The 57,671-nt window shown below is 32.7% G+C and carries 43 protein-coding genes (2 of these 43 only partly in view); 29 read left to right on the top strand and 14 right to left on the bottom strand.

Annotated elements, in window-relative coordinates:
* From DK442_RS19905 to bla, 10 genes are all read left to right on the top strand, one after another.
* Window positions 1-641 carry the 3' portion of a metallophosphoesterase gene (locus tag DK442_RS19905; protein ID WP_109437641.1) on the top strand. It extends 82 nt beyond the left edge of the window, so the window shows 641 of its 723 coding nt (coding positions 83-723); the start codon falls outside the window, past its left edge; the stop codon is at window positions 639-641.
* A 746-nt stretch (window positions 642-1,387) separates the two neighbouring features.
* The gene (locus DK442_RS19915; RefSeq protein ID WP_109437643.1) at window positions 1,388-1,900 is read left to right on the top strand and encodes a hypothetical protein; all 513 of its coding nucleotides are present in this window, start codon (window positions 1,388-1,390) and stop codon (window positions 1,898-1,900) included.
* A gap of 182 nt (window positions 1,901-2,082) precedes the next feature.
* On the top strand, window positions 2,083-4,356 hold the full coding sequence (katG, locus tag DK442_RS19920) for a catalase/peroxidase HPI (RefSeq protein ID WP_109437644.1): 2,274 nt from the start codon (window positions 2,083-2,085) through the stop codon (window positions 4,354-4,356).
* Window positions 4,357-4,501: 145 nt separating this feature from the next.
* A complete protein-coding gene (locus tag DK442_RS19925; protein WP_235010998.1) occupies window positions 4,502-5,125 on the top strand; it encodes a hypothetical protein in 624 nt (207 codons plus the stop codon).
* A gap of 92 nt (window positions 5,126-5,217) precedes the next feature.
* Complete coding sequence (locus tag DK442_RS19930) at window positions 5,218-5,751, top strand: Crp/Fnr family transcriptional regulator (RefSeq protein ID WP_109437645.1); 534 nt, start codon at window positions 5,218-5,220, stop codon at window positions 5,749-5,751.
* Window positions 5,752-5,804: 53 nt separating this feature from the next.
* Entirely contained in the window at window positions 5,805-6,218 is a 414-nt protein-coding gene (locus DK442_RS19935) for a hypothetical protein (RefSeq protein ID WP_109437646.1), read from the top strand.
* Between the two features lie 348 nt (window positions 6,219-6,566).
* Window positions 6,567-7,418 (top strand): helix-turn-helix domain-containing protein, encoded by an 852-nt coding sequence (locus DK442_RS19940; protein WP_160114268.1) that lies wholly within the window; start codon window positions 6,567-6,569, stop codon window positions 7,416-7,418.
* Window positions 7,419-7,511: 93 nt separating this feature from the next.
* Window positions 7,512-7,952, top strand: a complete 441-nt coding sequence (locus DK442_RS19945; protein ID WP_109437648.1) for an SRPBCC family protein — start codon at window positions 7,512-7,514, stop codon at window positions 7,950-7,952.
* 3 nt (window positions 7,953-7,955) lie between these two features.
* Window positions 7,956-8,279, top strand: a complete 324-nt coding sequence (locus tag DK442_RS19950) for a hypothetical protein (protein ID WP_109437649.1) — start codon at window positions 7,956-7,958, stop codon at window positions 8,277-8,279.
* Between the two features lie 161 nt (window positions 8,280-8,440).
* A complete protein-coding gene (bla, locus tag DK442_RS19955; RefSeq protein ID WP_109437650.1) occupies window positions 8,441-9,181 on the top strand; it encodes a subclass B1 metallo-beta-lactamase in 741 nt (246 codons plus the stop codon).
* A 66-nt stretch (window positions 9,182-9,247) separates the two neighbouring features.
* Here the strand turns inward: bla and DK442_RS19960 are convergent, their stop codons facing one another.
* Entirely contained in the window at window positions 9,248-10,165 is a 918-nt protein-coding gene (locus DK442_RS19960; protein WP_109437651.1) for a hypothetical protein, read from the bottom strand.
* Between the two features lie 358 nt (window positions 10,166-10,523).
* On the opposite strand from DK442_RS19960, the gene DK442_RS19965 reads away from it, so the two are divergent.
* The 3 genes from DK442_RS19965 to DK442_RS19975 all read left to right on the top strand — a co-directional run bounded on the left by DK442_RS19965 (window position 10,524) and on the right by DK442_RS19975 (window position 12,507).
* Window positions 10,524-11,243: a hypothetical protein gene (locus DK442_RS19965; RefSeq protein WP_109437652.1), complete on the top strand. Its 720-nt coding sequence runs from the start codon at window positions 10,524-10,526 to the stop codon at window positions 11,241-11,243.
* Window positions 11,244-11,359: 116 nt separating this feature from the next.
* Complete coding sequence (locus tag DK442_RS19970) at window positions 11,360-11,959, top strand: hypothetical protein (protein ID WP_109437653.1); 600 nt, start codon at window positions 11,360-11,362, stop codon at window positions 11,957-11,959.
* Window positions 11,959-12,507, top strand: coding sequence for a hypothetical protein (locus tag DK442_RS19975; protein ID WP_109437654.1), 549 nt, complete (start codon window positions 11,959-11,961; stop codon window positions 12,505-12,507). Before DK442_RS19970 ends, DK442_RS19975 begins: the two co-directional genes overlap by 1 nt.
* A gap of 99 nt (window positions 12,508-12,606) precedes the next feature.
* Here the strand turns inward: DK442_RS19975 and DK442_RS19980 are convergent, their stop codons facing one another.
* Window positions 12,607-14,919 (bottom strand): type IA DNA topoisomerase, encoded by a 2,313-nt coding sequence (locus DK442_RS19980; RefSeq protein WP_109437655.1) that lies wholly within the window; start codon window positions 14,917-14,919, stop codon window positions 12,607-12,609.
* Window positions 14,920-15,022: 103 nt separating this feature from the next.
* Between DK442_RS19980 and DK442_RS19985 the strand changes: the two genes are divergently transcribed.
* Window positions 15,023-15,490: a hypothetical protein gene (locus DK442_RS19985; RefSeq protein ID WP_109437656.1), complete on the top strand. Its 468-nt coding sequence runs from the start codon at window positions 15,023-15,025 to the stop codon at window positions 15,488-15,490.
* 44 nt (window positions 15,491-15,534) lie between these two features.
* Entirely contained in the window at window positions 15,535-16,338 is an 804-nt protein-coding gene (locus DK442_RS19990) for a hypothetical protein (RefSeq protein WP_109437657.1), read from the top strand.
* Window positions 16,339-16,389: 51 nt separating this feature from the next.
* On the opposite strand, the gene DK442_RS19995 is transcribed toward DK442_RS19990, so the two are convergent.
* On the bottom strand, window positions 16,390-17,055 hold the full coding sequence (locus DK442_RS19995) for a DUF4386 family protein (protein ID WP_109437658.1): 666 nt from the start codon (window positions 17,053-17,055) through the stop codon (window positions 16,390-16,392).
* Window positions 17,056-17,174: 119 nt separating this feature from the next.
* On the opposite strand from DK442_RS19995, the gene recQ reads away from it, so the two are divergent.
* Window positions 17,175-19,307 (top strand): DNA helicase RecQ, encoded by a 2,133-nt coding sequence (gene recQ, locus DK442_RS20000; RefSeq protein ID WP_109437659.1) that lies wholly within the window; start codon window positions 17,175-17,177, stop codon window positions 19,305-19,307.
* 3 nt (window positions 19,308-19,310) lie between these two features.
* On the opposite strand, the gene DK442_RS20005 is transcribed toward recQ, so the two are convergent.
* From DK442_RS20005 to DK442_RS20025, 5 genes are all read right to left on the bottom strand, one after another.
* The gene (locus DK442_RS20005) at window positions 19,311-19,961 is read right to left on the bottom strand and encodes a hypothetical protein (RefSeq protein ID WP_109437660.1); all 651 of its coding nucleotides are present in this window, start codon (window positions 19,959-19,961) and stop codon (window positions 19,311-19,313) included.
* Window positions 19,962-20,032: 71 nt separating this feature from the next.
* Entirely contained in the window at window positions 20,033-21,163 is a 1,131-nt protein-coding gene (locus tag DK442_RS20010; RefSeq protein ID WP_109437661.1) for an NAD(P)/FAD-dependent oxidoreductase, read from the bottom strand.
* On the bottom strand, window positions 21,160-21,960 hold the full coding sequence (locus DK442_RS20015) for an aldose epimerase (RefSeq protein WP_109437662.1): 801 nt from the start codon (window positions 21,958-21,960) through the stop codon (window positions 21,160-21,162). The genes DK442_RS20010 and DK442_RS20015 overlap by 4 nt, the downstream gene beginning before the upstream one ends.
* Before the next feature lie 27 nt (window positions 21,961-21,987).
* Window positions 21,988-22,629 carry an MOSC domain-containing protein gene (locus DK442_RS20020; protein ID WP_109437663.1) on the bottom strand — a complete coding sequence of 214 codons (642 nt, stop codon included), beginning with the start codon at window positions 22,627-22,629 and terminating at the stop codon, window positions 21,988-21,990.
* A gap of 71 nt (window positions 22,630-22,700) precedes the next feature.
* Complete coding sequence (locus DK442_RS20025) at window positions 22,701-23,486, bottom strand: tRNA pseudouridine(38-40) synthase TruA (RefSeq protein ID WP_109437664.1); 786 nt, start codon at window positions 23,484-23,486, stop codon at window positions 22,701-22,703.
* Between the two features lie 149 nt (window positions 23,487-23,635).
* On the opposite strand from DK442_RS20025, the gene DK442_RS20030 reads away from it, so the two are divergent.
* Both DK442_RS20030 and DK442_RS20035 read left to right on the top strand, forming a co-directional pair.
* Window positions 23,636-24,013 carry a LysM peptidoglycan-binding domain-containing protein gene (locus DK442_RS20030; protein WP_109437665.1) on the top strand — a complete coding sequence of 126 codons (378 nt, stop codon included), beginning with the start codon at window positions 23,636-23,638 and terminating at the stop codon, window positions 24,011-24,013.
* Between the two features lie 252 nt (window positions 24,014-24,265).
* Window positions 24,266-24,631 carry a hypothetical protein gene (locus DK442_RS20035; protein WP_109437666.1) on the top strand — a complete coding sequence of 122 codons (366 nt, stop codon included), beginning with the start codon at window positions 24,266-24,268 and terminating at the stop codon, window positions 24,629-24,631.
* Here the strand turns inward: DK442_RS20035 and cmk are convergent.
* Window positions 24,628-25,326 (bottom strand): (d)CMP kinase, encoded by a 699-nt coding sequence (gene cmk, locus DK442_RS20040; RefSeq protein ID WP_109437667.1) that lies wholly within the window; start codon window positions 25,324-25,326, stop codon window positions 24,628-24,630. The genes DK442_RS20035 and cmk overlap by 4 nt on opposite strands.
* 281 nt (window positions 25,327-25,607) lie before the next feature.
* Here cmk and DK442_RS20045 point away from each other — a divergent pair, with 281 nt between their 5' ends.
* The 4 genes from DK442_RS20045 (at window position 25,608) to DK442_RS20060 (ending at window position 41,543) form a co-directional block, all read left to right on the top strand.
* A complete protein-coding gene (locus DK442_RS20045) occupies window positions 25,608-26,645 on the top strand; it encodes a rod shape-determining protein (protein WP_109437668.1) in 1,038 nt (345 codons plus the stop codon).
* Window positions 26,646-27,074: 429 nt separating this feature from the next.
* Complete coding sequence (locus DK442_RS20050; RefSeq protein WP_109437669.1) at window positions 27,075-38,603, top strand: gliding motility-associated C-terminal domain-containing protein; 11,529 nt, start codon at window positions 27,075-27,077, stop codon at window positions 38,601-38,603.
* A 69-nt stretch (window positions 38,604-38,672) separates the two neighbouring features.
* Window positions 38,673-39,590, top strand: coding sequence for a type IX secretion system membrane protein PorP/SprF (locus DK442_RS20055; RefSeq protein WP_109437670.1), 918 nt, complete (start codon window positions 38,673-38,675; stop codon window positions 39,588-39,590).
* A 12-nt stretch (window positions 39,591-39,602) separates the two neighbouring features.
* Window positions 39,603-41,543 carry an OmpA family protein gene (locus DK442_RS20060; RefSeq protein ID WP_109437671.1) on the top strand — a complete coding sequence of 647 codons (1,941 nt, stop codon included), beginning with the start codon at window positions 39,603-39,605 and terminating at the stop codon, window positions 41,541-41,543.
* A gap of 103 nt (window positions 41,544-41,646) precedes the next feature.
* Here the strand turns inward: DK442_RS20060 and lon are convergent, their stop codons facing one another.
* Window positions 41,647-44,097, bottom strand: coding sequence for an endopeptidase La (lon, locus tag DK442_RS20065; RefSeq protein WP_109437672.1), 2,451 nt, complete (start codon window positions 44,095-44,097; stop codon window positions 41,647-41,649).
* 222 nt (window positions 44,098-44,319) lie between these two features.
* On the opposite strand from lon, the gene DK442_RS20070 reads away from it, so the two are divergent.
* From DK442_RS20070 to DK442_RS20090, 5 genes are all read left to right on the top strand, one after another.
* Window positions 44,320-44,868, top strand: a complete 549-nt coding sequence (locus DK442_RS20070; protein ID WP_109437673.1) for an RNA polymerase sigma factor — start codon at window positions 44,320-44,322, stop codon at window positions 44,866-44,868.
* Window positions 44,865-45,425: a hypothetical protein gene (locus DK442_RS20075; RefSeq protein WP_109437674.1), complete on the top strand. Its 561-nt coding sequence runs from the start codon at window positions 44,865-44,867 to the stop codon at window positions 45,423-45,425. Before DK442_RS20070 ends, DK442_RS20075 begins: the two co-directional genes overlap by 4 nt.
* Window positions 45,406-46,497 carry a hypothetical protein gene (locus DK442_RS20080; RefSeq protein ID WP_109437870.1) on the top strand — a complete coding sequence of 364 codons (1,092 nt, stop codon included), beginning with the start codon at window positions 45,406-45,408 and terminating at the stop codon, window positions 46,495-46,497. The genes DK442_RS20075 and DK442_RS20080 overlap by 20 nt, the downstream gene beginning before the upstream one ends.
* Window positions 46,498-46,523: 26 nt before the next feature.
* Window positions 46,524-47,258, top strand: a complete 735-nt coding sequence (locus tag DK442_RS20085; RefSeq protein ID WP_109437675.1) for a head GIN domain-containing protein — start codon at window positions 46,524-46,526, stop codon at window positions 47,256-47,258.
* Window positions 47,259-47,421: 163 nt separating this feature from the next.
* Window positions 47,422-48,159, top strand: a complete 738-nt coding sequence (locus DK442_RS20090) for a tyrosine-protein phosphatase (RefSeq protein WP_109437676.1) — start codon at window positions 47,422-47,424, stop codon at window positions 48,157-48,159.
* A gap of 10 nt (window positions 48,160-48,169) precedes the next feature.
* On the opposite strand, the gene DK442_RS20095 is transcribed toward DK442_RS20090, so the two are convergent.
* The 4 genes from DK442_RS20095 to DK442_RS20110 form a co-directional block, all read right to left on the bottom strand.
* A complete protein-coding gene (locus tag DK442_RS20095; RefSeq protein WP_109437677.1) occupies window positions 48,170-50,524 on the bottom strand; it encodes a polysaccharide biosynthesis tyrosine autokinase in 2,355 nt (784 codons plus the stop codon).
* Window positions 50,525-50,532: 8 nt separating this feature from the next.
* On the bottom strand, window positions 50,533-51,327 hold the full coding sequence (locus tag DK442_RS20100) for a polysaccharide biosynthesis/export family protein (RefSeq protein WP_109437678.1): 795 nt from the start codon (window positions 51,325-51,327) through the stop codon (window positions 50,533-50,535).
* Between the two features lie 178 nt (window positions 51,328-51,505).
* A complete protein-coding gene (locus DK442_RS20105) occupies window positions 51,506-53,434 on the bottom strand; it encodes a nucleoside-diphosphate sugar epimerase/dehydratase (RefSeq protein WP_109437679.1) in 1,929 nt (642 codons plus the stop codon).
* The gene (locus tag DK442_RS20110) at window positions 53,431-54,564 is read right to left on the bottom strand and encodes a DegT/DnrJ/EryC1/StrS aminotransferase family protein (RefSeq protein ID WP_109437680.1); all 1,134 of its coding nucleotides are present in this window, start codon (window positions 54,562-54,564) and stop codon (window positions 53,431-53,433) included. Before DK442_RS20110 ends, DK442_RS20105 begins: the two co-directional genes overlap by 4 nt.
* A gap of 696 nt (window positions 54,565-55,260) precedes the next feature.
* Between DK442_RS20110 and DK442_RS20115 the strand changes: the two genes are divergently transcribed.
* On the top strand, window positions 55,261-56,712 hold the full coding sequence (locus tag DK442_RS20115) for an MBOAT family protein (protein ID WP_109437681.1): 1,452 nt from the start codon (window positions 55,261-55,263) through the stop codon (window positions 56,710-56,712).
* Between the two features lie 39 nt (window positions 56,713-56,751).
* On the top strand, window positions 56,752-57,671 hold the 5' portion of the coding sequence (locus DK442_RS20120) for a hypothetical protein (protein WP_109437682.1). The gene runs 55 nt beyond the window's last position; only the first 920 of its 975 coding nucleotides appear in the window; it begins with the start codon at window positions 56,752-56,754; its stop codon lies off the right edge, out of view.

Consider the following 57,671-nt stretch of genomic DNA (forward strand, 5'->3'; position numbering starts at 1 on the left):
GACTCGATGACATTGTAAAGGATATAAAAAATGAAAAAATCACAGAAGTAATTTGTACGGGTGATATTGGTGAAAATGAAGGAGTATCTTATTTCTTCGAACAACTTAAAACGATCTATTTATCGATTACTCTTGGCAATCATGATTCATTTACCGAAATTTCTAAATATTATGGTAAAGGAGCGCATTACGATTCTCTAAAATTATATAGTAGTGTGGAGAAAGAAGAATATAAATTCATATACTTAGATTCTTCTGAAGGTATAATTGATAGCCAACAACTATTTTGGCTTGAAAAAGAACTTGTTTCGCCAAAGCTCATTATCATTTTCATGCATCACCCTGTAATCGGTTTGAATTTAGAAGTTGATAATATAGGAAAGCTTAAAAATAGAGACGCCGTACTGTCCATATTAGAAAGTTATCCTAATAAGATTACTATTTTTTGTGGCCATTATCATATGGAAAGTAAAGTTGTCTACAAAAACATCACTCAGAACATAACTCCCGCTGTTTCCTTTCAAGTTGAGAAAAACCCAAATACCATAGAAATAAACACTTCTATTTTTGGTTACAGAATTATTGAGTTAGAAAAAAATCATCAATCTTCAACAATTAAACTTTTAAGCGATGCAAACTAAAAAACAGTCGCTTATAGAAAGCTTAGTTAATGTTACTGTTGGTTTTTTTATTACTATGATTTCACTACATATCATATTTCCAATACTGGGAATAGAAAATGATTCTGGAAAAAATGTAATCTTAACAATATACTTAACCTTTTTAAGCATACTAAGAAATTATTTTCTTAGGCGATATTTTAATCAGAAGTAAATACATGATTAGGATTCAAAAATTGGTTTCAATTACTAATAAAAGATATAACAGGATTATGTAAATAATTTGTTAGCTAGCTAACAAACTTTCAAGTTTTATAATATTAGATTTGAAATACCAACTTAAATCCTCTTATTACATGAAAAATCTAATTAAACTTTCCGTTTTCTTGACAAGCGATATTTATGCCTATTTCAACTTTAATTGAAATAGGTATTTTAATATTCTACATTTTTTTCCATTTTATCTGACTAGTCACGAAGTGATATAGATTTGTATCTATTTTAACTTATATCCGGTATACCTATACCCATAAGTCAGATCAATACCTTGGTAGAATATTGTTAATTATATTCTGATTCTTTTCTAAATCTAGAGAAACCTTCTGCTACAGCATATTTTTAAACAAAATATGATAATCAAAAGCGCTAGTCTCTACAAACTCTATTTGAAATACTAGGAAGATTAATGCATCGTCCTACATATTACCATACATCATACAATATGTAAATCATTTTTAATTTTTTAATAATCTTTAAAATAAAATGTCATGACTCTAAAACCGTCCTTTTTAATTGTTAGTATTCTATTTCTATCTTTAAGTGTTTACAATGTCCGAGGGCAAAACACTATCGGTGGTCACTTTGGTTTTGTTCAGCCCATAGTAACCATTCAGGATGGAGATACCACTGATGGATTTGATCCGTATACTATTGGATTTCCAATAGGTGTTACGATTCGCAAAAGTGAAAAATTTGCTTTTGATGTAGAACTCGTTCCTTTTATAAGTTCTATTGAAGATTCTGATGGAGATAATACTAGTGCTGTAAATGAGCTTCTAATACATCCTGGTTTATTATGGGGCATTGGTAATAAACTTACGTTTGGAAATCGGATCGCTTATGAAACTAAAAGTGGAAGATATGGAATTACACCACTTTTAAACAGAGGGTTTTCCTTAGGAAAAACTAATGTATTTGCAGAACTCGTATTGCCCATAAGAGTTGGTAATGACCAAGAAATATCATTTACTGCCGCGTTACATTTTGGTATTGGTTTTTAAACTTGTATTCTTTATAAAAGTCTGTTTGACGATATAATTTTTTTAGATGCTTTATGTGTTAAATCATAGATATTATCTATCTAACTATAATTTTATAAATAATATCAACTTTTATCTGCAAAAAAATAAATTTAACTTTATGAACCGACAATAAAACCACATATTAACTAAAAATTACACAAATGAAAAACAAACTCTTAATAACATTAGCTTTTGCTATGATTCTTTTAACCGGCTGCCATCAAAGTGAAGTAAAAGGTGATGGAGAAAAAAAAGGAAAATGTCCTTTTGGTTTCACTTCTGAAGGACCATCTGGAGGACTTAACGTAAGCAACGATGGCAAAACCAATAGAGATTGGTGGCCAAACCAACTTGATCTAAGTGTACTTCGACAACATTCATCGCAATCAGATCCTATGGGGCAGGGTTTTAATTATTCAGAACAATTTAATAGCTTGGATTATGATGCACTAAAAAAAGATTTAACCGAATTAATGACAGATTCTCAGGATTGGTGGCCAGCAGATTATGGACATTATGGGGGCTTATTTATTCGTATGGCATGGCATAGTGCTGGTACATATAGAACTGGTGATGGCCGTGGTGGTTCACGAGAAGGGCAACAACGCTTTGCTCCTTTAAATAGTTGGCCTGATAATGGCAATCTGGATAAGGCAAGAAGGCTTCTTTGGCCTATTAAACAAAAATATGGAAGTAAAATCTCTTGGGCAGATTTAATGATACTCACTGGTAATGTTGCTTTTGAATCTATGGGTTTTAAGACCATTGGTTTTGCCGGAGGCCGAGAAGATGTATGGGAACCTGCAAGTAATGTGTATTGGGGACCCGAAGGTAAAATGTTAGATGATGAACGTTATACTGGTGATCGAGAACTAGAAAAACCTTTAGCAGCGGTACAAATGGGACTTATATATGTTAATCCAGAAGGGCCTAATGGTAATCCAGATCCTGTTGCCGCAGCAATAGATATAAGAGAAACATTCGGACGAATGGGAATGAACGATGAAGAAACAGTAGCCCTTATAGCCGGAGGACATACATTAGGTAAAACACATGGCGCTGCAAGTGGTTCACACTTGGGGGCTTCACCAGAAGATGCCACTATTGAAGAACAAGGACTAGGTTGGAAAAGTGATCATGGAACCGGAAAAGGTAAAGATGCTATTACTTCTGGTTTAGAAGTTATTTGGACCGCTACACCTACCAGATGGAATAATACTTTCTTTGCCAATTTATTTAATTTTGAATGGGAACTAACTAAAAGTCCGGGTGGAGCTCATCAATGGCAAGCAAAAGATGCTGACGAAATATTCCCAGACGCTTTTGATGACAAAAAGAAACATAAACCAACGATGCTAACAACAGATCTTTCGTTACGATTTGATCCTGCATATGAAAAAATTTCAAGAAAATTTCTTGAAAACCCCGAAGAATTTAATGCTGCATTTGCTCGGGCATGGTTTAAATTAACCCATAGAGATATGGGACCTCGAACTACATACCTTGGTCCAGAAACTCCTAAAGAAGAATTTATCTGGCAAGATCCAATTCCATCAGTTGACCACGAATTAATAAATGCAAAGGATATTGCCACATTAAAATCGAGTATTCTTAATGCAGATGTTACAATTAGTGAACTAGTATCAACAGCATGGGCCTCTGCCTCTACTTATCGTAATTCTGATCGAAGAGGTGGTGCCAATGGTTCTCGTATCCGACTAGAACCTCAAAGAACCTGGGAGGTTAATAATCCAAAACAATTGAATAAGGTTTTAGCAACTTTAGAAAAAATCCAAAGTGATTTTAATACAACAGGAAAAAAAGTATCTATCGCTGACCTGATTGTTTTAGGAGGTTCTGCAGCCATAGAAGAAGCAGCAAAAAAAGCAGGTTATTCTATTGAGGTTCCTTTTACTCCTGGAAGAATGGACGCCTTACAAGAGAAAACTGATATAAACTCAATTGCATTACTTGAACCGATGGCAGATGGATTTAGAAACTATTTAAAAACAAAATACACTTTGACTACAGAAGAATTGCTTGTTGACAAAGCGCAATTATTAACATTAACTGTTCCAGAAATGACAGTTCTCGTTGGAGGTATGCGTGTTCTAAATACCAATCATGATAACTCCAGACATGGTGTTTTTACTAAAAGCCCAGGAACATTAACCAATGATTTCTTTGTTAATCTTTTGGACATGAGTACAGAATGGAAAGCCGTTTCTGAAGCAAAAGAAAAATATGAAGGAAGAGATAGAGCAACTAATGAACTAAAATGGACAGCTACACGAGCAGATCTTATTTTTGGTTCTAATTCTGAATTAAGAGCATTGGCCGAAGTCTATGCTAGTAACGATGCAAAAGAGAAATTTGTAAAAGACTTCGTTAATGCATGGAGTAAAGTAATGAAACTTGATCGATTTGATCTATAGCCATTTATAGAATAAAATGTATATAATCAACCCGCTTAGTTTTAAGATCTAAGCGGGTTTCTTTTAGATGTTTCAATCTTTTGTTCAAAATGTTATAAAGTAACAAACTCTTTGCTTATGCGTCGTAATAAAAACGAACATTATCATGGGAGATATTAAAGAAAAGGTCTGGAGTCAAATTTTTATAATTTACACGAGGTTATTAATTGGTGGAGCATTTGTCTTTGCAAGCATCGTAAAGATTAAAGGAAATCGTTTCACTGCTGAAAGTGGAGAATTGAACCCCATTAATAGCGCTTGGCATTTCTTTGAAACTATGTATCAATCAGGTTTATATTGGAAGTTCATCGGAATTGCTCAATTAATAGCTGGTTTTTTACTAATGACTCAAAAATACTCTAAACTTGGAGCCTTATTTAATCTCCCTATTATTTTGAATATATTCATTATAACCATATCATATTATTTTGCATATACCCCGGTAATAACTGGATTAATGCTATTAGCCAATCTATTACTTATTATTTGGGAATGGGACGAAATCAAAATTTTATTTAATTTAACTCCGGTCTTAGACAAAAGAATGCGACTGGAAAAAGATTACATTTGGCAAGTTATTGGACTGATACTATTCTCTTTTATATTTGCTTTTGGATTATTCTTTCATGAGCATAACTTTGGTTTTTGGATTATAGCATGCTTTTTAATCGCTATACTTGGTTTAATATTAGGAATACTTCGAGAAAAGAAACGAAAAAATTATATATAACAAAGTTTATAATGAGTTCGATAATAGTTCTCCATTCTATAGTTAATAATATACCGAGTTTATATTTCAACTAAGAAATAATCATAATTAAAATGTCTAAAAAAACCACAATTAGCGAATCTCTACATCGAACTGAGTTATTCAATCGCGGGGATTTTTTTCTTCAGTATGGTAAACCTTGTATAGAAATAGGAATGCTCATCAAAGGAATTATGAGAGGGTTTGTATATGATAATGACGGTAATGAAATTACGACTCACTTTTACCAGGAAAACGATATGATTATTGGTAGTTATATCCCAAAAACAAATGTCGTAATGTCCATAGAAGCATTAGAAGAATGTAAGATTTCTATAGCCGATTATTCTGAAGTTATGTCATGGGTTAATAAAGACAAAGAAATCACGAAAATAGTAACTAACGAATTCCAAAAACTCAATAAACAATTACAGTCAAGATTGGTATCATTATTAAACCTGAATTCTGTTGAGAAATATGAGTTATTCTTAAAAGAATATCCAAGTTTAATTAATCGAATACCTCATTATTATATTGCAAATTATCTGGGTATTACACCAACACAATTAAGTAGAGCACGAAAACAATTTATCAACAAATGTAAATGAGAAAAAAATAAGAAATCCATTTCTTTACATTAAAATATATAATGTAATATACTATGGAAAAACATTTTGAACTCACAGACGAAGCATTTGAAAACTCATTTACTGACTGTACTCTTGATCCAGAAATCTTCAGTCACGAAGCTCATTTAAGACTAGCATGGATACATATTAAAAACTATGGAATTGAACAAGCAGAAGAAAATATTCAAAAACAATTACAAAATTTTGTAACCTTTGTTGACGCAAAAGATAAATACAACAAAACCCTAACTATTGCAGCAACCAAAGTTGTAAATCATTTCATACGACAATCAAATTCTAATAATTTTAAAGATTTCATACTTGAGTTTCCACAATTAAAAACGCGCTTTAAACAACTTATTGAAAGTCATTATAGTTTTGATATTTTTAATTCAAAGTATGCGAAGAAAGAGTTTTTAACCCCTGACTTACTTCCATTTGATTAAAACAAAAAAGTAACATTCATAATAAAAGATATAATTAAGCCTCTCTAGATTTCTTCTTCAAATCAAACTAGTTATCTTTGAAAGAATACTTAGCAAGTATAAATAATGGGGTTGACTTCACTGATACTTAACGTTATAATTACTTATGGCACCTGCCAGGCTTTTTTCATTGCATTTATTCTATTAAAGTCAGACAATAAAACTCTGTTTAAAAATTTATTTGCATCCCTTTTAATAATTGAAGGCATTACGCTTTTTGAAAGACTTTTAGTAGAAACTCAATTAATTCTTTCTATTCCCCATCTATTGGGTATAAGTTATCCTATTAGTTTTTTAAAACCTCCTTTGATGTTATTTATGACACTTGCAATAACAATTAAAGGTTTTAAGCTATCAAAAAAAATGTATCTGCATTTTATTCCTTTTGGTTTAATATTACTTTCTAATCTTCCTTTCTATTTTTTAAACGGAATTGAAAAATTAGAAACCATAAAAATCTTCATGGAAAAAGTCCCCTCATTTCAAAGTTTTGATTTTTACTTTAGCTTAAGTTTCTTCGTATATATAGGTGTATACATATATTCAAGTATCAAAAAATTAACTCACTTTAAACTACAGGTCACCAATAATGTTTTGGTAAACTGGTATCATATTGTTTTATCTATTTATTCAGTGTTTTTAGTATTACATCTTATGTATTTTATAATTCAACCCATAGGTAAATACAACTTTGCTTTGGTAAATCAAATGAGTATGCTTGTAATGACTTTTATTATTCAGGCCGTAGCTTACAAACTAATTGACAAATCGACTATATTTAGTAGTAAAACCCCTGATTTAAGTGATTTACAAAAAAGAAAAAAAGATGAAATCCTGATCGCTAATAAATTTGAAATCGACAAAATTTATTTGGATGACACTCTAAATCTTCAACGTTTTTCTGAATCAGTTGCACTTCCTTCTGCTTATGTTTCAGAAATTATTAATCAAAAATTCAACTATTCGTTTAAAAAATTGCTTAATCAATATAGATTAAATGAAGCCAAAAAAATTATGCAAAATGCTAATGGAGAAAAAATAAAACTAATCGAAATTGCCTTTGAATGTGGTTTTAATAACAAGGTTTCATTTTATAGAACATTTAAAGAATTTGAAGGCATCTCTCCTTCAGAATATCTTGAAAAGATAAAACGTAACTAAAACTGTAAAAAAATAAGGTTACAAAACGATTCTGTAACCAAAATGTAATTTTATCTCTTTAACTATGCCTCAAGAGATTAAACGACTATAATTATGAAATATAAAGGTTCAGTAACAATACATCAAGAAAGAGAGGTGGTTGTCGCTCTTTTTATGAATGAAGAGTACAACAAAGAATACCAAGATGGGTTTATAAAAAAAGAGTTAATTAATGGTGTTCCTGGTCAAAAAGGAGCAAAATCAAAAATGTATTATAAATATGGTAAACAAGATATGGTAATCACTGAAACGATCACTAAAAATGATTTACCTCAATCTTTAGAAGCTTTTTATCATCACAAACATATGGACAATACCATGAAATATACCTTTACAGAAGTTAATTCTAAAACAACACAATACGATTATGAATGTGAATATATCAGGATTAATTGGTTTTTACCAAAAATAATAGCCCTCTTTTTTCCGGGTATATACAGAAAACAAGTAGAAAAATGGATGAGTCAATTTAAAGAATTTGCTGAAAAACAATAAACTATGTGGGAAAAAAAGTTAAAAACATACGATCAACTTGTTGCAAAATGTAACCGATTTGAAAGAAAAGGAAAAATAATGCCATACACTTCTGCAAATGGACATATGTTTTCGCTTTTTAATAAGGCTGGAGAAATAGGGTTTAGGTTTTCAAAAGAAGTTCAGGAAAAATATATCAAGGAATTTGATACTACTATTTATAAATCTTACAATGCAGTTATGCGAGGTTATGTACTCATCCCAGAGAATATGCTAAGTGATTTAGACAAATTATCAGAATATTTAAATGAAAGCTATGATTATGTCATGAGTTTACCTGCAAAATAGTAGTTATAGCATACTATATATAAAAGCTTTTTATTAAAAAAAATATAAATTTTACATGAATAGCAAACAAAAGCAATGATTATATTTGAATATTCGCTAATTTACCGCGTCAGGTGTTTTATACCCAATGTGAGATCCAATTAAAAAACAGAATAGTTTTTATGAACAAAACATTTATTTTATTAGCAATTTCTATTGTTTTTTGCTGTTGTAGGTCTAGTGGACAAACAACAAATATTTTTGAATCTGAAATACTAAAAATCAAACAAGTTGGTAATAATGTTTTTATGCATATTTCTTATCTAGAGACAAATGATTTTGGAAAAGTTGCGTGTAACGGAATGGTATATTTTAATGAAGATGAAGCTATTATTTTTGATACTCCCACAAATGATCAAACCTCAAAAGAGCTTATACATTGGATTGAAAAAGAACGAAAAAAGAAAGTTAAAGCTGTTGTAGTTACTCATTTTCACACAGACTGTTTGGGAGGATTACAGCAATTCCATAATAACGGAGCAAAATCATACGCTAATAATACCACGATTAAATTGGTAAAACAAAATAATCTAAAAGTAGTACCAGAATATGGTTTTAAAAATAAAATGAAAATTAAAATAGGTGCTCAAAACGTTCATGTTAAGTTCTTTGGTGAGGGACATACCATAGATAACATTGTCGGATATCTCCCCAATGAAAAAGTATTGTTTGGAGGATGTTTAGTTAAATCAGCCAAAGCAGGCAAAGGTAATCTTGAAGATGCTAATACTAATGAATGGTCTAAAACTGTTGAAAAGATAAAAAAGCAAATCCCTGATTTAAAAATTATAATTCCTGGGCATGGTAAACCGGGAGGAACAGAACTTTTGGATCATACAATTCAATTATTTAAGAAGGCTTAACAAGCTAGCCTAACTTATCATAATACTAGAAAAGCATATTTACCCCTAATCATTAAACCAGAATTACTACTGCTTAAAATAGGTTGTTTTGTATTCTAGTCCTAATTCTTTTTTTATAAGTAAGACCTCTGGTTTATCTTTTCTTAAACCAACTTGCCAGTTATTGAAAATCTCCCAAGCATCATTTACAAAAATTGGATCACCATATTGATTAGTTAAAGCCTTGCGAATTCTATCTTCCTCCCCTTTTCCTGTTAAAATCCATACCACATTAAGCTTGTTATCTCCAAAACGCGCTTCTACTTTTCTTGGAAACTCTAAATAATCAACTCCAAAACAGTTTATTTGCAGTTGTGCATTAGGGTCAGAGCCATCTAATTCTTCTATATTTATAAATTTACTATTGGCTTCTAATACTGGTTTTAATTCATTCAAAGTCTTTCCTGTCTTAAGAAATGGTGGTATTTTACTTGAATCATTGGATTCAATTTCAGTTGTCGATGGAAAATTGAGATATGGATTTTCCCAAGTAAATAAATTGGTATGCATAGCTTCTTTGGTAATTATCCAGGCTATATCTTTTTTCTTGTTTAAGAATAGTTTATCCTTAACATAAACATCATAATCTATATACGTTCTGGCAGTGTCATTACGTGTCTCTGTAAATGTATTAAAAACATTTCCTTTGGCTTCAATATAGCTAAGTTTGTTATCGGCAAAAGTAAATACCGCTTTTTCAATTATCCCATGCTTTGTTTTTATTTTTGAACAAACCAAATGTTCTTCTTTGGTTTTGGCTAAAGGAAAACTTGGATTATCAATCGAAATTACATTCGTAGTTTCAGAGATATCTTTTAATTTTTTAGTTACGGTCTCCAATGATTCATTCAATTGAGTATCATTGAATATCATTTCTGCTTGTGCACAAAGTACCATGGGAAGTGCAAAAAATAGAGAGATTATAAATTTTTGCTTTAATTTCATAATTGTTATAATTAAATCATCTTTTATATAGATAAAAATTCAGAGCCCATGTTACAGTATTTTAAAGTAAAAAATAATTTAAATAGTTTTCATATCATCAACTGTCAAAAAAAGAAAGAAATTAACATCCATATAATATTATAGAAGGTTTAGTCAAAAAACAAAAGGTCTTTACTTTTTTGTAAAAGCCTTAAATTTTTATAAGTTTAAGAAAAAACCAAAACATACAAGGTTTAAAATATTATATAGTCTGGACAAATACCTAAGAAGCTTCATGAAATATAGATATATATCAATAATTGTATTGTCCGTTTTCACACTTTTCTTTAGTGGAAAAAAACATCAAAAAAATTCAGCTATGGATATCCCCAGAGGCCTGCAATCTTCTATTTCAGAATTTACAAATCTAGAACAAAAACTTATTTTGAAAGTTGCTAAAAAACTAGAAAACAATGGGTTTCCCATAAATCAATTGACGAGAATTCATCTCAAAAAAAGAATTGATAATACTACAGATTATTATTCTGATAATGAAATTACTTTTTTTGTTAATCCAGGAATTTACAAAAAAGATAAATTTAATTGGGGAATTGAGAACATCGGTATCGATTGGGAGGATCCTTCTGTGATAAGAACACCAGATGGAGGTATTGAATTTGAAGTTGGTCGCAAAATAAACCCCGAAGACCTTATCATGAACCTTTATCGCTTACAAGATTCTTATGATTATGGCACTCTATTAAAAGATCATAATGTTATCCTGAAAAAAATAAATAAAACCATCGTAAGCAGCACACTAGAAGAAATCAAATATTTCACTGCAAACGGGGTAGCAGAATTAATTAAAAATTATCTTATTGTATTGACCCAAGAACAAGAAAACATATACGAAATGACAATAAGAAGAATGGACAATGAATTTATTGATGTTAAACATTTTAATACACTTTTTGAGCAGTATCGTTTAAAAATAAATTTAAATACATCAAGGATCGAAATATTAGATAGATTTGATCCCACTTTTTTCCCTACTCCTGTTGCTCATCCTCCTACGCCTATTATTAAAAACAAGAATTAAAGATTAAATTTTACACATCAAAGATTAATTACAATACATTAAATAAAAACGTGAAAAAAATTATAGTATCCATATTTGTATTCTTTATATTATATAGCATTAGCGCACAAAAGAGTATGAAAAAGATATCTTTAAAACATGGACAAAGTGGCATTACTGCGTATAATGACCTGAAGATAACCACCAACTTAAGTATATATGATGAAAGTTCTGCGGCTCACTTAATTGGAGATATATCCTTAGGAGTCCAAAACAATGCCGAATCCATTGCCTCTTTTTATATTAATAATGATCCATCAGAAAGATCTTATTATACCAAAGCATATAAAAAATACTTATTAACCTTTTTGATTGAAAATAACAATTATTATTTAAGTATTGAGCCAGCACAATTTGGAAAAACATTTGCATTATTAAATAATGGTAACTTAACTATTGAGGATAGCAAAGGTAATTTAGAAATAGAACTAACAGATTGTGGTCATGAATGGGGATATGATGGACCTCCTGAAGATAAAAATCGTAAATACTTTGATAATGCAAATTATACCCTAAAAGTGATAACAAAAGATACCGTAAAAAGCTTTAGCTTTTATGATGATATGATTAAAGATAAATATACTATTTCTGTAGAAAATTATACTATTGATATTTTATCAGATAAATATGGAGACACCTCCTGTATGCTTGAGATGATAACTAATATAAAAGAGTAATGAAAAGAACCGTAACCATATTAACTATTTTGTTTCTTGGATTAGGGTTGCTATCCGCTCAATCAAGAGAATCTATTTTGAAAGAAATACGATCTGAGTACAAATTAATAAGAAACAATATGGCTTCTTATATAAAAAAAGATATTGACATAGAATTAAATACAACAGAAGGTAGTTATATAACAGCGTATTTGGACCACGAAGATTTAAAGTTAATCGAGGTAACTGAATTTGGTGAAACCGGAAAAAATATAATAGCGTATTATTTTAAGGATAAAAAATTGTTTTTTGCTTTCAATCAACGACATAAATACAATAGACCAATTTATTGGGATGAAAAGGCAGCAAAAGAAATTGAGGATGGTGAAGTCTTTGACTTAAGTAAAACTAAAATAATTGAAGACAGATATTATTTTGATAATGAGAAGATTTTTCTTTGGTTGGATAAAAATAAAAACAAAGTTGACTTGACTATAAAAGCGAACTTATCAATTGAAAAAGTACTTATTACTGAATCAAATAGATTGAAATCAGAGCTAGAAAAGTAACAGTAGTAGTGACAAAGTGTATCAAATCATAACCATTACATAATTTACCAAAACTCATTTGAAATCCAGTTAAAAAACATCTCAGGTATAGTCTGCAAATCATTCTGCTTTTACACTTTCATTTAGCAAAGAAAAAACTAATGAAGTTGTCAATGGTTTTCCATTAGCCTTTTCTCGTATAGTATCGAAAGCATATCTAAAATCACATCCATTTTTATACGCGCTACATCCGTACGCTGTTTTACCTTTTACAACAGTTCCCTCTTGACAAATGGGGCAAGACATGGTATTAGGATTTTGTTCTTGATGAGTGGTCTTAGCAACTTTCTTCTCTTCTAAGAGTAATTGAAATTGATCATCGAAACGAAGCAGTCCTTCTTTATTCCCTTCAGAAGTTTTAAAACCTTTAAGATTAACTGTACATCCTTTTTGGAGTAATCGTAAATACTGTTTTTCTGATATCTTTTTTCCCTCAAAAGAAAACGGAAGTACAAAATTACATCCATTTTTATAGTCACTACATCCAAAAGCAGTTTTCCCTTTCAGAAGTTTCCCATGCTTACATTTTGGACATACTTGTTCATTAAGTTTTACTTGTTGTTTTTTGTTTCCTGAGATGGGTTTCTTAGCCGATGTTGTATGGGAGATATTAGCTCGTACTTTTTCTGTACGAACTTCATATACCAAATGATCCACCATTTGTTTCATGTTTTTAATAAAGTTACCAGCATGAAAGTTCCCTTTTTCAATCTCTTTTAGTTGTTTTTCCCATTGCCCTGTAAGCTCTGCAGAAGTGAGGAGTTTATTCTGTATGGTATCAATAAGTTGTATTCCTGTTACTGTAGGAAGAATTTGTTTTTTATTTCGCTCAATATATTTGCGCTTAAATAGAGTTTCGATAATGTTTGCTCTTGTAGATGGTCTTCCAATACCATTTTCCTTCATTAGTTCACGCATTTCATCATCATCTACTTGTTTTCCGGCAGTCTCCATAGCTCTTAATAAAGTAGCTTCAGTATATTGATTAGGAGGTTTGGTTTCTTTTTCTAAAAAAGAAGGTTCATGTGGACCTTTTTCTCCTTTTACAAAAGAAGGAAGTATTCCCTTTTCTTTTTTTTCTTTAGCATTTGGGGTTTCAAAAACCAACCTCCAACCTTTTTCCAAAATCTCTTTTCCCGTAGTTTTAAAAGTTACGGTATCTGCTTTACCAATCACAGTTGTATTGGCTACAGAACAATCATCATAAAACACAGCTATAAATCGTTTGGTAATAATATCATACACCTGTTGTTGGTTATATTGTAAATTGATCTGAACTCCGGTAGGAATAATAGCATGATGATCTGTAACCTTCTTATCATTAAAAACTTTAGTTGACTTTTTAATCTTTTCATTAAGGATCGGTTCGATCAACTTTTGATAATTCGTTAATTTTCCTAATATGCCAGGTACTTTAGGGTAAATATCATTAGGTAAAAAAGTGGTATCCACTCTAGGATAGGTAATTACCTTTTGCTCATATAACTTTTGTGCAATTTTTAATGTTTCATCTGCAGAAAAACCAAACTTAGTATTACAATAAACTTGCAGTCCAGTAAGATCAAAAAGTTTGGGAGCATATTCTTTGCCTTTTTTCTTAGTGATAGATAAAATCTCAAAATCACTTTCTTTAACGACTTTAGCAAAGGTCTCTCCTTCTTCTTTTTTTAAAAACCTTCCTTCCTCACAATTAAACAAGGTATCTCTATAAACCGTTTGTAACTCCCAATAAGGTTTGGGTTTAAAACTCTGAATCTCTTTAAATCGATTTACCAGCATCGCAAGTGTAGGCGTTTGTACTCTACCAATAGATAATACTTGTTTATATCCACCATGCTTAACGGTATATAATCTTGTGGCATTCATACCTAATAACCAATCTCCAATTGCTCTCGAAAACCCTGCATAATACAGATTATCGTACTGCGTAGAGGGTTGTAGCTTTTCAAAACCTTCTTTAATCGCTTCTGTGGTTAATGATGAAATCCACAAACGTTGTACTTCTCCTTTATAATTTGCCTGGTCTATAACCCATCGTTGTATTAGCTCTCCTTCCTGACCGGCATCACCACAGTTAATTACTACTGTAGCTTTATCAAACAATTTTTTTACAATACTAAATTGTTTTTTGATTCCAGAATTGTCGACCACTTTGGTTCTGAATTTATCGGGCAACATAGGAAGATTATTAAGATCCCAACTTTTCCAATAAGGTTTATAATCATTAGGTTCAAATAATGTACAGAGATGACCAAAAGTATAGGTTACAGCATATCCATTACCTTCATAATATCCATCGCATTTTACATTTGCTCCTAGTACAGAAGCAATTTCACGGGCAACACTTGGTTTTTCGGCAATACATACTTTCATAACTAAAAACAAAAATAGTCAAAATATAGATTGATTTTTAACAAAACAATTTGACAAAACTCTGAATTAACCAATACATTAGATTTACAATTAAAATTTAACCATGAGTGTAACAAAGACCGTAACTATTAATTTCTATACGATCCTAAAAGCCAAAGTATATAATTTTATTAATCGAAGTATTATTAAATATATAATAGCATCTATTTTAATTGCGATTGTAAATCCAAACCTTTTTGGATCAATGCTTAAAACGGCAATAGGAATCACGTTAATCATTATATTTATCTCACTAATAATCATAGTATTAAGCGCAAAAATTCAATCAAATCGTTTAATATTCAATGCTGTTATCGAATTTAACAATGAATCTATAGCAATACATCATGTTGGTAGTAAGCAAAAACCTGAATACAAGAACTGGGATTGGATAACTAGTATTACCGAGAAAAATAATGAAATTTGGTTAAAAACAAATGAAACAAGACTGCGCTATATCAACTTTAATAAAAAGAAATTGACAGTAGAAGAATTAGATTTCTTTAGAAAACAGATGAAAAAATATAACTAGTTAAGTACAAGGTTAAACTTGTTCTTACGACAACAATCAAACTAATGAAAAGAATACAACTTTTTGAATTTGAAGATTTTGATTGGTTCCCGAATACAATAAGAACCAGTATGACTAATCTTATAGTAGTTTTACACAAAATACTAGGAACTAGCGAGGTTATTACCAATCTAATTATAAATATAAAGAACAGACACAATTTTTCACAAATTGTTGATTTAGGCTCTGGATCAGGTGGTGCCATGTTGGAAGTAATAAAAAAAATAAATGACACTAATACATCAGAGTTGGTTCAACTAATTTTAACTGACTTACACCCCAATCCTGATTTTGTAAATCGAATTAACAATAGCCAATTAGCCAACATTATTTATGAACAGACATCTATTGATGCTACTAATTTAACCGAAACACCACCTGGATTAAAGACCATGATGAATAGTTTTCATCATATGCCACCCAATCAAGCAAAAAGCATACTAAAATCTGCTCAAGATAATAACGAACCTATTCTTATATATGAAATGGGAGAAAATTTTGTTCCTACCCTTTTATGGTGGTTATTTTTACCCCTCTCGTTAGCTATACTTTTTATAATGTCACTTTTTATGACACCATTTGTAAAACCATTAACATGGCAACAAATTGTATTCACTTATATCATACCGATAATTCCTCTTTTTTATGCATGGGATGGTCAGGCATCAACAATGAGAACTTATACCTTTAGTGATGTAGAACATCTATTAAAAGACATAAAAAATGACACATACTTATGGGAAATTAAAAAAGCAAAAAAAGATAATGGGAAAAAATTAGGATACTATATTTTAGGACTTCCAAAATAAGCAAAGTAGTTACCCTTATTTTTTATAAGAACTTTTGATCGTTAACGATTTCTAATGTACTGATTTTTGACTGTTACGAAGCATGAATATTCCTAACCAAATAAACCATATGATCTGACTTAAGCCAAAAATTTCAGTAAATATATCTGCTGGATATATAGTTAGAATACCAGCTGAACCAACTATACATCCTAAAAAAACTAAAGGTTTTGAGAAACTTTTCCCTTTTAAAGCTGCAATACTAAGAAGCAATACCCAAACTCCGCCAACTATTTCGTTTCCTCCTCCCAAGCCTTCAGTAACTATTTCAACACTTTTCCAAATCAACATCGCCTGTTCTGGTTCTTTGGCACCAATTCGAATTACAGAGTCTAAGCCAATATTAGCTATCATTCCGCTTGCTATTACTAATCCAACCCAAATTAAACCAAATACAGAAGCTATTTTTGAAAGAACATGAGAAGTATTTTTTAAACGTTCATGAATAGCAAGAACCAATACGGATAGTAAAACCCCAAATAACACATAAACTATTAAATTCAAAATCATTAAGATAGTTTGGTTATCAGATAGAAACTTAAGTTCTTGTATCGTATTCGCATCGCTTGGAGGATATACTAATACTGCTCCATAAATGATAAAGGCGATACCATAAATAATAGCTTCAAGTATTGCTGAAATTCCACCTAATTTTTGTACGTTTTTTAGTGCTGCCATAAAATCGCTGTTTTATTTGAAGACGGATCAAACCCAATTTTGTTACGAGATTTTCCTAATGTGTTATCATTGTACAAAACACTTTCATTTTCCCATGCTAATTTTGTTCCTTTGCATTTATGCCAGACCTACAACAAATTAAAAGTACATTAAAAGAATATTTTGGTTATGACACTTTCAGGCCATTACAGCAAGAGATTATAGATGCTGTATTTAATCATCGGGATAATCTTGTTATTATGCCTACTGGTGGCGGAAAATCAATTTGTTATCAACTTCCTGCATTATTGCTACCTGGTGTAACTCTGGTCATTTCACCTTTAATCGCATTAATGAAAGATCAGGTAGATGGTTTATTGGCCAACGGTATACATGCTGCCTTTATTAATAGTAGTCAAACGGAAAGTGAGCAGCAAGACATATACCAGAAACTCCTGGATAAAGAAATAAAGTTACTCTATGTCGCTCCAGAAAGTTTAAGTTTTTTGGATACAATATTTTCTCAAATAGAACTTAGTTTAATTGCAATAGACGAAGCACATTGTATTTCGGCTTGGGGACATGATTTTAGACCTGCTTATACTCAACTTGGGTATCTCAAAACCAAATTTCCCAAAACCCCTGTGATTGCATTAACGGCAACCGCTGATAAAGCAACACGCCAGGATATTTGTGATCAACTTAACATCCCTAATGCCATACAGCATTTAGCTTCTTTTGATCGAAAAAATTTAAGCCTTGAGGTACGACCGGGGAACAAACGAATAGAACAGATCATTAATTTTCTTAAAGACAAACCTAATGATTGTGGAATTATTTATTGCTTAAGTAGAAAAACTACAGAAGCTATTGCAGAAAAATTACAGCAACAAGGGTATACTGCAGAAGCATATCATGCAGGTATTGATCATCATAAGCGATCTAAAGTACAAGAGGGTTTTATTAATGATACAGTACAAATTGTATGTGCAACTATTGCATTTGGGATGGGTATCGATAAATCAAATGTTCGTTGGGTTATTCATTATAACTTGCCAAAAAACATTGAAGGGTATTATCAAGAAATCGGCCGTGCGGGACGAGATGGACTCCCCTCTTCTACACTACTGTTTCATAGTTATGCTGATGTTGTACAATTGCAAAAGTTTGCCAATATGTCTGGTAATCAAGAGGTACAGCTAGCAAAACTTGATCGTATGAAGCAGTATGCTGATTCGCTGAGTTGCAGACGTAAAATTCTACTGAGTTATTTTGGAGAACTGATCGAAGAAGATTGTGGTAATTGTGATGTTTGTAAAAATCCACCAACTTTTATTGATGGAACAATCATTGCTCAAAAAGCATTATCAACGGTTACCCGAATCAAAGAACAAGAACCTATTGGAACTGTGATTGATATTTTAAGAGGTGCACAGAATGCAGCAGTATATGATAAGGGATATCAAAACCTTAAATCGTATGGTATTGGTAATGAAATATCATGGAGAGATTGGCAACAATATATTATACAATTAATTAATCAAGGGTATTTAGAAATTGCTTTTCATCAAAACAATAAACTAAAACTTACTTCGCGTTCTAAGAAGGTATTATTTGAAGGCAAAAAAGTAAGTATAGCCCATTTACAAGAGTTTGAAAAAATAAAAGAAGTTGCTATAGAACAAATTGCTAAATCATCAACTCCTGATCTATTTGAAAAACTAAGATTACTGCGATTAGAGCTAGCAAAAGAAGCCGGTATTCCCGCCTATCAAATTTTTAGTGATGCCACATTAAAAGAAATGGAGAAATCCCGTCCGATGAGTGATGATGAATTCATGCAAATTAATGGTGTTGGAAGACAAAAAATGCAAAATTACGGTTATCAATTTATAAAAGCGATTATTGATTTTTCTCAAGAAAAAACGACAAAAAAGAAAAAGAAAAGTTCAAAAAAAGGAAATACACATAAGGAAACATTAACGCTTTATAAAGAAGGGTTCTCAATAGAAGAAATAGCCATAAAAAGACAACTAGCCGCTTCTACAGTATTTTCTCATATTATGAAATTACATGAAGATGGTGAGGATATCGATCTAAAACAATTCGTAAGTGCTGCGGATCTATCAGCAGTTAAAAAAGCAAAAGAAGAACTCGACCAACCTGATACATTAAAACCATATTTTGAACATTTTGAACAAGCTCTTGATTATAATACAATCAAGATAGCCTTAACTGTTTTAAAAGATGAGAGTATAGATGTAAAGAATTAAAAGTTATTCTTTTAAAAAAGATGTTACAGTATAGTATGGGCCGTCATCGCAACCATCGGCAAGATGTGTTACACCTGACTCTATAAGTAATAATTGATGCTTTTTACTTAACCAAACATTTTCTATACTTTGACTTACATCACAGCTTTCTTTACTATCATAATCTCCCGTACAGCAAAACCCATGAAGTTTTGACAAAGGTAAATTCACACTTTTACTTGTGAAAGATTGAGTTAGTAATTTGGCTTTTACAAATAATTCATTATTATCCTTTTGTTGAATTTGTTCATGTTTTTTCACTTCAAATAACTTAAAATAGCTCGTTTCTTTTAATAAATCTTGTACCGCTTTAATGATAGTAGCTTTTTTCTCTGAAGAAAACTCTATTTGATCAGTTTCATTGGGATATAAAATAATTTCTTTATTAATTTCTCCAGTAGTAACACTACGTTGTTGTAAAATACTTCCGGTATCCACACAACAAGAATACTCGTTGTAAATAATTAGATAATATGATCCATCTTCTGAGATCGCAGGAAAATTCTGCCATGACAAATCGGTATCGTTATATACAATAGAAGGAGTATCTAACTCCTGAGCTAATAATCGATAACTAATCAAAAGTAAAGCAACAATCAAAAATTTATTTTTCATACTATTAAAAACTATCACAAATATCATTCAATAACAACTGATACAGAACACGGTAAACAGTGAAATCACTTCTATTGTTTCAAAATTTCATCTACTATCGTTTTAGAATCATTAAAAATCGTACCTAAAATTCCGCCAAGCTTATAATTATCAAAACCTACAAAAAACAACCCTTGATGAGCCCCAACTGCAATAGGGTTTTTTGGCACACCTTCAACATCCAAAAGCTCATCTGTATCTTCTATAAAATCTTCTATTTTTGCTCTATACCCAGTAGCTAGAAGTACAACATCAGCCTCAATATCAATTCCATTCTTTAGTTGAACTCCATTTTTATTAAAATGATCTATATCTCCTACTACTTTAATTTTACCTTCTTTAATTCTTTTAACCGTTCCCAGATCAATCACTGGAGTTTTTCCTGTCTTTTTTAAATGATCTATAGGATCTTCTTTAGAAATAGAAATTCCATATTTTGATAAATCTCCAATAATAATATTCCGAACCTGCTTACCAATCCATCTGCCTAATCCAAAAGGTAACTTTTCTAGTTTCTTTGCTGTGGTCTGTACGGGGCGACCATTAATATCTCTTGGAACAATAAGTAATGGACTTCTCACCGATAGTGTTACATCTATATGAGCTTCACTAAGATCTAATGCCAATTCTGCACCAGTATTTCCCATCCCGACAATGATTACTTTCTGGCCCAAAAATGGTTTGCCATTTTTATATACTTTGCTATGAATTATTTTTCCTTTAAAATCATCCTGGCCTTTCCATTTTGGAGTATAAGGAACTCGATTTACTCCAGTAGCAACAATTACATTTTTAGCCATAAACGATATATCAGTATTGGTGTCAACTATCCAATGATCTCCTTTTTTTTGTATTGTTTCTACTTTGGTATTATACTGAGGTTCTATTTTAAAATGCTCTGCATACTTCTCATAATATTCTGCTAACAAGGATTTGGGGATATATCTTGGATATTCTTCAGGAAATTTTAGATACGGTAAATGAGATAATTCTTTTACTGTATGTAGCAGTAATCGATCATAATGATTATGCCAACTCCATGCTATTTTATTGGATTGTTCTATAATTTCAAACGGAATATTATTTTTTCGTAGTCTCCCTGCTACTGCTAACCCAGCTGGTCCTGCACCTATAACTAAATTTTCAAGTTCTTGAATTTTCATAATAGTAAAGGTGAAATAGTAACTTGATATTTCTCATATTCAGAACTATAGTCAAATCCTTTATGCAATTGGGGTATCGATACACTTGATGGATAAAAGGTAATAGGTTCTATGCATACCATATTGCTAACTTCACTCCAAAGCATCATATGCCGAAAACCCTTTGTTTTAAGATTAACTATAAGGCTATCATTATTTTCCAGTACTAACTCTTTACATTCTTCGAGAAGGAAAGCAGATGAGCCGACCTCAAGAACCTCGTCCAAAGAAACAAGTGTATTTCCAGTTCTTAAAATCGGATTTTTGCTATAAATTTTAAATGCAGGATGAAAACCTAACATAAATGGCATCCCATCTTCTGATTTTATTTCGAAATAAATGGTTAGACTTCCATTTGTTAAATCAAAGGTTTTTGTAAACTGAAAATCATATGGCCAATGCATATATTGCTGTGTTGATTTTTCAGGAAATTTAGGATTCTTAACTTCTGTATTTGCCTTGTATGTTTTATAAAAAGAAGCTTTACTCCTTTCTTCTTGCATTGGAAGATATTCCATTCCTCTCAAAATCCCATGTTGATCTAGCTTTGCTTCTCCTTTTGCTGTTTGAACAGAAAAATCATTTGCTGCAGTTGCTCCAATAATAGGAAACATTTCAATTTCTGTACTTCCCCATCCAGGATCTCCTTTCTGATGCATTACCTCTACACCCATTAGTTGATAACTTATCAATTCACCTTTATAAATGGTAACAACAGAATGGTTGTCATCGCTACGTAATTTTATAGTATCAGCCATAAAAAGTTGATTAGATAATTTTGAATATTATGATGCATGCTTTTTAAAATACTTCTTATCACTTTCAGAAATTAAAGGATCATTAAGTGCCTTTTGTAATAGGTTTTTGTGTAATGTATCATCATAATGAAATAGCAAGGTATTTAATTCTGAAATTGAAATCCCTTCACTATTTTCTGTATCCAATACAAATTCATCATTCACCTTAACTTCTCCAGGGACTAACACTCTTACATATACTCCAGAAAGTAAAGAATCAACAAACTGTTTAATAATTGCTTGATTCCCAAACCTAATTCCTAATTTGTAACAAGGTTGTCTCGGTCTTGATATTTGTACAGTGGTCTCTCCCAAGGTATAAATAGAACCTATCTTGATCTTTTTTTCATCAAAACCTGAAACTGTTAGATTCTCTCCAAACATCCCATAATTCCAATCCAAATCAGGATATTTTTCTTTCCAATATGAATAGTTGTCTGTAGCATATATATAACATGCTTTATCTACACCTCCGTGATATCTTCGATCGATCACATGATCATTTTTCACATCTTCTTTATCCAGATATATTGGTAGATTAACAGGATGTTTATAGATTCCTGTTTTAACTTCTTTCCCTCTCCAAGACACTATTTGTGGTTCACCAATATTTGTAGATATTACCTTCATGCTTATATATTATTTTAAAAAGATTATAAAACTACTATTACCTCAATTATCCAACATAGTGTACAGTATGCTTATTTAAACTCTACTGAGTTTAGTATTAAACCTGAACCAGGAACAATATGCTCTAAGACAATTTCTTCTTCATTTGGATCTAACGTTTTTTTAAAAAAATCTAAATCAATTTTCCCCTTTCCTAAATCTAGTAAAGCTCCCATCATTAATCGAATTTGGTTTCTCTTAAACCCTTCTCCTTTCACTTGTAAAAGATAACTCTCTTTTGGAAAAAAATTAGCAACATAGACATCATTTTTTTTTATTTCGCAATGTGTTATTTCTCCTTCTAAAATTGTTTTTTCGGTAGGACGATGACAATAAGATCTAAAATTATGTTTCCCTTCAAATAATACAGCTGCCTTTTGCATTAAATCAATATTAAGGTCTTCTAATACATTATACATAAACGGTGCACAGAAAGGATGAAATTTCTCTCCATAAGAAAATAAATATAGATATTCTTTAATTTTAGGAGATTGAATGATATTAAAATTTTCATCAGTTTCTTCAATACTTAAAGCTCTTATATCTTGTGGTAAATTTTGGTTAAATACCGGATAAAAAATCTCCAAATCTAAAGGTTCTTTATCAACAAACAATTCTACATAAGCTTGGTTTGCAGACACCTTTGCATCTGTCCTTCCCGCAGCCAAAACTTTAAAATCCTTATGATCCAACACATAAGCGACAGTTCGTTCTACCATACGTTGTAAGGTGTTTACTGTAGGTTGTTTTTGCCACCCATGATATCTAAAACCAAGATATTGTAGCTCAATTATATAATAGAAACGTTTACGAAACATCAAATATCTTTTAAAATCTGTCCGAATATAGATAAATTATGTATTTCAACGATATTTATTCATTTTTTAATCCTAAAATTATGTGAACACAACTTTATAATTTCCTATATTTGAGTAAAGCTAATTAATAATTTAAAATCAACTTAGTTATGGTAAAAGCAAAGTATCAAGATGTTCTGGATTTAGGGCAAAAGTTAAATATCCAGGACGGTGATGTATCTGAAGAAAACGGAACTCTTAAAATAAAAGGTACGGCAAATACTCAATATGAAAAAAACCAGCTTTGGGATAAAATAAAAGAAATTGGAGGCGAATCTCCTTCTGATATTGTAGCTGATATCAATGTAGCAGATACTTCTGTATATCATAGACATACTGTAAAAAGTGGAGAATCATTAAGCAAAATTGCTAAACATTATTATGGAGATCCAATGAAATATAAAGCTATTTTTGAGGCAAATACCGGTATTCTGAAGAACCCTGATGTTATTCATCCTGATCAAGAATTAGTTATCCCTAATCTATAAGTTTTATAAACAAAAAAATAGAAGTATATACTATATAATACATACACAACCTTAGTATTAAAATCTAGTATTCAATACTTTACACAATAAAAAAAGCCACTAAATTCGAATTTAGTGGCTTTTTTTGATCTCTTACCTGATTATACAACCTTAAATCTTGTATTTTATCGAAAATATATTAGAAAACCGGTAAAAAATATTTTCTTTTTACGGTTTTACCGTAATTTTGTAATAGACCCAAAATAAATCATTATGAAAAGAATATTATTTATAGTCTTTTTATGCATTACAATTAACAATTACGCTCAATCGATATCCAAGACTAATATCATATATGAACGTAAAGATCAGATTGTGTTGAACAATGGGAAACAATATCAAATTCTGGTAGACAAACCTTTTTATCAAGTTACCGATACTAATATCCAAAAATATAAACAAGTTGTAAATGATCTATTACGACTAAATCGCGTATTAATTCTTCGTAATAATGATGAATACGTTGAACTTGTAGAATGGGTTAAAGAAGATATAAAATTGTATCAATCCAAAGAACTTGTGGATGCTAACTTAAAAGAGAATATAATATCTGATTCTCTTGCCTCTCCAGAAGACTAAGATTTTTTTATTGTAATTTTTGCTAATTGTAAAATTTGATCAAATTGTTCTTCTAATGTAAGGTTAGAATTATCAATCTTGATAGCATCTCCAGCTTTTCGTAATGGTGAATCTTTTCTTGTGCTATCAATGTGGTCTCGATTTACTACATTTTTTAAAACATCTTCATAGGTTACATCCTCTCCCCGATCAGAAAGTTCAATAAACCTTCGTTCTGCCCGATCTTTGGCAGTTGCCGTCATGAATAACTTAAGCTCTGCTTTAGGGAATACAACAGTACCTATATCTCTTCCATCCATTACTATCCCTTTATCCACACCCATTTTTTGTTGTTGTTCAACTAATTTTCTACGTACACTGGATACCGCAGCGATTTTACTCACATGTCGAGAAACTGCAAGAGTTCTAATTTCTTGCTCTATATTCTCTCCATTAAGTAATACTTCAGCCAGGCCAGTTTTTGGGCTAATTTCAAACTTAAGATTGATTTTAGAAAGATCATTTTCTAAAGCTTCTATATCAAAATGAGATTCATCAATAAAACCAGCTCTCATAGCATATAAAGAAACTGCACGATACATCGCTCCTGTATCCACATAAATATATTCTAGTGCCTTAGCCAGTTGTTTAGCAACCGTGCTTTTTCCTGTAGACGAATGGCCATCAATAGCTATAATAATCTTTTTTGCTTCCAACTATATCTAGAATTTATATGAATGAAATTATTATGAGTGCCAAAAATACACGAAACTATCCTGAAAATACAAGCTAAAGAAAAAAAGTTATGATTACATAGTCTTTACAAAATACTAACAGCTTGTATATTAAATCATAGGTCAGAAACCTTGTTAAAATAAGATGCCAACACAATAATTACATTTTATCCAAGTTATTTACCTTTGAACCCCCTTTGTATGATATAAAGTTACTTTAGTTTACCTTAAAATCAACATACTTAACCTAAGTAACACAAATCATGGGCTTTTTTGACTTTTTAAACGAAAAAATTGCAATAGATCTAGGCACTTCTAATACGCTTATTACTTATAAAGGAAAAATAGCGGTCGACAATCCTTCTATCATTACTATAAATCAAATTTCAGGAAAAATTATTGCCGTCGGTAAAGAGGCTGGTATGATGAGAGGTAAGATAAATAAAAATATAAAAACAATTTATCCTTTTAGTAATGGTGTCATTTCTAATTTTGATGCAACAGAAAAAATGTTGAAGACATTTATAAAACGATTATCGTCTCTTAATTCTTCGTTATTTTTTTCTTCATATAATATGATTATTGCTATTCCTTGCGGAAGTACAGAAGTAGAAATGCGAGCAGTACAAGAATCTGCAAAACGATTAAATGCAAAAAATATATTCCTTATACATGAACCTATCGCTGCAGCTATTGGAGGAGGTATAAACGTTTTGGAACCTAAAGGTAACATGATTGTTGATATCGGAGGAGGAACTACAGAAATTGCTGTAATCTCTTTGGGAAGAATAATTAGCGGTCAATCGGTAAAAATCGCCGGAAACACTTTTAATGAGGATATCACTCAATATATACGTGAGTTTCGTAACCTACACATTGGAGAATCTATGGCAGAAAAAATAAAAATAAAAATTGGTTCTGCGATACATAATTTAACTTCTCCTCCAGATAACATCCAAATAGAAGGAAGAGATTTACTTACCGGAAAACCTCAACAAATACAATTATCATATAAAGAGATAGAAAAAAGTCTTGATAAATCTATCACACAAATAGAAAATGCCATCATGGAGACGCTTTCTGAAATTCCTCCAGAAATATCTGCCGATATTTACAATACAGGTATCTATCTAACTGGAGGTGGATCCATGCTTAGAGGACTTGATGAGCGATTATCAAGAACTACAGAACTTCCTGTACATCTTGGGGAACAACCTCTTAAAACTGTAGTAAAAGGAAGCGATATTGTGCTTAAAAATCTCGATAGATATACTGATGTACTTGTACAAAAGAGGAGGTAATACAACACATGGTTCTATAAAATTTAATTTTCATTTTTTCTTCAATCATTATATATAGTGTTAAGAGTTCATAGTTTATCTCTAATCATTTCTCTAAAAAAGAAATCTCCTTTTTTCATATTTAGTACAGCATCATTTTTTAAAATAATTCTTTAATATTTTGATGTCCCACACATCTAAAAACCAGATAATAGTCTAAAAAACAAGAGTTTAGGAAAAACCTTAAAAATATTACGTTTTAGCCGTATCCAAGAGTGTTAAAATTATGTTATTTTTATACGGTACTACAATAAACCCCAAACATTGTCAAAAAACATACCCCCTGTATTTTAAAGAGTTTTGTTTATACCCAAAACTCTCAAGGAATAAATACGCTCTTTGACGAAACATAAATAAGATTTTTTACCATCAGTTTTCTAATTACATTTTATGAAACAATTTTACTTAACCGAAAAAAAGAAAATCCCAAGTCGATTGCTAACTAGAACAAATAAGTTGTTTTTACAATTTTGTGTACTCTTAGTAGTCTTTTTTGCAGGGGTTACTACCGTCAAATCCCAAAGTTGTACCATCAATGCTGGATTAAACCAAACGATATGTATCAATGATACAATGCAATTACAAGGTAGTAGTCCTGACACTTATGCCAGTGGTCCAACATGGAGTCAAACTGCTGGGCCAACAGTTATCATTAGCGATCCTACAATAGACAACCCTATAATAACAGGTTTTATTGCTGGTAATACTTATGAATTTGAGTATACTGCAGAATGTTTTAATGGTGATACCCCATCTCAAACTGTTTCTATTGTGGTAAACCCAATAACCATTGCAGATGCTGGTACAGATGTAGCTTCATGTCCTGATAATACAGGCTCTATAGTTGTTAATGGAAATAGTCCTGGGAATATTAATGAAACAGGACAATGGTCAATAGTGGGAGGAAATGGCGCTGGTGTATCTATTAGTTTACCAAATTCAGCTAGTACTCCTATAACCCTATCAGAAACTAATGCGGGTAGTACAACATTACGATGGACGATTACAAATTCTGTTTCTTCGTGTAGTTCTTCCTCAGATATTACAGTTACCAATTATGGTGGTGAAATTCCTGTAAATGCAGGGCCTAACCAAAGTTTAGATCAATGTTATACAGTAAGTCGATCCACAAATTTAAATGGTTCTTTTGGAGGTAATAATCTTAATGGGCAACAAGGAACCTGGACGTTCGTTAGCGGACCTTCGTTTCCATCCATAACAAATCCTAATAGTGCTAATACCAATGTCTCTGATCTTATAGAAGGAACGTATACGTTTCGATGGAATGTTGTCGGACCTTGTGCAACGGGTAGTGATACGGTTAATATTGTTATTGATCCTGCAACGCAGGATATTACACCTGCGACAATACAAGATAATAATCAACGGTTTTGTGATGCTTCGATTACAGAAACCACATTAGTAGGTTCTACTCCAGATTTTACTAATGAAACTGTAGAATGGAATCAAACTGGAGGTCCTCCTGCTACCATTGTAAGTCCAATGAATAGCACTACTCAAATAACAGGTCTTGCATCTCCAGGAGATTATACATTTACCTATACCATAACTAATAATGTAACACTTTGTACAGAAGTAGCAACCGCTAGAGTACGTTATAATGTAGGTGTAATAGATATTGTTGTAAATTCTGGAAATGATATTGTTGCTCCATGTGGAGACACTACTGTAAATGTTCCTTTTACATTTACTAATGGTAATAACACTCAATATAGCATCATTAGTGGGCCAAGCGCTTCTGCTATTTCATTTCCTACTTCATACCAAAATGCGGTAAGTAGTCCAACGACAATTAATATATTTGACGTTCCTGGTACATACACCGTTAATTTCAGAAGAAGAAGAACCGGAAATCAGCTAACAGGATGTGATGAAGCTAATGATGCCATTAATATAATCATATCTGCCCCTCCTAGTGGAGCTAATGCTGGTGTGAATCAAGATTTTGCATGTGGTCAGGTAGGCGGAACCCTTGCTGGAAGTCCTATTCTTCCACAAGAACTATCAGTTTGGTCACAAGTATCTGGTCCAAATACTGCTACTATTTCTGATATTTATGCACAAAATCCTCTTTTATCAGGTATGATTCCTGGTACTTATGAATTTAGATATACTGTAACCGCAGGACCTAATTGTGTACCTCCTATAACAGATGAAGTAATAATTGAAGTTTCACCAATAAGTAATAATCCTGTAGACGCAGGTCCTGATCAAATTGATATTTGTGTTGGAGCTAATGTAGAGCTAGCTGCAAATGCAGGCTCCGCCGCTCAGACTGGAACCTGGACTGGTCCTCCCGGGATAACATTTTCTGATATAAATGATCCAAATGCAGTAGCTTCTGGGTTTTCTTCACCTTCTACGACCTATACACTTACCTGGTCTTTAGATATTGTAGATAATACCGCTTGTACACTAGCTCCTGCTACTGACACAGTAGATATAACCACTTCTGCAGATATATCGCCTACAGCTGCCGCTGCCGGAGTCGATCAATGTTTGGCTGGAGGAACTACAAATGTTTCATTATCAGGAAATGCTCCTGCTACCACGCCTAATCCCGAAGAAGGGCTATGGACCGTTTCACCTGCTGCTGGAGTTACTTTTGCTCCGGATGCAACACAACCTAATGCTGTTGCCACTGTCCCTTCGGATGGTGTCTATATATTTACATGGACGATACAATATACTGCTCCTACTCCTAATGGATGTGCTAGTACTTCTGATGATGTTCAGGTAGTAATAGCTGACACCAATCTAAGCGTAAGTGCAGGACCAGATCAAGAATTATGCTTAGATCCATTATTATTATCTTTTGATATGAATGCTACTCCAGCACCGGCTGGAGGTACAGGAACATGGAATTTAGTTTCTGGTGGGCAATTCTCTGTAGATGATGAAAATAGTCCAACCGCTACATTCTCTAATCTTTTAGATGGAACTTATGTTTTTGAATGGGTTATCTCTTTCGAAGATTGTCCGGTGACGAGCCCGGCAGATCAAGTTACTATTGTAGTAGGAATTCCTCCAACAGTGGCAAACATTCCAGCTGGAGATCAAGTGATTTGCGCGACTACTAATGCAGTTATTACAGCAGATCCCTTATTGAACCCTATCACAGAGTCGGGAGTATGGTCATTGGTATCGGGTCCAAATACGCCTAGCATAGATAATCCTAGCAATAATAATATTAATGTTTCTGGTTTAACGACAGGATCATACGTTTTTAATTGGACTGTTACTTCAAGTTCTCCAATATCCTCAGTAACCGGTGATCCGTTATGCCCTACCTCATCACAAAATGTCATGATAGATGTATATGCTCCGTCTAGTGCAGGACCTGATCAAGATTTATGTGAAGTAACCAGTGTATTTCTAGAAGCTACTACAGGAACTACAGGAACCTGGACACAAGTTGCTAATGGTGCCCCCGTATCAACCATTAATCAATCTTCACCGGGTAGTAATACTGCAAATGCTTCAGTTATTCCTGGTAATACTTACGAATTTCAATTCGAAACTAATTATACTGCTCCAGGAGATGTTTGTAACAATACAGATACGGTTATTATTACAATAAGTGATGGACCTTCGGTAGATCCTATAGCGGGTACGAGTCGTTTTATTTGTAGTGATGATACTACTTCAATCACATTAGCAGGGAGTACACCGCCTGCAGATCCAGGGCTTACAGCTACTTGGAGCATCTTAGAACAACCATCTGGTACAGCTTCTATTCCAATAGGGGATATAAATAATCCCAATGCAACATTAAATGGCTTGAGTGAAGCTGGTGTATATATTCTACAATGGAATTACTCTATTGATAATTGTACCGATAAAGCTAGTATAGTAAGAATAGAGGTCTTTGGAGGACCAATCAGCGCTGGTTCTGATCAAACTAATGCATGTCAAGAAGATACTCAACTGAATGCTACATTACCAGAATTTGCTGAAGGAACATGGTCTTTTGCAAATCCTGGAGACGATCCTTCAGGTGGAGTTGTAGTAATAAACGATATTAATAATCCACAAACTATTTTATCTAATGTTCCTGGTGATGTTGGTAATGATGGTATTGATGATATTTATGTACTAACATGGACAGTTTCTTACTCTAACACCAGTCCTTTTACAGATCCCGTATCACCAAATCTGTGTGATCCTCAATCCGATACTGTAACATTAACATTTACCGGAGTTCCTCCTACTCCTGCAGATGCAGGACCTGATCAAAATCTTTGTGATGAAACGCAAACGTTCTTAAATGCTGTCCCCCTTGCAAGTGGCACAGGTACCTGGACTCAAACCGGCGGACCAGCGGGGCCTATTATTACAGCTCCCAATAACCCTAATAGTCTGGTTATCGATCTTGCACCAGAAACATATGAATTTACCTGGACCACAGTTGGTGGAGGATGTACATCAACCGATATAATGGAAGTTACCGTCGTTTCTGATCCAATCATAGCGGAAGCTGGACCAGATCAAAATTTACCTGAATTCTCAATTGTGACCTTAGGTGCTACAGCTGCCTCCCCACCTTCAGTAGGAAGATGGACTCAAGTCTCAGGTCCAAATGTAGCTAACATCGATGATAATACAAATCCAAATAGCAATGTAACAAGTACCATTGCAGGAACTTATATATTCGAATGGACTGTTACCAATGGGAGTTGTGATCCCAGATCTGATCAAGTAACTATTGTAATTATTCCTATAGTAGATTTAGAATTATCCAAATCAGTCTTACCAGCTGCTGCAAAAATTGGTGAAACCGTAACATTTACTGTTGCGATCACTAATAATAATACGAGCGGAAGTTCTGATGCCACAGGAGTTGAAGTTGTGGATATTATACCTGCAGGGTATAGTTTAGTTCCAGGTACAGTAAGCAACTCCGGACTTTATAATGCTGGTAATTTATCCATAACATGGAGCGGTGTAAATGTCCCTAACGGAACCACTATAAATCTTACATTTGATGCAACTGTGAATGCTACAGGGCCTTATAATAACTCCGCTCAAATTACGGCAAGCAATGAGTTTGACCCGGATTCAACACCAAATAATGATGTTCCTGGAGAAGATGATCAAGATGAAGCTACTGTAACGATTACACCAAATGATCCTCCTGTTGCAGTTAATGATCAAAGTTTAAATAATACTCTAGGAGACCCTGTACCTGTTATCATTCTTAATAATGATTCTGATAGTGACGGAACTTTAGACCCAGAAAGTGTTGATCTGGATACTCCGGTTGGAGCAACAAGTATCATTACAGATCTTGATGGTGATGTGATTGGATTTACAGTCCCAGGAGAAGGATCATGGGCGTATGATGATGATACAGGTGAACTTACATTTTCGCCAGAACCTGGTTTTACAGGCAACCCAACTGATATTACATATACCGTAAGAGACGATAGTGGTAATACTTCAAATGTTGCGACAGTTAATATTGAATACACGTTCACTCCTCCAGTAGCCAATGATGATACTAATTTGACTCCTACTCCTATTAATGATCCTACAATACTTAACATTATCAATAATGACTTATTAGCAGATGGAAGTACACCAAACCCTTCAGATGTAGATGTGGATTTAGACCTTACTACTCCTGGAATACAGAACACACTTAATGTTCCTACTCAAGGAGACTGGGTGTATACCCCAGGAACCGGACAAGTTACATTTACTCCGGTAGGTGGATTCACAAACAGTCCAACGCCGATTACTTATGAACTTACCGATTTGGATAATAATCAGACCGATACAGCACTTATCACTATTGTCTATCAACAACCTCCGGTTGCTAATGATGATCAAAGCTTAGCTAATGCTGTCGGAACAACAGTTAATTTACCTATTACAACTAATGATAATGATCCTGATGGGCTTATTGACCCAGCTACGGTAAATCTTATCCCCCCAGGCGGAGCGATAGGAATCGTTACTGACCTTAATGGAAATGTAATAGAATTTATAGTTCCGGGTGAAGGGACATGGAGTTATAATGGTATCACTGGATTATTAAGCTTTTCTCCAGAAACAGGGTATACCGGTAATCCAACAGATATTACCTACACAGTTAGAGATGATGACGGTAATTTATCCAATGTGGCATCCATAAATATAGAATATACTCCAACTCCTCCTATAGCAAATGATGATACTAATACTGTTGCAACTCCAATCGGAAATAACACAGATGTATCTGTATTAGATAATGATACCCTTGGTGATGGAAGTACTCCAGATGTTACAGATGTTTCTATCGACTTAGATCCAGGAACTCCTGGAATACAAACGACATTGAATGTTCCTGGACAAGGAGATTGGACCTACAGCCTTGTAACAGGGATTGTAACCTTTGATCCTATTCCTGCCTTTACAGGAAATCCAACACCAATTACTTATGAATTAACTGATCTGGATAACAATCAAACAGATACAGCTTTAATTACTGTGATCTATCAACAGCCTCCAGTAGCAGATGATGATGATAGCTTGGCGAATACTGTTGGAGATACAGTCAATGTACCAATTCTTACAGGAGACACTGATGCCGATGGAACTATTGACCCGACAACAGTCGATCTTACTACACCAGGTGGAGCAACAAATATAATCACGAGTCTTGACGGTGATGTGATTGGATTTACTGTTCCTGGAGAAGGTGTTTGGTCATATGATGAAACTACAGGACAACTTAGCTTTGATCCGCAAGATGGATTTACGGGTAATCCAACTGATATTACCTATACTGTAGATGATAATGATGGAAACACATCAAATCTTGCTACTGTAAATATAGAATATACGCCTACTCCTCCTGTAGCCAATGATGATACGAATGCGGTTGCAACTGTGATAGGAAATAATACAGATGTATCTATATTAGATAATGATACGCTGGCTGATGGAACTACTCCAGATGTTACAGATGTTTCTATCGACTTAGATCCAGGAACTCCTGGAATACAAACGACATTGAATGTTCCTGGGCAAGGAGATTGGACCTACAGCTCTGTAACAGGGATTGTAACCTTTGATCCTATTCCTGCCTTTACAGGAAATCCAACACCAATTACTTATGAATTAACTGACCTGGATAACAATCAAACAGATACAGCACTAATTACTGTGATCTATCAACAGCCTCCAGTAGCAGATGATGATGATAGTTTGGCGAATACTGTTGGAGATACAGTCAATGTACCAATTCTTACAGGAGACACTGATGCCGATGGAACTATTGACCCGACAACAGTCGATCTTACTACACCAGGTGGAGCAACAAATGTAATTACAGACTTGAATGGAGATGTTATTGGATTTACTGTTCCAGGAGAAGGAACCTGGTCATATGATGAAACTACAGGACAACTTAGCTTTGATCCGCAAGATGGGTTTACGGGTAATCCAACCGATGTTACCTATACTGTAGATGATAATGATGGGAACACATCAAATCTTGCTACTGTAAATATAGAATATACACCTACTCCTCCTGTAGCCAATGATGATACGAATACGGTTGCAACTGTTATAGGAAATAATACAGATGTATCTATATTAGATAATGATACGCTGGCTGATGGAACTACTCCAGATGTTACAGATGTTTCTATCGATTTAGATCCAGGAACTCCTGGAATACAAACGACATTGAATGTTCCTGGGCAAGGAGATTGGACCTACAGCCCTGTAACAGGGATTGTAACCTTTGATCCGGAACCTGCTTTTACCGGTAACCCTACTCCGATCACATACGAAATGACAGATCTGGACAATGGACAAACCGATACTGCTTTGATCACAGTAACCTATCAGCAACCTCCTGTAGCTGTTGATGATTCCAATACAGGAAATACTCCAGGAACGACCGTGAGTATAGCTATTACTGGTAATGATAATGATCCCGATGGAACTATAGACCCTACATCTATAAACCTTACAACTCCTGTAGGAGCAACAGGGATCGTAACAGATCTTGATGGCAATGTAATAGAGTTTACTGTACCAGGACAAGGAATCTGGTCGTATAACGAAACTACAGGACAACTTAGTTTTGACCCGCAAGATGGATTTACAGGTGACCCTACTTCAGTAACATATACCGTAGATGATAATGATGGAAATACTTCCAATCTGGCAACTGTAACTGTAGGATATACACCTACACCTCCTGTAGCCAATGATGATAATAGTTCTAATAATGTAACTAATAATTCGGTAACACTTAATATCATTAATAATGATGTATTAGCAGATGGAAGCACTCCTGTGCCTACTGATGTTTTTGTGGATTTAGTGATTCCTATCACAGCAACCAGTCCTGTAATCGGTGCCAATTTTACAACTATCGGTTTTACTGTTCCTAATGAAGGTGACTGGCTATACAACGAAGCAACAGGACAAATAACATTTACACCTGAGGCAGGATTTACAGGTGATCCAACTCCCATAGATTACAATATTATAGATTCAGACAACCTAGAAATAAGCGTTGCTTCGGCTACTATAACTATTGACTATGCAATCCAACCGCCGGTTGCAGTTGATAATGAGGATTTAAATAATACTCCGGGCGATACTGTAGATATAACAATACTTACTAATGATAGTGATCCGGATGGTACCTTAGATCCAAATGGAGTAAATTTAATTCCACCCACAGGTGCAACTGGTATTATCACAGATGGTGATGGTGATGTAACAGAGTTTACTGTTACAGGAGAAGGAACCTGGACATACAATCCTGCAACACAAACATTATCTTTTGATCCTGATCCAGGATTTATAACTGATCCTACACCAATATTTTATACCGTAGATGATAATGATGGAAACCCTTCTAATCAAGCAGAAGTGAGAATTGATTATTTAGATGTCGCAGATTTATCTTTAATTAAAAGAGTTGTTGATAATGATATTACGCCATTTACAGGTACTGAAATTACATTTGAGGTCAGAGTAACCAACGATGGACCTGCTCTTGCAACAGGATTATCTGTAACCGATCTTTTACCAAATGGATATGACTTTGTACTCTATAGTTCTACTGCAGGTGTTTATGATGAAACTACAGGAATATGGAATATAGGTACAATACCTAGTGGAGATACAGAAACGTTATTGATAGATGTTTTGGTAAATGAAACCGGTAATTATACAAATGTTGCACAAGTTACTGCTTCTGGGGTACTAGACTTAGACTCTACACCAAACAACAATATCCTAGCAGAAGATGATCAGGATGAAGTAGTCGTAACACCAGTATTGACACCTAGAATCGATCTTTCTGTAACCAAAATAGCAGATGATCTAACACCAAATGTTGGTGGAACTATTACCTTTACCATGACAGTAACCAATGATGGTCCTAGTAATGCTACAAATGTTGTTGTTACCGATTTATTGGCTTCTGGATATCAGTACGTAAGTTCTACCGTCACCGTTGGAACATATGAACCATTAAATGGTTCCTGGACAATAGGTAATCTTGCTAACAGTGTTACTCAAACACTTACAATAACCGCTAATGTATTGGCAATGGGGGATTATACCAATGTTGTTGAAGTTACTGATGCAACAGAAAACGATATTGATTCTACCCCTGCAAATAATGATGATACAGAAGATGATCAAGTCACTATAGAACCTATTCCTATTTCAGTATCTGACTTAAGAGTTACTAAATCTGTAAATAACGCAACTCCACAAGTAGGTAGTGATATTCAGTTTACCATTCTATTAGAGAATTTAGGATTAAGCAGTGACAGAAATATTGTAGTTACTGATTTGTTACCCACAGGATATACCTTTGTTTCTTATGAAGCAACAGCTGGAGTCTATGATGATGTTTCTGGATTATGGACAGTGAATAGAACGCTTATTCAAGGAGATATCGAAAGACTAACGATTACTGCAACCGTTAACCCAACAGGTGTATATACCAATATAGCAGAAATTACAGCTTCAGATAATTTGGCTACTGATCCAAATATTCCTAATAATACAAGTACTATTGGTACTACTCCTATTCCTGTTGCTGATTTATCTCTAACAAAAACAGTTAATAATACCACCCCAGATGTTACTGATAATATCACATTTACTCTTACACTAACTAACGATGGACCGAGTGAAGCAACCGGGGTTGTTGTAACTGACCCTATTCCTTCTGGGTTTAATTGGATTTCAGATACTAGTGGAGGTGATTATAATTCTGGCACTGGTTTATGGACTATCGGAAATTTAGGAATTGGAGCAACAACAAGTATTGACATAACTGTCTCTATTAATACACTAGGAAATTATACTAATGTAGCAGAAGTAACTGCTGTTAATGAATTAGACCCGGATTCAACACCAAATAATGACATCTTAGCTGAAGATGATCAAGAAGAAGTTCAAGTATTCCCAAGAGTAATTACTGATATATCTGTTACAAAAGCAGTCGATGTGATGAGCCCTGCTGTTGGTGATCAAATTACATTTACAATAACAATAACTAATGATGGACCTAGTAATGCAACAGGAATTGTTGTCGAAGATGTACTAGCCTCTGGTTATATGTTTGATAGTGCAAACCCTTCGGTTGGTATTTATGATGAAACCATAGGTTCTTGGGATATAGGAAACCTCGCTAATGGTATTACAGAAACTCTTACGATTACAGTAACTGTATTACCTACTGGTAGTTATTCTAATACTGCAGAATTAATTGCGCTAGACACTTTTGATCCAGATTCTAACCCAGATAATAATGTAGATTCTGAAGATGATCAGGATACTGTAAACCCAATGCCTTCTGGTCTTGCTGATTTATCAATTGAAAAAGTAGTAAATAATGCTACTCCTTTGGTTGGAGATACTGTAGAATTTGTCATTAATGTGACTAATAGCGGAGATAGTAATGCCACAGGTGTAGAAATTACCGATCAATTACCGATCGGATATACTTTTGTTTCTTTTGTAGCGACCGCTGGGTTGTATAATAGTACTACCGGAATTTGGTCTATTAATGGTACAATATTAAATGGTACAACTGAGTCTTTAATTATTCTCGCAACTGTAAATGAACCTACGAATACAGCTGATGAGTATATTAATATAGCAGAAATCACCAGATCTGATCAAGCAGATCCTGATAGTGATACTACCTCTGGAGTTGATAACGATGATTTTGCTGATGGTATACCAGATGATGATGAATCCACTGTGGTTGTTACTCCACAATTTGTTGATATAGGTGTTGACAAAATAGTAAGCCCAGTAAATGTTACTATAGGTGAAGAAGTGATGTTTACCATTACAGCAACCAATAATAGTAATACTAACGTTGCAACTAATGTTCAAATACAAGATGTACTACCAACAGGATATCGTTATGTGTCTTCCTCTGCTTCATCTGGTGATTATAACCAGGTCTCAGGTCTATGGATTGTTCCAACAGTGAATACTAATGAAACCGAAACATTAACTATAACTGCAGAAGTATTAGATATAGATGATTATATCAATGTAGCTTCTTTGTTTGATCTAGATCAATTTGATATTAATACAGATAATGACTCTGGAGAAGCATTTGTTGTAACACAGTGTTTAACCGTTTTCAATGAGTTTTCACCTAATAATGATGGAGTAAACGATACTTTTAGTATTGACTGTATTTCGCAATATCCAGATAATAGACTTGAAATTTATAACCGATGGGGAAATATTGTTTTTGAAAAAGACGGTTATGATAACTCTTGGGATGGTACCTCAAACGGAAGAGCCGTAATCTATGTCGAAGACAAGTTACCCGTAGGTACATATTACTATATTTTGGATCTTGGAGATGGTACCAAACCAAAAGCCGGTTGGGTTTATTTAAACAGATAAATTTTTAGAATAAAGTTATAAGGAGGTATATCCATTTTGATGTACCTCCAAACCAAATCAAATCAGAACATGAATATAATTACTAAAAAAATATTAGGGATTTTAATGATCGCGTCCACATACTGCGTTTTTGGGCAACAAGATCCTCAATTTACCCAGTATATGTATAATACATTAAGTGTTAATTCTGCATATGCCGGTTCTAGAGGTCATATGACTGTAACAGGAATTCACAGATCACAGTGGGTGGGAATTGATGGAGCACCAAGAACACAAACCTTAACCGTTGACAGTCCGATAGGTAAAAAAATTGGATTGGGTTTGTCCATAGTAAATGACGAAATTGGTCCATCTGATGAATTCTATTTTGATCTAAATTTCTCATATACTATAAAAGCTTCAGAAACTCATAGACTTTCTTTTGGAGTAAAAGGAGGAGGAAGATTATTCAACATTGATTGGACAAAAGGTCAATCACAGAACCCGGATATTCTATTTCAACAAAATATTAATAATCAGTTTTTTCCAACAGTTGGTGCCGGGTTATATTTACATAGTGAAAAAAGCTACTTAGGAGTTTCTATACCTAACTTTTTTACAGACGACCATTATGATGATATTCAACAATCTGTAGCATCAGAAAGATTACACTTCTTCTTTATAGGAGGTTTAGTTTTTGATCTTAGTCAAAAAACAAAATTTAAACCCGCTTTTTTAGTAAAGCATGTAGTGGGAGCTCCTCTTATTGTTGATCTATCTGCTAATTTTATGTTTTATGATCGTTTACGGCTTGGTGCTTCCTATAGATGGGATGATTCTGTAAGTGCTCTCGCAGGTTTTCAAGTTACTCCAGGATTACTTATAGGTTATGCTTTTGATTATACCACGACAGAATTGCAACAATTTACAACAGGAAGTCATGAAATCATGGTAAGATTCGAGCTTAAATCACAGGAAAAACGATTAAAATCACCAAGATTCTTTTAAAAAGTATAGTGTATGAAAAATATAATTACCCTAAGTCTAATCTTACTCTCTCTTTTTGGTTATTCTCAAAAAAAACACAAAAGAGCGGATGAATTCTTTGACAAAATGTGGTATATCGAAGCTGCAAAAGAATATGAAGCAGCGATAGAAAAAGGAGATAAGTCTAAAGAAGTACTTCAAAAAGCTGGAGACGCATATTATTTTAATACTAATATGGAAGAGGCCCATAAATGGTATGACGTACTACTATCTGAGTATCCAGATAATGTCGAAGCAGAATATTTATTTAGATATGCACATACATTTCAGGGAATTGATGATAATCGTTCTGCCAAAAAATGGATGAAAAAGTTCTCTCAAAAAGCTAATAATCAAGACCCAAGAGCTCAGAAGTACTCTCAAGAAAAAATAAGCATTGAAGATGTGCTGGACCTTGAACCACAATTTACATTAAAAAACCTGGAAATTAATTCCGAATTTTCTGATTTTGGACCCATGTATTTTAAAGATCAACTTGTGTATTCATCAGCAGTCGATACTTCAAATTATCACACCAGAAATTATCATTGGAACGAGCAACCTTTTCTAAATATGCTTTTAGGAGAAATTAACCCCGCTCAAACCGATGTTAAATTTCTTGAGGAGTTTTCGAGAGAATTAAATACCCGATATCACGAAGCAACATTAGCATTCTCTCCAGATGAAAAAACAATCTATTTTACCAGGAATAATTTTAATGGTGATTTGGGTAGAGATGATGAAGGCATTAATCATTTAAAATTATATAGTGCAAAAATTGTTGAAGGAGGTGAAAAAATTGAATGGACAGATGTTCAAGAATTACCTTTTAATAGTGATGAGTATTCTGTAGGGCACCCAACAGTAAGTAAAAATGGTAAAAAATTATACTTTGTATCAGATATGCCTGGATCTATAGGAGGAACAGATATATTTGTAGTAGATATTCTCGGTGATAACAATTATTCTCAACCCAAAAACCTGGGACCTAATATTAACACCTATGGGAGAGAAATGTTTCCTTATATTACCGACAATGCTCTTTATTTTGCTTCTGATGGACATTTAGGATTAGGTGGTTTAGATGTTTTTGAGAGTAAATATGAATATTCATTTGATACTCCTGTTAATTTGGGTGCGCCTTTAAACAGTAATCTTGATGATTTTGGGTATATAGTTGATGAAAACACTAATAAAGGTTATGTTTGCTCTAATAGAAAATCAGGAAAAGGAGATGATGATATTTATTCATTTGAGAGAACTCCTATAGAAGTATGCGATCAAACTATTACTGGTGTAGTATCTAATGCTACTACAAAAGGTTTTATTAGTGGTGCTAAATTGACTTTACTTTCTGAGAATGGAGAAATACTTGAAGAGACTCAAAGTCAGTCTGGAGGTAAATTTTCATTTAATTATGAAGTCGATTGTAATACTCCATATGAAATAAAGACCGAAAAAACAGGATATAAACCAAGCACTACGCCTGCAATAACAAATAAAAAATCTGGAGAAACTAACGTACCTGTTACTTTATCTACAGTAAATAAGCTTATTGTAGAAGAAGATGGTGTTCTAAAAATAAAAATCGGTATCATTTATTTTGATTTAGATAAATCTTTTATACGGAATGACGCTGCTTCAGAGCTAAATAAAGTAGTTCTTTTGATGAAAGAATATCCAGATATGGTTATAAAAGTAGAGTCTCATACAGATTCTAGAGGAAATAATGATTACAATGCACAATTATCGGATAGAAGAGCAAAATCTACTCGTAAATATATCATTTCACAAGAAATTGAAGCCAATAGAATTGAAAGTGCTATCGGCTATGGAGAGTCTCAACTCATAAATGAATGCGCTGATGATACCCCTTGTTCAGAAGCCAGGCATCAACTTAACAGAAGATCAGAATTTATTATTATCAAAATGTAAATTTCTTTTCTCCTAATGTTGAAGTAATTTTAAGGTAAGGATATAAAAAAAGCCCCAATATGAATATATTCATATTGGGGCTTTTTTTATTAATAATTACTTCTTAAAGTTTTTTAGCATTCTTAACCTTAGTATTCGTTATGGCTATTTTTAGAACATCTTCCATATTTTTCACATAGTGAAAAGTTAAACCTTTTAGATATTCTGATTTAATCTCATCAATATCTCGCTTATTATCTTCACAAAGTAATATTTCTTTTATGTGTGCTCTTTTTGCTGCAAGAATCTTTTCTTTTATTCCGCCAACCGGAAGTACTTTTCCTCGCAATGTGATTTCACCAGTCATTGCCAGACTTTTCTTGACTTTACGTTGCGTAAATAAAGATACCAGAGAAGTAAGCATAGTTACCCCTGCACTTGGACCATCTTTTGGGGTAGCTCCTTCCGGAACATGAATATGTACATTATAAGTATCAAAAATTTCAGGTTTAATACCTAATTCGGCTGCATTTGCTTTAATAAATTCCATCGCAATAGTTGCAGATTCCTTCATTACTTTACCTAGATTCCCTGTTATACTTAAGGTTCCTTTTCCTTTAGAAAGAATAGATTCTATAAATAATATATCTCCTCCAACTCTCGTCCAGGCCAAACCGGTTACAACTCCTGCAACATCATTATTTTCATATTTATCGCGTTCTAGTCGTGGCGCTCCAAGAACTTCTATAACATCTTCATTACTAATCTTAATATTGTACTCCTCTTCCATCGCTATATTCTTGGCAGCATATCGTACCATTTTAGCGATTTGTTTTTCTAATCCTCTAACACCTGATTCTCTGGTGTAGCCTTCTATTATTTTTTCTAATTGTGCTTTTCCTAGTTTGATATGAGATTTATCCAGTCCATGCTCTTCTAATTGTTTAGGTAATAAATGTTGTTTAGCAATCTCTACCTTTTCTTCAATCGTATATCCTGTAACATTAATAATTTCCATTCTATCCCGAAGCGCTGGTTGAATTGTACTCAAACTATTCGAAGTAGCAATAAACATTACTTTAGAAAGATCAAATCCCATTTCAAGAAAATTATCATGAAATTCTGAGTTTTGTTCTGGATCTAAAACCTCTAATAACGCAGAAGAAGGATCTCCTTGATTACCAACAGAAAGTTTATCAATTTCATCCAAAACAAATACTGGATTACTAGTTCCTGCTTTTTTAAGGCTTTGGATAATTCTACCTGGCATCGCTCCAATATAAGTCTTCCTATGCCCTCTAATCTCTGCTTCATCGCGCAATCCTCCCAAAGAGATTCTTACATATTCTCTTCCTAATGCCTCTGCCACAGATTTCCCTAAAGAAGTTTTACCAACTCCAGGAGGCCCATATAAACACAATATTGGGGATTTCATATCATTACGAAGTTTTAACACCGCCAAATATTCTATAATACGGCGTTTTACTTCATCAAGACCATAATGATCTCTGTCTAAAACTTTTTTGGCAAACTTTAAATCAAATTTATCAGTACTAAACGTATTCCATGGTAAATCAAGAAATAGGTCCAAATAATTACGTTGTATAGAATATTCTGCTACCTGCGGATTCATACGCTGCATTTTGGCGAGTTCTTTATCAAAATGCTTTTTTACATCCTCATCCCATTTTTTATCTCTACCTCGCATACGCATTTCTTCAATCTCATCTTCATGCGAAACTCCTCCAAGTTCTTCCTGGATAGTTTTCATCTGTTGATGTAAGAAATATTCGCGTTGTTGCTGGCTCATATCATGCTGAACCTTATTCTGTATATCATTTTTAAGTTCCAATTTCTGAAACTCTACATTCATATATTTCAAAGTAGCTAATGCTCTTTCTTTTAGATCATTAACTTCTAATAGTTTTTGTTTTTCCTCTACAGGAAGGTTAAGATTAGAAGACACAAAATTGATCAAAAAGGAATTACTTTCTATATTCTTAATGGCAAAAGAAGCCTCTGATGGAATGTTTGGACTTTCTTTTATAATTTCTAGAGCCAAATCTTTAATCGAGTCTATTATCGCACTAAATTCTTTATTTTCCTTAGCTGGTCTCGCTTCGGGAACTTCTTTTACTTTGGCTTTTATATAAGGTACTTCCTCTACTACTTCATCGATATGAAATCGTTTCTTACCCTGTAAAATAACAGTAGTATTGCCATCTGGCATTTTTAAGACTCTTAGAATACGAGCTACAACTCCTACTCTATTAATATCTTTTAAAGATGGATTCTCTATTCCTTCTTCTTTCTGAGAAACTACGCCAATTGTTTTATTTCCATTATTAGCTTCGTTAAGAAGTTTAATAGATTTATCTCTCCCGGCTGTAATAGGAATAACAACTCCAGGAAACAAAACCGTATTTCTTAAAGGCAAAATAGATAATATCTCTGGTAGATCTTCTTTGTCTATTTCTTCTTCATCTTCAGGAGTCATCAAAGGTATTAACTCTGCATCTTCTTCTATTCCTTGAAATGACAAACTGTCAAGTGTTGTAAATTTGGTTTTCGCCATAAGTATATATCAAAGTCATTTTGTCATTACTACAAAACAACATTTCTTTTTAAAATTTATTTAAATCAACTAAAACTTCATTAAACCTAATAAAACTAGGGTTTTAATATACGTTCATTATTTATATTTCAATTGTTATGCCATAAGTTTTTAAAAAAAATATTTTAAAACTGTAACAAATCAAATCAATATATATCTTTATTTAAAAGTAAATTAATTTTTTTGTCACTAACCCAACTAAATACAGAGCAACTAATAGCCAAATGTCGAGAGCATGATCAAAATGCGCAGCTCGAAACATATAACCGTTATTATAAAGCAATGTACAATACGGCATTGAGAATCATAAAAGATAGCGCAGAAGCTGAAGACGTCATGCAAGAAGCTTTTTTGACAGCTTTTACCAAGCTCTCTATGCTAGAAGACAATAATATGTTTGGCGCATGGTTAAAAAGAATAGTTATTAATGCTAGTTTAACTGTGTCACGTAAAAATAGTCTTCATCGTGAAGTAGCTTTAGAAACTGTAGAATATGCTCTTTCTGATAGTACAGGAATAGCAGAAGAAGATTTAGCTTCTGTAAAGGTGAATGCTGTATTAAATACGCTAACTGAACTAAAAGACAGCTATAGCACTGCATTATCATTACATCTAATTGAGGGGTATGATTATGAAGAGATCTGTCAAATTATGAATATATCATATTCTAATTGTCGTACGCTTGTTTCGCGCGCAAAAGAAAGCTTACGAAAAAAAATACAATTTGTATGAACAATGACAATATAGAAAAGTTATTTGAACGAATGGAGGATCAATTAGACATATACGAACCTTCGGCTAACCACAAGGCGCGGTTTTTAGAAAAACTGCAAGGTCAAGGTAAAGTCGTTCCGTTAAAGCCTAAAAAGAGGAATTGGTATACACCAATTGCAATCGCAGCTTCTGTTGCCATTCTATTTGGAATTGTGACTATGACCTCTAAAATTGATACCAAAGAAGAAGTAGATTTAGCTAGTGTTTCACCTCAAATGGAAGAAACTCAAAGTTTTTTCACTTCTGCGATTCAAGTGCAACTAGAGGAAATCAATAAGATTTCTTCTCCAGAAACGAAAAAACTGGTTACCGATGCAATATTGCAATTAGAAAAATTGGAATCGGATTATGAAACCCTAAAAAAAGATCTTTTTCATAGTGGAAATGATAAAAGGGTAATTAGTGCAATGATTCAAAACTTTCAGCAGCGAGCGAATTTGTTAGAAGATGTACTTCAAAAAATTAATGACATTAAAGAATTTAAATTATCAGAAAATGAAAACTCTATACTATAATATAATCTTATTATTACTCATTCCAGCTTTAGCGTTAGCCAATAATGGAGATTTAAAAGGGAAATACACCAAGGAAAAAAAATTGAAAAAAGAATTCTCGGTGAACGCAAATGCTTTACTAAAAATTAGTAATGATTATGGTAATCTGGATATCACTTCATGGAATGAAAACCGGATCGTCATGGAAATTAATATTAAAGTAAGCGGTAATGATGAAGAAAAAGTTATAAAAAAATTAGAATCAATAGGTGTAGAATTTGATGCTTCATCTCAAATGGTTAGTGCCAGAACTACTTTTAATAAGAGTGATAGCTCATGGTGGGATAAATGGACCAGCGGTTGGAATAACAATCTAAACATGAAGATCAACTACACCGTAAAAGTTCCGGTAACCAATAGTATCGACCTTAATAATGATTATGGAAATATTAATCTTGATAAAATACAGGGTACTGCAAAAATCAATTGTGATTATGGACAAATTATCCTTGGTGAATTGTTAGGAAATGACAACTACATCAATATAGATTACACAAATAATAGCACTATAGAATATATGAAAAATGGAAAGATTAATGCTGACTATTCTGATTTTGAAATAGGTAAATCTGATAGAATTGATCTTAATGCCGATTATACCAAATCAAAGTTTAAATCGATAAAAAACCTAAATTATAACTGTGATTATGGTTCAATAAAAATAGAAAATGGAGGCGATGTAACTGGGCAAGCAGATTACGTAAGTACAAAAATCGGAAGTATTTCTGAGGCACTAAATATAGATTCTGACTATGGATCCATTACCATTCAGTCTTTACAACCTTCTTTTAGAAATGTAACTATCAAAACAGATTATACTTCTGCAGATATCGGATATGAAAACGGTTGTACTTTTGATTTCTCAATCAAAACTTCGTATGGAGGTGTAAAGGTTGATGAAAGCATCACCGTTCAGAAAAAATATGTGAAAAGTTCTAAAAAAGAGTATCAAGGATATCAAGGTGAGGCAAATAGCGGAAATACAATTAATATTACGTCTAGCTATGGGGGAATTAAACTAAGAAAAAACTAATACACAAATTATAATACATCAGCAAAATGAAAGTAACAACAATTATATTAGGTATAGCACTATGTAGTATAACTACAGTACAGGCTCAATGGTGGGGAAATGGAAAAAAAATTAAAGGTGACGGTAATATGACCACTAAAGAAAGAACTACATCTGATTATGATCAGATTAAAGTAAAAGGAAGCCTTGACGTCTCTTTGGTTTCTGGAACTGAAGGAAAAATTTCTATTGAAGGAGAAAGTAACCTTATTGATTATATCGAAACTAAAGTTGAAGGTGATGCATTAAGAATATATGTTCAAAAAGGATATTATTTAAAACCATCTATTGGAAAAAAGCTATTAATTACAGTTCCTTTTAAAGATTTAACTCAAGTGACTCTATCTGGATCGGGAGATGTCTATAGCTCTGATACTATTAAAGCTGCAGAATTTAAAACAGCAGTATCGGGTTCTGGTGATATCAAACTTATAGTAGACACAGATAAGACCTATGCTCAAGTATCTGGATCCGGAGATTTAGTTTTAAAAGGAAAAACAGATAGTTTTAACTGTAGTGTTGCAGGGTCTGGAGATCTCGAAGCTTATGAATTAAATGCAAAAAATGCCAATGCTGCTGTATCAGGATCTGGAGATATCCAACTCACCGCGACTTCATTTTTAAAAGCACGAGTATCAGGATCTGGAGATATTGCATATAAAGGAAATCCAGAAAAAGAAGACAAAAAAGTATCTGGATCCGGAGATATTACAAAACGTTAATATCACAATTTAAAAACAATTAAAAAAACTGTTTATGGAGTTCATTCTTAAACAGTTTTTTTTATGCTCAATAATCTCTATTTTTGAAAAATACTTGCAGTTATTGTTAAATATCAATATAATAAGTATTTTTTAGTTTAAATTCACCCCAAATAAAACAATATTGTCATTTTTATCAAAAAAAGAAACCCCTTTTTATGAAGTTGTTCCTAACGGCTATGTAGATATTCATTCTCATCTTCTTCCTGGTATTGATGATGGAGTGAAGACTGTATATCAATCTGCTTACATCCTAGAGCAATTAGAAAAAATTGGCATCAAAAAAGTAATCACAACTCCCCATGTTATTCAGGACGTTTGGCCAAATTCATCACAAACCATATGCACCAAACTAGAAGAAATGCAAGAGATTCTTACCCCTCTTGGAATAACAGGTGTTGAATTATTATCTAGTGCAGAATACATGATGGATGATTTGTTTTATGATCGTTTAAAACAAAATGACATTCTACCTCTTCATGAGAATTATATCCTTGTAGAGATGTCGACATTTGGTCCTCCTATAAATCTTAATGAAATATTATTTGAAATTAAATTAGCTGGATATATCCCTATTCTTGCACATCCAGAACGATATTCTTTCTATGAAGATGATCTTAAAAAATATGACGAACTTAAAAAATCTGGGTTTTTATTTCAGCTTAATTTGTTATCTGTATCTGGATATTACGGGGAAAACATTAAGTCTTTTGCAAAGAAATTAATCGATCTTGACTATATAGATTTTACCGGATCAGACATACATAATTATCATCAACTCGGAATACTACAACAAGGATTCCCTAAAAAGGTAGCTGAAAAAATAACTAGGTTAATGAAAAAAAATTCTATTTTTTCTTAATATAACGTATCTATTTCTTTTTACCATATCCATACCCATAATTATAACCAGTTTTGGTAGCTGCTGCGTTAAGTAATACGGCAATATTAGGCAAACGTTTCTCTCTATAGAAGTTTTCTGGAACTTGTAAAACTCTTTTGTCAGAATAATTTTCTCTTACTATATAAATACTAAGATCTGCAAATTTTGCTATTAACAGCGTATCTGTTACTAGACTAACCGGAGCAGTATCAACAACAACATAATCATACTCACTTTGCAAATACTCAAACATAGAATTAACTCGTTCTTGCATAAGAAGTTCTGCAGGATTTGGAGGAATAGCTCCAGATGGTATAATATCAAAAGAATTTTCTTCTTTGTCGTTGTATATAATATCTTCTGGATTTAATTCAGCATTCATTATATAGTTAGTAAGTCCTTTTGTATCTCTTCCATTAGGTAAATCGAAGAACTTATGAAACTTTGGGTCTCTCAAATCTGTCCCCAAATACGCTACTTTTTTACCAGAAATGGATAAGGTCTTAGCCAAGTTTGATGAAATTAATGTTTTTCCTTCTCCTGAGATTGTGGAAGTGACAAAAATAACTTTTCCTTTATCCTTATTAATACCCGCTAAAAGGAAATCAAGATTAGTTCTCAAAATCCTAAATGCCTCAGCAATACCAGATCTATCATTTTGAGAAATAACAATTTGTTTTTTTGATTTCACCTTTGGAATAGATCCAATAATTGGCATTGAAAGTACTTTTTCCAGATCTTCTCTAGAACGTATTTTTACATTTAATAAGTCAGAGGTATAAATAATCAAAAATGGTAGCACAAATCCTAAGAAAAAAGCTCCTGCAAATATTGTTTTTTTATTAGGAGACACAGGATATGAGCTCAAAGTTGAGGCTTTATCTATTACTCTGGCATTAGATAATGTTATATGGCTTGTAATCTCTGCCTCTTCTCTTTTTTGTAAAAGATAGAGGTATAACTGTTCTTTAATTGTTTGTTCTCTTTCAATTACTCGTAGATCTTTTTGCCGTATTGGAGCGTTATATAATTTACCACTAAAATACTGGTCCTGTGTTCTAAGACTTTTTAATCGTATATTAATTGAACTTCTTAAACTATTCAAACTACCAATAAGTACTTGTCTTAATCCATCTATTTGTTGGTCTATGTTTACTACAACAGGATTCTGTACACTTGATGTTTTCAATAATCGTTGTCGTTGAAGGATTAATCCATTATATCTAGATACCGTAGTAGTAATTGTAGGGTCATCAAAACCAAGGTTTGCAGGAACTAAATCATACCTACCTTCTTGACTTAACACAAATCGTCTCATCGATTCTATAAGACTAAGTTGTGTATTTAGCTGAGCTATTTCTTGTACATTCCTAGAATCTATATCAGCAACCCGTTGTGTTTGTGCTCCTATATCATTTGTAAGTCCATATTTGGATAAATATCCAGCAGCTTCATCATCAACCTCTGTTAAATCACCAGAAATAAGATCTAAACGTTCGTTTATAAAATCTGCTGTTCTTGCAGAGGCTTGTTTTTTATTCTGTATTGTAGCTTTATTATATTCTTCAACAAGGTTATTGATAATATCTTTTGCTTTTTCTTTTACCGGATCATTTAATGAAATTCTAACTATAGAAGAATTCTTTAGCGGAGAAATTGATAATCTACCTCTATATCCTTCTGCTACAGACTTTACAGGAGCAATTTGAATCTTTATGGTTTTGTTAAGGTGAGGTTCGATATCTTCAACACTTGGAGTAATAACGATATCCCCTACACCACTACTTATTGTTTTTCCAAAAGAATGATCACTTAGTTTTTTACCTTTTTTATCCAGAAAAGAAAAAGATGTTCCTGAATTGATTTTTACATGAAAAACCTGAGATTTTGTATGTACAATAGTATCATCTGACAAAAAGTTGATCTCAATTAAAGATTTTGGATAATTCTCAACCTCTAAGATTCTTCCTTCGCTAAAGTAGCGTACATTTAAATTTAGATTATTAACTACATTTGTCAACAATGTTCTAGACTTGATAATCTGAATTTCGTTCTCGATTTTATTTTGAGAATCATCTAATAAACCCAAATCTTTAAAGGCAGACAACTCGGATTCACTAATACTTTCATCTTGAGAAATTATTATCATAGATGAAACATTATACTGAGGAATGGTATACCTTACCTTTACATATGCCAAGGAGACAAAAATAACAACACTCAATACAAACCAATACCATTTCTTAAGGTATTTTATAATCTGATCTCTAAGATTAAAACTAAAACTAGAAGATGAATCAAAATTTGTATCGGTAGTAGGCGTGTTATTCGTATTGGAGATCATGTATTATATTATCTTATGATTAAACCAACAGTAGATATAATAACTCCAACTATACTAATAATAATACCTACGGTATTATTACGTGTTTTGGATTCTCTTACTCTAGACTGATTAGGTTCTATGTAAAGTACGTCATTTTGAGCCAAATAGTATACAGGAGATTCAAAAATTGATTTAGAAGTAAGGTCAACACGATGATATGTATTTACGCCTTTATTTTCTCTAATCACCATAACATTTTCTCTTTTCCCTTTGATCGTCATATCCCCAGCCAAACCAAGAGCTTCTATTATTGTTACTCGTTCATTAGGTATTGTATATGATCCAGGTCTTGCAACCTCCCCCATTACTGTTATTTTAAAATTTTTGAGTCTTACACTTACAATAGGGTCATTAATATAAATTTTCAATTTTTCTTTGATCATTTCTTTTACCTCAATACGTGTAAGTCCAGCTATTTTTAATCTTCCTAAAACTGGAAAATCAATATTTCCTTCTTCGTCTATTAGATATGTTGGTTCTGGAGCACCGTTCCCGGCAGCACCCGCACCGCCATTTTCTCCCAATGAAGAAGAACTTATAGAAGATCCCTGCATTAAATTAAATGGCCTTGCAGCATCCATATCTGCTGCAGATATTAATATACTTACGATATCATCAACCTTAAAAACCGGTGTAAATGAGTTAGTTGAGGAAATTTCTTCCTTATTTGCAGAGTCCTGAAAATAAACCACATCTGTTGGGACTTTACATGAAAATACCAAAATTACAACCAGAACTAAAAACAAAAATCTAAATCTCATACTTTTAAAACTTTATAAGTAAGTGTTTATAATGAATCACAAAAATATAACTTTATTTAGTTTAGCAATGAAATTTTGCCTTATCTGTTATATATTGGCTTTTAATGGTCAGATAAAATTGTAATAGTTTATTTCATTAGATTTGAAATAAACTATTGCAATCTTTTTTTAAGGAATATTATACAAGTACTCCAGACTTATTTTGAACACTTTCTTTGTTTATTTTATCAATACTTTCAAAAGTAGAATTGTTAGAAATAAATTCAGGTACAATTTCTTTTAGTTTTCCAACAATTTGATGATCCTGATTAAGTAAATTCATGATACAAAGATCATCTATCTTATCTTTAATCATTAAGCAATCGTTATCATCAAATCTACTTATCATTATTTTCTTATGATATGTTGGCAAAGTATTTTCAGTATCTGCTAAAAGCTCTTCATATAATTTTTCTCCCGGTCTAAGGCCTGTGATTTTTATATCAATGTCATCAGGATAATTAAGCCCGGATAGCCTTATCATTTTTTTAGCAAGATCAAATATCTTAACCGATTCACCCATATCAAAAATGAATATTTCACCACCATTACCCATTGTTCCTGCTTCAATTACTAGTTGTGATGCCTCTGGAATTGTCATAAAGAAACGAGTTACGTCTTTATGAGTTACGGTTAATGGACCTCCTTTTTGAATTTGTTTTTTAAACAATGGTATTACAGAACCATTAGAACCTAATACATTTCCAAACCTGGTTGTTATGAATTTAGTTTTACTACTTTTATGTAGACACTTAATATACATTTCGGCAACTCTCTTAGTCGCTCCCATTACATTAGTAGGATTAACCGCTTTATCGGTAGAAACAAAAACAAATTTATCGACTCCAAACTCAGATGATAAATCAGCAAGTTTTCTGGTTCCTAAAACATTAATCTTTATAGCCTCACAAGGATTATTTTCCATAAGAGGTACATGCTTATAAGCCGCTGCATGAAAGACCATATTAGGTCTATACTTTTCAAAAATAGTTTCTATCCTTTGATGATCTCTAATATCTGCAACGATTGGAGTGAAATTAGTAACTCCCTTACTAAGAAGCTCTTGTTGTAAATCATATAAAGGAGATTCTGCTTGATCCACCAATACGAGATGCTTATAGCTATAATATGACGCCTGTCTTACAATCTCACTACCAATTGATCCAGCTGCTCCGGTGATCAAGATAACCTTATCATCAAGTTCCTCCTTAATATTCTGATTATCCATATTAATAGGAGCCCTCTCTAAAAGATCTTCGATTTGAATTTCTTTGATCTGAGAAACTTTTAGTTTTCCATCAATCCAATCATTAACCGCAGGTATAATTTTTACAGTAACTGGAAGTTTTAGTAAGTTATCTGAAATCTCAGACAATCTCTTCTTATTGATATGAGGAATAGATACTACAATCTCTTTGATATTGTTCTTTGTAACAAAATTTTGATTGACAGAACCTGACGAATATACCTTAATTCCGTTTATGGTTTTCCCAATTTTTTGGGGGTTATCATCAACAAATCCAATTACTGATAGTGATCGATTAGAATCATTAGTTATTGCTGCTTGGGTAATTAAACCAGAATCCCCAGCACCATAAATCAAAATTCTTGAAGTTTCACCAATTTTTGATTTGACATAATAGTAACAATACTTGAATATCAAACGACTTGTTGTAAGTGTTATAATATTTAATAAATAATGAATACATATTATTGATACAGGAATATTTAACAATTCTGGCATTAGAGACATTCTACTAAAAGCCATTAAAAATCCGGTAAGCGTAATTAGAATAGTAACTGCCAAAAACAAATTGTATGCATCTCGCATTCCTGTATGTCTCACTACACCTTTGTAGGAACCTATTAACAAGAAACTTAATGCCGACAAACCTGCAACTATTGGTAATTGATACAACAGATTTGTAGTATCAAAATTTAGTGTAATCCCGAACCTAACCACGTATGCCAAAAAGAAATTAAAAATCGTTATGGACACGTCAATTGATAACACAAGCCATTTAGACGCGTGTTTATGGGAATTATTTATTAGGTAATTCTTAATCATCTCAAAACATTTTTAATTACTGATACAATTCTATATAAATCATCTTCTTCAAGATTAGACCCGCTCGGTAAGCAAAGTCCTCGATCAAATAGGTCATCAGAAATTCCATTGAGGTAAGCATCACAATCTGCAAATACAGCTTGTTGGTGCATGGGTTTCCATAACGGTCTTGACTCTATATTTTCTTCTACTAATGACAAACGTATTGCCTCTCTTAGTTGATAAGAGCTAGTCTCAATACATGTAAGCCATCTATTAGAATAATATCCTGAAGGCTCTTCTAAAAACTTAATTTCGGAGGAATCTTCAAGATTCTTTTTGTAAAATTCAAAATTACTGCGTCTGTTATTTACATGAGGTTCCAAAACTTCCATTTGTCCTCTTCCAATACCTGCGGTAATATTACTCATTCGATAGTTATATCCTATCTCTGAGTGCTCATAATGAGGTGCATTATCTCTGGACTGTGTTGCCCAAAAAATTGCTTTATCCCTATGCTCTTTGTTTTTAGAAATTAATGAGCCTCCTCCCGATGTAGTAATTATTTTGTTACCATTAAAGGAAAGGATTGATATATCTCCAAAAGTACCACACTTAATTCCTTGATAAGAACTTCCTAAGGCTTCTGCACTATCTTCTAATATGGGGATTCTATATTCTGAAGCAATGTTATGAACTGCTTCAATATTATAAGGCATACCGTACAAGTGTACAGCAATAATTGCCTTTGGCTTTTTACCTTTAGCAATTCTATCCTTTATTGCAATTTCAAGTTGTTGAGGGCAAATATTCCAGGTATCTCTTTCACTATCTATAAAAACAGGTTTTGCCCCAAGATAAACTATTGGATTAGCCGAAGCAGCAAAAGTAAAACTCTGACATAGAACTTCATCATCAACACCCACATCAAGTAATTTTAAACCCAGATGCAATGAAGCCGTACCAGAACTTAATGCGGCAGCATGAACATTTTCTCCAAGATAAGTTTCAAGATCACTTTCAAATCCATTTACGTTTGGACCAAGTGGAGCCACCCAATTTGTATCAAATGCTTCTTTAACGAATTTTTGCTCTGTTCCACCCATATGCGGTGAAGAAAGCCATATTCTTTTAGAATCAATTATATTCATAATTTTCCCATTAATAATGAACAATAATCTACTGTTGACTACAGACTACACAACAGTATAATCATTAATCAAACTTCTTTTCATGACAATCTAAAAAACGCTGGAAGAAGGGGGGTAGAACTTCCTTTTTTCGAATTTATTCTTAATTTATTTTCCACGGCTAAAATAGTTTAGTTAAATCAATTATCAACTTAAAATTTGATTTTTTAGACAGAATACTTAAAAAATTCGTTCAATGACTCATCTCTATATTGATTTTGTCTTACTTTACGGTAATCCCGTAAGAAAAGTATTATATCCTTTGTGCTAAATTACTTGTAATAATACTTTTCTATTTATTTTTAAACGCAGATAAAACTAATTTTATCGCGGTTATTCATCAATCAAAATTCATACCGTAAATCTTACAATTGATCATTGTCAGCCTTTTATTTTGGGTACCACAAGTATAGTTTAATAATCACTTAAACCACCAAGGGTTAAACCTGTTTATAAAAGGGGGATTTCCCCCTTTATAAAATCAAGATACTTATATATCACTTTAGAATACAGGATAAAATTAAAAATAGTTAAGTAAATATTTGATTTATATAATTAAATACATAAAATTTACATCCTTCAAATCTAGAGGGATTTTTATCATATATTAATCCTTTTGTATAACCTTCCCCGAATTTTATAATTATATTAAAATAAATGTTATTTAATTCATTAGATTTTTTCATATTCCTACCAATTGTTTTTGTACTCTATTGGTTTATTTTTTATAAAAAACTTCAAATCCAGAATTTTTTTATTCTTACTGCTAGCTATATCTTTTATGGTTTATGGGATTGGAGGTTTTTATTTCTCATTTTGGCAAGTACTTTGGTTGATTTTTTTGTTGGTAAGGCTATCCATAGTAGTGATACCAATAGAATGAGAAAGTCTTGGCTCTGGGTAAGCATCATCTTTAACATTGGATTACTGGGGTTTTTCAAATACTACAATTTCTTTATAGGTTCATGGGTTGATTTCCTTTCATTTTTTGGATATGAATTAAAAAGTACCTGGACATTACAAATTATTCTACCTGTTGGAATCTCGTTTTATACATTTCAAACCATGTCATATTCTCTTGATATATATTATAAGAGATTGACTCCTACCAAAAATTTTATTGCATTTGCTACATTTGTAAGTTTTTTCCCCCAGCTAGTAGCCGGCCCCATAGAAAGGGCTTCTAATTTATTATCACAAATCACAACAAAAAGACTTTTTAACTACATTCAATGTACAGAAGGGTTAAAGCTTATACTTTGGGGATTATTTAAAAAAGTAGTAATCGCTGACTCTATTGCACCTATAGTCGATGACATTTTTGCTAACTATAGTGACTACCCTGCCTCTACTCTAATTCTGGGTGTTTCCTTATTTAGTTTCCAGGTATATGGTGACTTTAGCGGATATTCTGATATTGCTATAGGAACTGCCAAATTATTTGGGATAGAGTTAATGTCAAATTTTAAATTTCCAACTTTCTCCAGAAATGTTGCCGAATATTGGCAACGATGGCATGTTTCTTTATCCACATGGTTTCGACATTATGTATACATCCCTTTAGGAGGAAATAGAGTTGGTAAATTAAAATCCATAAGAAATATTATTATTATATTTTTAGTTAGTGGGTTTTGGCATGGTGCTAACTGGACTTTTATTATTTGGGGAGCCATCCATGCTTTATTATATATCCCGGTATTTCTAATGGGAAGAAATCGAATATATATGAATACTGTTGTAGCAGAAAACAAATGGTTTCCCAGTATTAAGGAAATAGCTCAAATTTTACTCACTTTTTCATTAGTTACATTTTCACGTGTATTTTTCAGGTCAGAATCGATCTCTGATGCTTTTGGTTTTCTTCAACAAATATGCTCTGACTTTACCTACAAGAACTACCAACACCCTTTAGGATATAGAATGATCGATTATTTTATTCTACTTGGAATTTTTATTTTATATGAATTTAGAATACGAAGAGATGAACGTTCTCCATTTAAATTTAAATCCCGAATTACACGTTTTTTAGCGTATACTTTGGTAATTTTAGGAATGTTATTATTCTTTGATGACAATATTGACAGGTCTTTTATTTATTTCCAATTCTAATCTAATAATGATGTAAAAAATAGAGGTAAAAGAAATAGGATGAAAAAATTAATTTTAAAAAGTGTTCTTTATGCTTTTCTAATACTTATTACATTAGAAGGATTAGTTCGTGTTTTTCATTTAGGAAAAGACACTCCTACCCGATTTCTTGATGAGCATAAAGTTGAAAAATGGAAGCCCAACCAAAATGGATTTTCTGTTACTGGTAACAGACGACAAAATTTCTCTGAATATCATATCAATACCTCAGGATTCAATTCTTATAGAGAGTTCAACCCTACAAAAGAGAAAACTGAAATTGCACTCGTTGGAGATTCTTTTATAGAAGGATTTCATCAAAATTATTACAATTCTATTGGTAAAAAAATCGAAAAATCAATTCCAGAAATTGAAGTATACGAGTATGGATATGCAGGATATGATTTTGCCGATCAGTTACATCTGACCCACGCATATAAAGAACAGTTTTTATTAATTGATCATATCATTTTAGGTATAAAATTCTCTAACGATCTCAATCGCGGTGAATACGACGTAGTTAATAGTCGACTCGCCCTAGAATCTCCTATGAATAAACTTTTAAAAAAAAGTAAGTTACTGGTCTATGCAAAAAGTATTGGAATCTTAGATCCTCCACAAGAATTAGTATATCGAATTATTAATATTATTAAATCCAAACCAAAGAAAAAACCTATCGATGAGCTTGAAGCTTCACGCATCAAAGAGGCAAATGAAAAAAAATATTTAGCTAATTTTGAAAATTTAATCTCCAAATATGGATACGATAAACAGCGTTATACTCTTCTCTTAGATTCTAGAATAACAAGTACATTCTTCTTATCTTACTTAGAGAAAAACGACTTTAATTACATTGATTTCGCATCCTCTTTTGAAGCCTCTGATCGCCCAACAACATTAATCTATGATAGACATTGGAATAATCATGGAAGAGAACTTAT

It is taken from the genome of Aquimarina sp. AU119, from assembly GCF_900312735.1.
Lineage (GTDB): Bacteria > Bacteroidota > Bacteroidia > Flavobacteriales > Flavobacteriaceae > Aquimarina > Aquimarina algiphila.

Bases quoted from the DNA above. Each gene is read 5' to 3' on its own strand.
- DK442_RS19965 (WP_109437652.1), top strand. From the start codon at position 10,524: ATGGATATCCCCAGAGGCCTGCAATCTTCTATTTCAGAATTTACAAAT.
- DK442_RS20055 (WP_109437670.1), top strand. From the start codon at position 38,673: ATGAATATAATTACTAAAAAAATATTAGGGATTTTAATGATCGCGTCC.
- DK442_RS20110 (WP_109437680.1), bottom strand. From the start codon at position 54,564: ATGAATATAATTGATTCTAAAAGAATATGGCTTTCTTCACCGCATATG.
- DK442_RS19985 (WP_109437656.1), top strand. From the start codon at position 15,023: ATGAGTGTAACAAAGACCGTAACTATTAATTTCTATACGATCCTAAAA.
- DK442_RS19940 (WP_160114268.1), top strand. From the start codon at position 6,567: ATGTTATTTATGACACTTGCAATAACAATTAAAGGTTTTAAGCTATCA.
- DK442_RS20005 (WP_109437660.1), bottom strand. From the start codon at position 19,961: ATGAAAAATAAATTTTTGATTGTTGCTTTACTTTTGATTAGTTATCGA.
- DK442_RS20060 (WP_109437671.1), top strand. From the start codon at position 39,603: ATGAAAAATATAATTACCCTAAGTCTAATCTTACTCTCTCTTTTTGGT.
- recQ (WP_109437659.1), top strand. From the start codon at position 17,175: ATGCCAGACCTACAACAAATTAAAAGTACATTAAAAGAATATTTTGGT.
- katG (WP_109437644.1), top strand. From the start codon at position 2,083: ATGAAAAACAAACTCTTAATAACATTAGCTTTTGCTATGATTCTTTTA.
- DK442_RS19950 (WP_109437649.1), top strand. From the start codon at position 7,956: ATGTGGGAAAAAAAGTTAAAAACATACGATCAACTTGTTGCAAAATGT.
- DK442_RS20025 (WP_109437664.1), bottom strand. From the start codon at position 23,486: ATGTTTCGTAAACGTTTCTATTATATAATTGAGCTACAATATCTTGGT.
- DK442_RS20095 (WP_109437677.1), bottom strand. From the start codon at position 50,524: ATGATCTCCAATACGAATAACACGCCTACTACCGATACAAATTTTGAT.
- DK442_RS20035 (WP_109437666.1), top strand. From the start codon at position 24,266: ATGAAAAGAATATTATTTATAGTCTTTTTATGCATTACAATTAACAAT.
- DK442_RS20050 (WP_109437669.1), top strand. From the start codon at position 27,075: ATGAAACAATTTTACTTAACCGAAAAAAAGAAAATCCCAAGTCGATTG.
- DK442_RS19980 (WP_109437655.1), bottom strand. From the start codon at position 14,919: ATGAAAGTATGTATTGCCGAAAAACCAAGTGTTGCCCGTGAAATTGCT.
- DK442_RS20080 (WP_109437870.1), top strand. From the start codon at position 45,406: ATGAAAACTCTATACTATAATATAATCTTATTATTACTCATTCCAGCT.
- DK442_RS20045 (WP_109437668.1), top strand. From the start codon at position 25,608: ATGGGCTTTTTTGACTTTTTAAACGAAAAAATTGCAATAGATCTAGGC.
- DK442_RS19960 (WP_109437651.1), bottom strand. From the start codon at position 10,165: ATGAAATTAAAGCAAAAATTTATAATCTCTCTATTTTTTGCACTTCCC.
- lon (WP_109437672.1), bottom strand. From the start codon at position 44,097: ATGGCGAAAACCAAATTTACAACACTTGACAGTTTGTCATTTCAAGGA.
- DK442_RS19925 (WP_235010998.1), top strand. From the start codon at position 4,502: ATGGGAGATATTAAAGAAAAGGTCTGGAGTCAAATTTTTATAATTTAC.
- DK442_RS20015 (WP_109437662.1), bottom strand. From the start codon at position 21,960: ATGGCTGATACTATAAAATTACGTAGCGATGACAACCATTCTGTTGTT.
- DK442_RS20020 (WP_109437663.1), bottom strand. From the start codon at position 22,629: ATGAAGGTAATATCTACAAATATTGGTGAACCACAAATAGTGTCTTGG.
- DK442_RS19935 (WP_109437646.1), top strand. From the start codon at position 5,805: ATGGAAAAACATTTTGAACTCACAGACGAAGCATTTGAAAACTCATTT.
- DK442_RS19995 (WP_109437658.1), bottom strand. From the start codon at position 17,055: ATGGCAGCACTAAAAAACGTACAAAAATTAGGTGGAATTTCAGCAATA.
- bla (WP_109437650.1), top strand. From the start codon at position 8,441: ATGAACAAAACATTTATTTTATTAGCAATTTCTATTGTTTTTTGCTGT.
- DK442_RS19930 (WP_109437645.1), top strand. From the start codon at position 5,218: ATGTCTAAAAAAACCACAATTAGCGAATCTCTACATCGAACTGAGTTA.
- DK442_RS20100 (WP_109437678.1), bottom strand. From the start codon at position 51,327: ATGAGATTTAGATTTTTGTTTTTAGTTCTGGTTGTAATTTTGGTATTT.
- DK442_RS20010 (WP_109437661.1), bottom strand. From the start codon at position 21,163: ATGAAAATTCAAGAACTTGAAAATTTAGTTATAGGTGCAGGACCAGCT.
- DK442_RS20115 (WP_109437681.1), top strand. From the start codon at position 55,261: ATGTTATTTAATTCATTAGATTTTTTCATATTCCTACCAATTGTTTTT.
- DK442_RS20105 (WP_109437679.1), bottom strand. From the start codon at position 53,434: ATGATTAAGAATTACCTAATAAATAATTCCCATAAACACGCGTCTAAA.
- DK442_RS19915 (WP_109437643.1), top strand. From the start codon at position 1,388: ATGACTCTAAAACCGTCCTTTTTAATTGTTAGTATTCTATTTCTATCT.
- DK442_RS20030 (WP_109437665.1), top strand. From the start codon at position 23,636: ATGGTAAAAGCAAAGTATCAAGATGTTCTGGATTTAGGGCAAAAGTTA.
- DK442_RS19970 (WP_109437653.1), top strand. From the start codon at position 11,360: ATGAAAAAGATATCTTTAAAACATGGACAAAGTGGCATTACTGCGTAT.
- DK442_RS19975 (WP_109437654.1), top strand. From the start codon at position 11,959: ATGAAAAGAACCGTAACCATATTAACTATTTTGTTTCTTGGATTAGGG.
- DK442_RS20085 (WP_109437675.1), top strand. From the start codon at position 46,524: ATGAAAGTAACAACAATTATATTAGGTATAGCACTATGTAGTATAACT.
- DK442_RS19945 (WP_109437648.1), top strand. From the start codon at position 7,512: ATGAAATATAAAGGTTCAGTAACAATACATCAAGAAAGAGAGGTGGTT.
- DK442_RS20075 (WP_109437674.1), top strand. From the start codon at position 44,865: ATGAACAATGACAATATAGAAAAGTTATTTGAACGAATGGAGGATCAA.
- DK442_RS19990 (WP_109437657.1), top strand. From the start codon at position 15,535: ATGAAAAGAATACAACTTTTTGAATTTGAAGATTTTGATTGGTTCCCG.